The 57,671-nt window shown below is 68.8% G+C and carries 52 protein-coding genes (2 of these 52 only partly in view); 28 read left to right on the top strand and 24 right to left on the bottom strand.

Going from position 1 to position 57,671, the window contains the following annotated elements; all coding sequences use genetic code 11:
* Positions 1-944, bottom strand: partial view of a flotillin family protein gene (locus AB0F10_RS01900; protein ID WP_360619912.1) — the 5' portion only. Its footprint begins 1,129 nt before the window's first position; the window shows 944 of its 2,073 coding nt (coding positions 1-944); the start codon lies at positions 942-944; the stop codon falls past the left edge of the window.
* A 20-nt stretch (positions 945-964) separates the two neighbouring features.
* Positions 965-1,546 (bottom strand): hypothetical protein, encoded by a 582-nt coding sequence (locus AB0F10_RS01895; RefSeq protein WP_360619911.1) that lies wholly within the window; start codon positions 1,544-1,546, stop codon positions 965-967.
* Between the two features lie 434 nt (positions 1,547-1,980).
* On the opposite strand from AB0F10_RS01895, the gene wecB reads away from it, so the two are divergent.
* Positions 1,981-3,168: a non-hydrolyzing UDP-N-acetylglucosamine 2-epimerase gene (gene wecB / locus AB0F10_RS01890; protein ID WP_360619909.1), complete on the top strand. Its 1,188-nt coding sequence runs from the start codon at positions 1,981-1,983 to the stop codon at positions 3,166-3,168.
* Between the two features lie 31 nt (positions 3,169-3,199).
* Positions 3,200-3,565, top strand: a complete 366-nt coding sequence (locus AB0F10_RS01885) for a hypothetical protein (protein ID WP_360619907.1) — start codon at positions 3,200-3,202, stop codon at positions 3,563-3,565.
* Here AB0F10_RS01885 and AB0F10_RS01880 read toward each other — a convergent pair.
* Positions 3,535-4,320, bottom strand: coding sequence for a dienelactone hydrolase family protein (locus AB0F10_RS01880; RefSeq protein ID WP_360619906.1), 786 nt, complete (start codon positions 4,318-4,320; stop codon positions 3,535-3,537). The genes AB0F10_RS01885 and AB0F10_RS01880 overlap by 31 nt on opposite strands.
* 206 nt (positions 4,321-4,526) lie before the next feature.
* Between AB0F10_RS01880 and AB0F10_RS01875 the strand changes: the two genes are divergently transcribed.
* A complete protein-coding gene (locus AB0F10_RS01875; protein WP_360619904.1) occupies positions 4,527-5,972 on the top strand; it encodes a cellulose binding domain-containing protein in 1,446 nt (481 codons plus the stop codon).
* 66 nt (positions 5,973-6,038) lie between these two features.
* On the opposite strand, the gene AB0F10_RS01870 is transcribed toward AB0F10_RS01875, so the two are convergent.
* Together AB0F10_RS01870 and AB0F10_RS01865 are read right to left on the bottom strand one after the other, a co-directional pair.
* The gene (locus tag AB0F10_RS01870; RefSeq protein WP_360619902.1) at positions 6,039-7,466 is read right to left on the bottom strand and encodes a DHA2 family efflux MFS transporter permease subunit; all 1,428 of its coding nucleotides are present in this window, start codon (positions 7,464-7,466) and stop codon (positions 6,039-6,041) included.
* 119 nt (positions 7,467-7,585) lie between these two features.
* Entirely contained in the window at positions 7,586-8,257 is a 672-nt protein-coding gene (locus tag AB0F10_RS01865) for a TetR/AcrR family transcriptional regulator (protein ID WP_360619900.1), read from the bottom strand.
* 195 nt (positions 8,258-8,452) lie between these two features.
* On the opposite strand from AB0F10_RS01865, the gene AB0F10_RS01860 reads away from it, so the two are divergent.
* Both AB0F10_RS01860 and AB0F10_RS01855 read left to right on the top strand, forming a co-directional pair.
* Entirely contained in the window at positions 8,453-10,045 is a 1,593-nt protein-coding gene (locus AB0F10_RS01860; RefSeq protein ID WP_360619899.1) for a GGDEF domain-containing protein, read from the top strand.
* Between the two features lie 154 nt (positions 10,046-10,199).
* On the top strand, positions 10,200-10,991 hold the full coding sequence (locus tag AB0F10_RS01855; RefSeq protein WP_360619918.1) for an SAM-dependent methyltransferase: 792 nt from the start codon (positions 10,200-10,202) through the stop codon (positions 10,989-10,991).
* 316 nt (positions 10,992-11,307) lie between these two features.
* Here the strand turns inward: AB0F10_RS01855 and AB0F10_RS01850 are convergent, their stop codons facing one another.
* A complete protein-coding gene (locus AB0F10_RS01850) occupies positions 11,308-11,685 on the bottom strand; it encodes a hypothetical protein (RefSeq protein ID WP_360619897.1) in 378 nt (125 codons plus the stop codon).
* Positions 11,657-11,881, bottom strand: coding sequence for a hypothetical protein (locus AB0F10_RS01845; protein ID WP_360619895.1), 225 nt, complete (start codon positions 11,879-11,881; stop codon positions 11,657-11,659). Before AB0F10_RS01845 ends, AB0F10_RS01850 begins: the two co-directional genes overlap by 29 nt.
* 250 nt (positions 11,882-12,131) lie before the next feature.
* On the opposite strand from AB0F10_RS01845, the gene AB0F10_RS01840 reads away from it, so the two are divergent.
* Positions 12,132-12,368, top strand: coding sequence for a DUF397 domain-containing protein (locus tag AB0F10_RS01840; RefSeq protein ID WP_360619893.1), 237 nt, complete (start codon positions 12,132-12,134; stop codon positions 12,366-12,368).
* Positions 12,369-12,418: 50 nt separating this feature from the next.
* On the opposite strand, the gene AB0F10_RS01835 is transcribed toward AB0F10_RS01840, so the two are convergent.
* On the bottom strand, positions 12,419-13,309 hold the full coding sequence (locus tag AB0F10_RS01835) for a helix-turn-helix transcriptional regulator (RefSeq protein ID WP_360619892.1): 891 nt from the start codon (positions 13,307-13,309) through the stop codon (positions 12,419-12,421).
* A 307-nt stretch (positions 13,310-13,616) separates the two neighbouring features.
* Here AB0F10_RS01835 and AB0F10_RS01830 point away from each other — a divergent pair, with 307 nt between their 5' ends.
* Together AB0F10_RS01830 and AB0F10_RS01825 are read left to right on the top strand one after the other, a co-directional pair.
* Entirely contained in the window at positions 13,617-13,943 is a 327-nt protein-coding gene (locus AB0F10_RS01830) for a hypothetical protein (RefSeq protein WP_360619890.1), read from the top strand.
* On the top strand, positions 13,940-14,128 hold the full coding sequence (locus AB0F10_RS01825; protein WP_360619888.1) for a hypothetical protein: 189 nt from the start codon (positions 13,940-13,942) through the stop codon (positions 14,126-14,128). Before AB0F10_RS01830 ends, AB0F10_RS01825 begins: the two co-directional genes overlap by 4 nt.
* A gap of 273 nt (positions 14,129-14,401) precedes the next feature.
* Here the strand turns inward: AB0F10_RS01825 and AB0F10_RS01820 are convergent, their stop codons facing one another.
* From AB0F10_RS01820 to AB0F10_RS01800, 5 genes are all read right to left on the bottom strand, one after another.
* Entirely contained in the window at positions 14,402-15,238 is an 837-nt protein-coding gene (locus AB0F10_RS01820; protein WP_360619886.1) for a phosphoribosylaminoimidazolesuccinocarboxamide synthase, read from the bottom strand.
* Between the two features lie 85 nt (positions 15,239-15,323).
* Positions 15,324-16,499 carry a PQQ-binding-like beta-propeller repeat protein gene (locus AB0F10_RS01815; RefSeq protein ID WP_360619884.1) on the bottom strand — a complete coding sequence of 392 codons (1,176 nt, stop codon included), beginning with the start codon at positions 16,497-16,499 and terminating at the stop codon, positions 15,324-15,326.
* Between the two features lie 105 nt (positions 16,500-16,604).
* Positions 16,605-17,282 (bottom strand): phosphoribosyltransferase family protein, encoded by a 678-nt coding sequence (locus AB0F10_RS01810; protein ID WP_360619882.1) that lies wholly within the window; start codon positions 17,280-17,282, stop codon positions 16,605-16,607.
* Entirely contained in the window at positions 17,279-17,965 is a 687-nt protein-coding gene (locus AB0F10_RS01805) for an alpha/beta family hydrolase (protein WP_360619880.1), read from the bottom strand. Before AB0F10_RS01805 ends, AB0F10_RS01810 begins: the two co-directional genes overlap by 4 nt.
* Before the next feature lie 151 nt (positions 17,966-18,116).
* The gene (locus tag AB0F10_RS01800) at positions 18,117-18,647 is read right to left on the bottom strand and encodes a TIGR03086 family metal-binding protein (protein ID WP_360619878.1); all 531 of its coding nucleotides are present in this window, start codon (positions 18,645-18,647) and stop codon (positions 18,117-18,119) included.
* Positions 18,648-18,739: 92 nt separating this feature from the next.
* Here AB0F10_RS01800 and AB0F10_RS01795 point away from each other — a divergent pair, with 92 nt between their 5' ends.
* The 3 genes from AB0F10_RS01795 to AB0F10_RS01785 all read left to right on the top strand — a co-directional run bounded on the left by AB0F10_RS01795 (position 18,740) and on the right by AB0F10_RS01785 (position 20,677).
* Positions 18,740-19,345 (top strand): NUDIX domain-containing protein, encoded by a 606-nt coding sequence (locus tag AB0F10_RS01795; protein ID WP_360619876.1) that lies wholly within the window; start codon positions 18,740-18,742, stop codon positions 19,343-19,345.
* Positions 19,342-19,809, top strand: coding sequence for an NUDIX domain-containing protein (locus AB0F10_RS01790; RefSeq protein ID WP_360619874.1), 468 nt, complete (start codon positions 19,342-19,344; stop codon positions 19,807-19,809). Before AB0F10_RS01795 ends, AB0F10_RS01790 begins: the two co-directional genes overlap by 4 nt.
* A gap of 157 nt (positions 19,810-19,966) precedes the next feature.
* Positions 19,967-20,677, top strand: a complete 711-nt coding sequence (locus AB0F10_RS01785) for a hypothetical protein (RefSeq protein ID WP_360619872.1) — start codon at positions 19,967-19,969, stop codon at positions 20,675-20,677.
* Positions 20,678-20,729: 52 nt separating this feature from the next.
* Here AB0F10_RS01785 and AB0F10_RS01780 read toward each other — a convergent pair whose 3' ends face one another.
* On the bottom strand, positions 20,730-21,656 hold the full coding sequence (locus tag AB0F10_RS01780) for a M20/M25/M40 family metallo-hydrolase (RefSeq protein WP_360619870.1): 927 nt from the start codon (positions 21,654-21,656) through the stop codon (positions 20,730-20,732).
* Positions 21,657-21,947: 291 nt separating this feature from the next.
* Between AB0F10_RS01780 and AB0F10_RS01775 the strand changes: the two genes are divergently transcribed.
* The 5 genes from AB0F10_RS01775 (at position 21,948) to AB0F10_RS01755 (ending at position 28,948) form a co-directional block, all read left to right on the top strand.
* The gene (locus AB0F10_RS01775) at positions 21,948-22,358 is read left to right on the top strand and encodes a hypothetical protein (protein WP_360619869.1); all 411 of its coding nucleotides are present in this window, start codon (positions 21,948-21,950) and stop codon (positions 22,356-22,358) included.
* Between the two features lie 183 nt (positions 22,359-22,541).
* Positions 22,542-24,197, top strand: a complete 1,656-nt coding sequence (locus tag AB0F10_RS01770) for a hypothetical protein (RefSeq protein WP_360619867.1) — start codon at positions 22,542-22,544, stop codon at positions 24,195-24,197.
* Between the two features lie 158 nt (positions 24,198-24,355).
* Complete coding sequence (locus AB0F10_RS01765; protein ID WP_360619865.1) at positions 24,356-25,525, top strand: Ig-like domain-containing protein; 1,170 nt, start codon at positions 24,356-24,358, stop codon at positions 25,523-25,525.
* 45 nt (positions 25,526-25,570) lie between these two features.
* Positions 25,571-26,044 carry an SRPBCC family protein gene (locus tag AB0F10_RS01760; protein WP_360619864.1) on the top strand — a complete coding sequence of 158 codons (474 nt, stop codon included), beginning with the start codon at positions 25,571-25,573 and terminating at the stop codon, positions 26,042-26,044.
* Between the two features lie 228 nt (positions 26,045-26,272).
* Positions 26,273-28,948 (top strand): hypothetical protein, encoded by a 2,676-nt coding sequence (locus AB0F10_RS01755; RefSeq protein WP_360619862.1) that lies wholly within the window; start codon positions 26,273-26,275, stop codon positions 28,946-28,948.
* Between the two features lie 191 nt (positions 28,949-29,139).
* On the opposite strand, the gene AB0F10_RS01750 is transcribed toward AB0F10_RS01755, so the two are convergent.
* Positions 29,140-30,117 (bottom strand): helix-turn-helix transcriptional regulator, encoded by a 978-nt coding sequence (locus tag AB0F10_RS01750; protein ID WP_360619861.1) that lies wholly within the window; start codon positions 30,115-30,117, stop codon positions 29,140-29,142.
* A gap of 239 nt (positions 30,118-30,356) precedes the next feature.
* Here AB0F10_RS01750 and AB0F10_RS01745 point away from each other — a divergent pair, with 239 nt between their 5' ends.
* The 5 genes from AB0F10_RS01745 (at position 30,357) to AB0F10_RS01725 (ending at position 43,029) form a co-directional block, all read left to right on the top strand.
* Positions 30,357-30,644, top strand: coding sequence for a hypothetical protein (locus AB0F10_RS01745; RefSeq protein WP_360619859.1), 288 nt, complete (start codon positions 30,357-30,359; stop codon positions 30,642-30,644).
* Between the two features lie 194 nt (positions 30,645-30,838).
* Positions 30,839-31,327, top strand: coding sequence for a hypothetical protein (locus tag AB0F10_RS01740; protein ID WP_360619857.1), 489 nt, complete (start codon positions 30,839-30,841; stop codon positions 31,325-31,327).
* A gap of 389 nt (positions 31,328-31,716) precedes the next feature.
* Entirely contained in the window at positions 31,717-35,175 is a 3,459-nt protein-coding gene (locus tag AB0F10_RS01735; RefSeq protein WP_360619855.1) for a LamG domain-containing protein, read from the top strand.
* A gap of 220 nt (positions 35,176-35,395) precedes the next feature.
* On the top strand, positions 35,396-36,346 hold the full coding sequence (locus AB0F10_RS01730; RefSeq protein WP_360619854.1) for a helix-turn-helix transcriptional regulator: 951 nt from the start codon (positions 35,396-35,398) through the stop codon (positions 36,344-36,346).
* A gap of 296 nt (positions 36,347-36,642) precedes the next feature.
* Positions 36,643-43,029, top strand: a complete 6,387-nt coding sequence (locus tag AB0F10_RS01725; protein ID WP_360619852.1) for an RHS repeat-associated core domain-containing protein — start codon at positions 36,643-36,645, stop codon at positions 43,027-43,029.
* A gap of 387 nt (positions 43,030-43,416) precedes the next feature.
* Here AB0F10_RS01725 and AB0F10_RS01720 read toward each other — a convergent pair whose 3' ends face one another.
* The 3 genes from AB0F10_RS01720 to AB0F10_RS01710 all read right to left on the bottom strand — a co-directional run bounded on the left by AB0F10_RS01720 (position 43,417) and on the right by AB0F10_RS01710 (position 45,557).
* Positions 43,417-44,943, bottom strand: a complete 1,527-nt coding sequence (locus tag AB0F10_RS01720; RefSeq protein WP_360619851.1) for an Ig-like domain-containing protein — start codon at positions 44,941-44,943, stop codon at positions 43,417-43,419.
* 306 nt (positions 44,944-45,249) lie between these two features.
* Entirely contained in the window at positions 45,250-45,417 is a 168-nt protein-coding gene (locus AB0F10_RS01715; RefSeq protein WP_360619849.1) for a hypothetical protein, read from the bottom strand.
* A complete protein-coding gene (locus tag AB0F10_RS01710) occupies positions 45,414-45,557 on the bottom strand; it encodes a hypothetical protein (RefSeq protein ID WP_360619847.1) in 144 nt (47 codons plus the stop codon). Before AB0F10_RS01710 ends, AB0F10_RS01715 begins: the two co-directional genes overlap by 4 nt.
* Here AB0F10_RS01710 and AB0F10_RS01705 point away from each other — a divergent pair.
* Entirely contained in the window at positions 45,547-45,753 is a 207-nt protein-coding gene (locus AB0F10_RS01705; RefSeq protein ID WP_360619845.1) for an Ig-like domain-containing protein, read from the top strand. The two genes, AB0F10_RS01710 and AB0F10_RS01705, sit on opposite strands and share 11 nt — an antisense overlap.
* A gap of 225 nt (positions 45,754-45,978) precedes the next feature.
* Here AB0F10_RS01705 and AB0F10_RS01700 read toward each other — a convergent pair whose 3' ends face one another.
* Positions 45,979-46,299, bottom strand: coding sequence for a MerR family transcriptional regulator (locus tag AB0F10_RS01700; RefSeq protein WP_360619843.1), 321 nt, complete (start codon positions 46,297-46,299; stop codon positions 45,979-45,981).
* A gap of 807 nt (positions 46,300-47,106) precedes the next feature.
* Positions 47,107-47,754 (bottom strand): GAP family protein, encoded by a 648-nt coding sequence (locus AB0F10_RS01695; RefSeq protein ID WP_360619917.1) that lies wholly within the window; start codon positions 47,752-47,754, stop codon positions 47,107-47,109.
* A 235-nt stretch (positions 47,755-47,989) separates the two neighbouring features.
* On the opposite strand from AB0F10_RS01695, the gene AB0F10_RS01690 reads away from it, so the two are divergent.
* A complete protein-coding gene (locus AB0F10_RS01690) occupies positions 47,990-49,774 on the top strand; it encodes an alpha/beta hydrolase domain-containing protein (protein WP_360619842.1) in 1,785 nt (594 codons plus the stop codon).
* A 188-nt stretch (positions 49,775-49,962) separates the two neighbouring features.
* On the opposite strand, the gene AB0F10_RS01685 is transcribed toward AB0F10_RS01690, so the two are convergent.
* From AB0F10_RS01685 to AB0F10_RS01670, 4 genes are all read right to left on the bottom strand, one after another.
* Positions 49,963-51,633 carry a hypothetical protein gene (locus AB0F10_RS01685; protein ID WP_360619840.1) on the bottom strand — a complete coding sequence of 557 codons (1,671 nt, stop codon included), beginning with the start codon at positions 51,631-51,633 and terminating at the stop codon, positions 49,963-49,965.
* Between the two features lie 881 nt (positions 51,634-52,514).
* Positions 52,515-52,790 carry a hypothetical protein gene (locus AB0F10_RS01680; protein ID WP_360619839.1) on the bottom strand — a complete coding sequence of 92 codons (276 nt, stop codon included), beginning with the start codon at positions 52,788-52,790 and terminating at the stop codon, positions 52,515-52,517.
* 264 nt (positions 52,791-53,054) lie between these two features.
* Complete coding sequence (locus AB0F10_RS01675; RefSeq protein WP_360619838.1) at positions 53,055-53,249, bottom strand: DUF397 domain-containing protein; 195 nt, start codon at positions 53,247-53,249, stop codon at positions 53,055-53,057.
* A 15-nt stretch (positions 53,250-53,264) separates the two neighbouring features.
* Positions 53,265-54,122, bottom strand: a complete 858-nt coding sequence (locus AB0F10_RS01670) for a helix-turn-helix transcriptional regulator (RefSeq protein ID WP_360619836.1) — start codon at positions 54,120-54,122, stop codon at positions 53,265-53,267.
* Between the two features lie 665 nt (positions 54,123-54,787).
* Between AB0F10_RS01670 and AB0F10_RS01665 the strand changes: the two genes are divergently transcribed.
* The 5 genes from AB0F10_RS01665 to AB0F10_RS01645 form a co-directional block, all read left to right on the top strand.
* On the top strand, positions 54,788-55,057 hold the full coding sequence (locus tag AB0F10_RS01665; protein WP_360619834.1) for a hypothetical protein: 270 nt from the start codon (positions 54,788-54,790) through the stop codon (positions 55,055-55,057).
* Positions 55,058-55,061: 4 nt separating this feature from the next.
* Positions 55,062-56,183, top strand: coding sequence for a radical SAM protein (locus AB0F10_RS01660; RefSeq protein ID WP_360619832.1), 1,122 nt, complete (start codon positions 55,062-55,064; stop codon positions 56,181-56,183).
* Entirely contained in the window at positions 56,180-56,347 is a 168-nt protein-coding gene (locus AB0F10_RS01655; protein WP_360619830.1) for a hypothetical protein, read from the top strand. The genes AB0F10_RS01660 and AB0F10_RS01655 overlap by 4 nt, the downstream gene beginning before the upstream one ends.
* A 122-nt stretch (positions 56,348-56,469) precedes the next feature.
* Complete coding sequence (locus tag AB0F10_RS01650) at positions 56,470-57,240, top strand: hypothetical protein (RefSeq protein WP_360619828.1); 771 nt, start codon at positions 56,470-56,472, stop codon at positions 57,238-57,240.
* A gap of 172 nt (positions 57,241-57,412) precedes the next feature.
* Positions 57,413-57,671: the beginning of a hypothetical protein gene (locus tag AB0F10_RS01645; protein WP_360619827.1), read on the top strand. Its footprint extends 260 nt past the window's final position; only the first 259 of its 519 coding nucleotides appear in the window; the start codon lies at positions 57,413-57,415; its stop codon lies beyond the right edge, outside the window.

The following is a 57,671-nucleotide window of genomic DNA, read 5'->3' as shown; positions in this document are numbered from 1 at the left end:
TCGGTCTCGATCGCGATGACCCGCTCGCGGTTCTTCTCGGCGACCGCGATCTCGCGGTTCTTGTTCTCCTGCTGCACGCCGAGCTGCTGGGCGGTGCGCAGGTTCGCGCCCTCGGCGCGGAGCCGCTCCTCGGCCTGGGCGAGGACGATCTCCGCCTCCTCCCGGGCCCGGATGGTCTCGATCTCCCGGCGCTGCTTGATCTCCGCGTCGGTCTGCCGGCGCTCCAGCTCGAGGATCGCCTCCCGGGCGTCGACGTTCTGCCGGGTGATCTCCTTCTCCTCGTTGCGCCGGTAGTCGTTGGTGCGGACCGCCTCGATCGCGGTGAGCTCGGTGATCTTGCGGATGCCCTGCGCGTCCAGGATGTTCTTCGGGTCGAGCGACATCATGGCCGTCTGCTCGAGGAAGTCGATGGCCGCGTCCTCGAGGCTGTAGCCGTTGAGGTCGGTGCCGATCACCTCGATGATCTGATCCCGGAACTCGTTGCGCTTGGTGTAGAGGTCGACGAAGTCGAGCTGCTTGCCGACCGTCTTGAGCGCCTCGGAGAACTTGGCGCTGAACAGCTCCTGCAGCGTCTGCTCGCTGCTGGCCCGGGTGGTGCCGATCGCCTGCGCGACCTTGATGACGTCCTCGGTGGTCTTGTTGACCCGGACGAAGAACGTGATCCGGATGTCGGCCCGGATGTTGTCGCGGCAGATCAGGCCCTCGCGGCCGGTCCGCGCGATCTCGATGGTCTTCACCGAGATGTCCATGATCTCGGCCTTGTGCAGCACGGGCAGCACGACGGCGCCGGTGAAGGTGACGTCCACCCGGCGCACCTTCGACACGATCAGGGCCTTGCCCTGCTCCACCTTGCGGAACATGCGGCCGATGAAGAACAGGGCGCCGAGTACGACGAGCAGCACGACGGCAATGAGCACACCGAATCCGGTGGAGATCACGTCCATTAATGAGTCCTTTGTTGTCGTTACTGATCGGGGCTCGTGGCGATGTCGACCGGGACCACCCAGAAGAATTCGCCGTCGGAATCGAAGTCGAAGAGCAGGGCGACAGTGCCCGCGCGCAGCTCGTCGTCGCCGGCTTGGCGCACCTGGACGATCGCGGACGACCCGTCGGGTGCGTGCACCTCGGCCTGGCCGAACGTCGCGGTCACCCGGCCGGTGCGCACGACGCAGGTGAGGCCGACGAAGTCGGCGCGGGAGGGCTCGGTGCCGGCCGGCATGAACCGCCGCAGCAGCGCCACGGCCAGGCGGGTGATCACCCAGGCGAGGACGAGCGCACCGGCCAGGACGAACGCGGCCGGTATCGCGGCGAGCAACTCGCCGCCGGCCAGGGTGACGAACCAGGCGAGCGCGATGAAGAGGGAGAGAACGATCGAGGCCGGCACCCCGCCGAGTCCGAGGAAGCCGAGGAAACCGCCGTCCGCGCCGTCTCCCTCCGGGTCGGCGCCGCCGGCGATGACCACGATCCAATAGCCGATGACGACGACCAGGAGCGGGGTGAAGACGATGACGGGAAAGCTCAGCACCGCATCGAAGAACCCGCCCATTCGTCCACCCCGTTCCCCGTATCGGCGCAACCGCAATCCGTCGCCGAGGCGGCGACCTGTTTCCTTGCGGTGATGTCGATGATGTCAGCACATGTCAATCCGCGCCGCCCCCGCTAAGACGACAATCCGTCACCCCTTCGGCCGGATCTCTACTCGGGGGCCGCCGAATGTCACTATGGGTAAACAACTCCGACTCGACTGTCACGAAACTCCGGCCTTCACCCTTAACTACCGAACGTCGTCGAGTCCTCGCCGCCCCGCGCCCGATGACCCCGCCTGGGGCCGGTGTCCTAACCCTGGGTGACCAGGCCTTTTGCCGCCTTAGGGCGATTCCGGGGCGCCTGAGATGTCTGTCATGGCCCGAAAGGCCAATTCGTGAGGCCACCGGAGTGACCGGCCTTGCATCACGCTGGGTAGCGACTAATGTCCTGCCGATGGCCCTGCCCGAAGTCCACCTGATCTGCGGCACCCGCACCCAGGCGGTCCGGCTCGCCCCCGTCGCGGCGGCGATGCGCGAGGCCGGCGTGGTCGCGCCGGTGCTGGTCGCCGGCGGCCGGTACCCGGCGATGGCCGGCCAGGCGCTCACCGCCTTCGGGCTCTTCCCGGACGTCACGCTCCGGGTCGAACGCGGCGCGGGCAGCCGTTCCGAGCTGCGCACCGAGATGATCCGGCGACTGGACGAGCTGTGGACCGAGCGGCCTCCCGCCGCCGCGCTCGTGCAGGGCGACACCACGACCAGCCTGGCCGGCGCGCTCGCCGCGTGCTGGCGGCGCATCCCCGTCGTGCACCTCGAGGCCGGGCAGCGCGGCGATCACCTCGGGTCGTCGTTCCCCGAGGAGGCGGACCGCCGGCTGATCGCGCAGGTCGCGACCCTGCATCTCACCGCCACCCCCCTCGCCGCGATGAACCTGCTCGACGAGGACGTCGCCACCGGGGACGTGCTGATCACCGGCAACACCGTCGTGGACGCGGCACACACGGTCGCCGGGCGCCGGCTGCCGTTCGTCAACCTCGAGGTCGCCGCCGTCCGGGCGGCCGCGGCGGACCGCCGGCTGCTCGTCGTGGCCGTGCGCCGCCGCGAGTCGTGGGGCGCCGCGCTGGACCGCGTCCTGGCCGCGGTGCGCCGGCTCGTCGAGCGGTACGCCGACCTCGACGTGATCATCGCGACCGACCCGAACCCGGCGGTCCGCGCTCAGGCGCACGCCGGGATCGGCGACGTCGACCGGGTCATGATCACCGGTTCGCTGCCGCACCAGGACCTGACCCGGCTGCTCTCCGAGGCCTATCTCGTGCTCACCGACACCGCCGACCTCCAGCAGGAGGCGCGATCGTTCGGCGTGCCCGCGCTGGTGCTGCTCGAGGACGCCGATCCCGCCGGCTCGGCGGCCGGCGGCGCCCGGCTCGTCGGATCCGACGACGCCACGATCGTCGAGGAGGCGGCCGCGCTGCTCGACAGCCGGGTCCGCCGTGACGCGATGACCGCGGGCGGAAACCCGTACGGCGACGGCCTCGCGGCCCGGCGCGTCGCGCAGGCCACCGCGGCCCTGCTCGGCCTCGCCGACCACCCCGACCCGATGCCCGCCCTCGGGTCGTACGCCGGCGCGTACGGCGCGTCGTTCTGAACCGCACCTACGGATCTCAAGGAGCCTGTCGATGCCGGGTACGGCGGAACTGGTCGCGTTCTACGCCCGGTCCTGGATCAACCGTGACCGGGACGCCGCCCGCCGGCTGATCGCACCGGACGCGGAGATCGGGTGGAACCTGGAGCCTCCGGTCGACGACGAGGAGCTGGTGCGGACGCTGCACCGGATCGCCGCGTTCGCCGATTCCGTCACCGTCGTCTCCACCACCTGCGCCGGCGACCGCGCCTGCCTCGTCTACGACTGCGCCGCGCCCTTCGGGACGGTGCGCATGGCCGAGTTCCTCACGGTCGCCGACGACGCGGTCAGCGAGATCCGGCAGGTGTACGACGCGGTGGCGCTGCGCCGCTACTTCCCGGGGCTGCTGGACTCCGACTGACTCGGCGTGGGCAGCGTGTTGTCGAGCAGTTCGAAGAGCTTCTCCCAGTGCCGCGCCTCCGCCTCGGCCGAGTAGGCGGCGGTGTCGGACATGGTGAAACCGTGCTCGGCACCGGCGTAGACCTCGGAGCGGAAGCGCACGTCCGCGGCGTCGAGGGCCGCCTCGAGCCGGTCGATCTGCTCCCGCGGCATCGAGGGGTCCTGGTCGGCGTGCGCGAAGTAGACCTCGCCCGTGATCCGGCCGACCCCCAGGTGCGGGCTGTCCGGCTCCTCGGTGGCCAGCCGCCCGCCGTGGAAGCTGGCGAGCGCGACGATCCGCTCCGGGTGAGCCTCGATCGCCCTGAGCGCGTTGGTGGCGCCCATGCAGTATCCGACGACCGCGACCGGTCCGGCCGCGACGCCGTCCTGTGCGGCCAGGAAGTCCAGGTAGGCACCGGTGTCGCGGGTGATCGCGGCGGTGTCCAGCGCCCGGATCAGCGGCATGAGCGCGGCGAAGATCCGGCCTCGCTGCTCGGGGTCCGCGAGGCCGCCGAGGTCGACGTGGGGCGCGCGGCCGCCGCGGTAGAACAGGTTGGGCGCCAGCACGGTGTAGCCCCGGTCGGCGATCCTGTCGGCCATCTCGTAGAGCCGCGGCCGCAGGCCGTAGGCGTCCATGTAGAACAACACAGCCGGTAAGGGGTCGGTCCGCTCCGGCCGCACGAGGTACGCGTCGGCGACCCCGTCCTCGGTCCGCACGTCCACCATCGTCCCGCGCATGTGCTGCCTCCCGCTGAGTGATCCTCACGACCGGTACGAACCTATCTCCCCGTTCGCGCGGACGGCGGGAAGGCGCCCGCGCGCGTCACTCTCCGCGACACTTTGGAGCGGCGCTTCAGGGAAACTTAAGGACTTTCCCCTCTTTCTTTAATGCACCCAGGGTCAGGATCGACTCCGTCGGCACCACCCCTCGATCGGAGTCACCCATGAGACGCAATCGTCTTCGTCTATCCATCTACATGGCCGCGGCGGCACTCGCCGTGGGCGGAGGCGCGGTTGCGGCGGTCGCGGCGACGGCACCCGCGGCCACGGCCGGCGGTGGCCTGACGGCCACGTTCAGTAAGGACTCCGACTGGGGCTCGGGCTACCAGGCCCGCTACACGATCAAGAACACCGGCGGCGCCGCCGTCTCCGGCTGGCGGGTCGCCTTCGGCCTGCCGGCGACCGCGAAGCTCGGCAGCTTCTGGGACGCGGCCATCACCACCACGGGCCCCACCTCGATCGCCGAGAACCGCGGCTACAACGCCACCATCGCGGCCGGTGCCAGCGCCGAGTTCGGGTTCATCGTGGCCGGCAGCGGCGCGCCGACAAGCTGCACGATCAACGGCGTCCCCTGTGGTGGTGGCTCCGCGCCGGCCACGACACCCACGACCCGCCCCACCACCGCGCCGCCCACGACGCCGCCGACCACGACGCCGACCACCGCGCCGACCACCAGGCCGCCGACGAGCGCCCCGCCGACGACCACGGCGCCGCCCGCACCCGGTGGCGGCAACGTCCTCGTGGCCCCGTACGTGGACATGGGCCTGCTCGGCGGCGCCGGCACCACGCTGGCGCAGCTCGCCTCCGGCGGCAACGTGAAGTCGTACACCCTGGCGTTCGTGACCAGCGTGGGATGCAAGGCGAGCTGGTTCAACGCGTTCGACCCGCGCGGCAAGGAGTTCGGTGACCAGATCACCGCGCTGCGGGCCGCGGGTGGCGACGTGAAGGTGTCGTTCGGCGGCGCGACCGGCACCGAGCTGGCGGCGGCGTGCACCGACGTGAAGGCCCTGCAGGCCGAGTACCAGGCGGTCGTCTCGGCGTACAACCTGAAGTACATCGACCTCGACATCGAAGGCGCGGCCGTGGCCGACCCGGCCGCGATCGCCCGCCGCTCGACCGCGCTGGCCGCGCTGCAGAAGGCCAACCCGGGCCTGAAGATCTCGCTGACCCTGCCGGTGCTGCCGGAGGGCCTCACCGGCGACGGCCTCAACGTGGTCCGGTCGGCCAAGAACGCCGGCGTCGACCTCGACCTGGTCAACATCATGGCGATGGACTACGGCCGCTCCGCACAGGACTACGGCGACCTCGCGATCAGCGCGGTGAAGTCGACCAAGGACCAGATCAAGTCGATCTACGGCAACGGCGACGCCGCGGCCTTCAAGATGGTCGGCGTCACCCCGATGCTCGGCAAGAACGACGACAACGGCACCTTCAACCAGAGCGACGCCCGCGACGTCGTCGCCTTCGCCAACGCCAACCACCTCGGCTTCGTCTCCTTCTGGGAGACCAACCGCGACCGCAATGCCTGCACCGGCGCGCTGTTCCAGTGCACGAACGTGGCACAGTCCCCGTTCGAGTTCAGCAAGATCTTCGCCGGCTTCCAGGGCTGAGATCCCGCACCGGCCGCGCGGCGTCGAGAGCCCCCACTCTCGGCGCCGCGCCCGTGTTCGGCCGGGTCAGGCCGCGGCGGCCGCGACGGCGAGCTGGTCGCTGGTCGGCCGCAGGCGCGGCGCACCCAGGGCGATCACGATGTTGGCCGCCGCGAAGACCGCCGCGAACAGCAGGCCGCGTCCGAAGCCGCCGACCAGCGCGTCCTGCGGAACCGCGCCGCCGGCCAGCAGGCTCTCCACGTGTGAGGTCGCCAGCGTGGTGATCACCGCCAGGCCCAGCGCGCCGCCGACCTGATATCCGGCGTTGACCACGCCCGACGCCGCGCCGGCCTGCTCGTGCTCGACGTCCGATACCGCCGCGATCGAGGCCGGCGTGCCCGTCGCGATGATGCCGATTCCGAACAGGACCAGGCCGGGCAGGATCGTCGCGGCGTACGAGCCGGTGGCGTCCGCACCCGAGAGCAGCACCAGGCCGACAACGCTGACCGCCGCGCCGGCGAGCTGCACCGGCTTGGTGCCGAAGCGGGTGACCAGCTGCGCCGACACCACCGCGCTGGCGATCGCCGCGACGCCCATCGGCAGGAACTGCAGGCCGGTCTCCAGCGCGGTCAGGCCGCGGACCTGCTGCAGGAAGATCGCGGTGAGGAAGAACATCCCGAGGAACGCCGCGCCGTTGAGCGCGAGCGCCAGCACCGACGTGGTCAGGGCCCGCGAGCGGAACAGGCTGAGCGGCACCAGCGGGGCCGCCGAGCGCGCCTCGACCCGGACGAACGCGGCCAGCAGCGCCAAGCCGCCGGCGAGCAGCGCGATCACCTGGAACGACGTCCAGCCCTCGGGCTCGGCCCGGATCACGCCGAGCACGATCGACAGCAGGCCGGCGGTGCTCAGCAGCGCGCCCGCCGCGTCGAAGGTGCGCGTACCCGTGACGGTGGTCCTGGATTCGCGGACGAAGATCGGGGCGACCACCGCCAGCGCGACCGCGATCGGGACGTTGACCAGGAAGATCCACCGCCAGCCCAGCGAGTCGACGAGCAGGCCGCCGGCGATCACGCCCAGGGTGCCGCCGAGGCCGGCGAGGCCGCCCCAGACGCCCATCGCGATGTTGCGCTCGCGGCCCTTGGCGTAGGTCACCGTGAGGATCGCGAACGCCGCCGGCGACAGCATCGCGCCGCCGAGGCCCTGCACCGCGCGCAGCACGACCAGCTGCTCGGGGTTCTGCGCGAGGCCCGCGGTCAGCGAGGTCACCCCGAAGATCAGCAGGCCGATGATGAAGAGCCGGCGGCGCCCGAGCAGGTCGGCGGCCCGGCCGCCGAGGAGCAGAAACCCGCCGAACAGCAACGTGTACGCGCTGATGACCCACTGCAGCCCGGACGCCGAGAAGTCGAGTTCCCGCTGAATGTCGGGCAGCGCCACGTTCACGATCGTCACGTCGAGCACGACCATGAACTGGGCCAGCGCCAGCACCGTCAGGGTCGACCAGGGATTGCGTTGCACCAGTCCCACCTCCACCGCGTGCGCCGCCCTATGCGGCGTACATGTACACCGTAGATGTACAACGTATAGGAAAGTCAAGCGGCGATGCGGGAGAGGGATGTGACGAAGGCCGCGCGAGATCAGCCGCGCTGGATGCCGCGAACGCCCTCTACCAGGAGATTCAGGTTGAGGGCGAAGTACTCGTCGCCGTCGCGGCAGACCACCAGGGCGGGCCCGGCGGCGATGACGTTCGGATAGCGCTCCGGCGGCAACGACTCGAGCCGCGCCCGCTTGTCGCGGATCATCTGGTCCCGGCCGTCGCCCGGCGGCCACGGGCCGGGCGTGGGGTCGGAGGCGACGAGCGCGACGATTCCGCAGACCAGGAACGTGCCGGCCTCCGCCGCCTTGCCGGCCGCGAAACCCGCCCGCCGCAGCAGGTCGAGAACCCGCTCGGCGATCTGCAGCCCGGCCTCGGCGACGAGGATCCGGCGCAGGACCAGGCCGGCGAACGCGGGATGCGGGCGGATCGCCTCCAGCACCGCCCGCAGCACCTCGCGCAGCTCCTCGTCCCAGGGGCCGTCGCCCGGATCGGGCAGCTTCACCGCCGCGATCAGGTATTCGGCGAGGCCGTCGAGCAGGCTGTCCTTGTCGTTGAAGTGCCAGTACATGGCCATCGGCGTGACGGCGTGCTCCTGCGCCAGCCGGCGGATGGTCACGGCGTCGAGCCCCTCGGCGTCGGCAAGGGACACCGCGCTGGCGATGATCGCGTCCCGGCTCAGGCGGGTCCGGGTGGCGTCGTTCCGCTTGGCCATACGGCAACTGTACGACGTACATGTCGCCGGGCCGACGGCGGCGGCGAGACGGATCACGTCCGCCACCCTGGGATCAGTGGTCACGCACCGCTAGCCTTTATAAGCGGAGAGCTATTTCAGAGTTGCGCTCAGGTATGCGCCGACACTGTCGATGATCGCGTTGACAACGAGAGGGGTGAGCTGATGGAGCCATGCGTGATCGACGCCGAACGGCTGTCGGCCGCCCTCACGGAGCTCGAGGACCGGTACCTCTGGGACGCCGGCGCCTCCCTCGAGCTCTCGATCGCGTACGAGGAGCGGGCTCACGAGCTCGGCGACGAGCGGCTCGTGGCCCGGGCCCGGCTCTGCCAGGCGAACATGCTCAACCGCAAGGGCGAGGTCGCCGCCGCGGCCCGGCAGATCTGGATGATCCACAAGTGGGCCGTCGAGCACGACGACAACGTCATGCAGGCGCGTACCCACCTGGTCTGGGCCAACATCCACCGGCACCTCGGCGACGCCGCCCAGTCGCTGGAGCACTCCGTGCTCGCCGTCGAGCTGCTCGACGAGACCGCGACCCCGCACATGCAGGTGTGGCACCGCGCCAAGCTGGCCGACGCCCTCGGCCGCTCCGGCTCGATGGACGCGGCCCGCATGCGCTACGCCCAGGTCGAGGAGCTCACGATCGAGCTCGACCTGCCCAACCTGCTCATGGGCATGCTCAACAACTGGGCATACACCGAGCACGCGGCCGGCGAGAAGACCCGGGCCCAGGCGATCACGCGACGCCTGCAGGAGGTCGCCGACAGCCACGGCTTCGAGCTCGATCCCGCGGCGCTGGACACCATCGGCGTCATCGAGATCGAGAACGGCGACTACGTGGCGGCCGAGCAGACCCTGCGCGACGCAGTCCGGCGCCACCACCAGGGCGGCTACGAGGACGCGGACGCGCTGGCGGAGTACATGCTCACGCTGGCCCGGGCGCAGCGCTTCCTGCGGGCGACCGAACGCGCCCAGGTCAGCCTGGACGCCTCGCGCGCCCTCTGCGTCGAGCGCGGCCTCGGCGACGTGCTCGTACGGGTGCATCAGGAGCAGTCCGAGCTGCACGCCGCCCGCGGCGAGTACGCGGAGGCCTTCGCCGTACACAAGATCTTCTTTGCCGCCCACAACGCGCTGCACTCGTCGCAGCGGGAGGCACAGGCCCGCACCCGGCAGGCGATGTTCGAGACGGCCGAGGCCCGGCAGGAGGCCGCCCGGTTCCGCGAGCAGGCCCGCCGCGACCCGCTGACCGGCCTGCGCAACCGGCGCTACCTCGACGAGCAGCTACCGGACCTGATCGGGACCGGCGCGCCGCTGACCGTGGCGATCATCGACCTGGACCACTTCAAGCGGGTCAACGACCAGCTGTCGCACGACGTCGGCGACCAGGTTCTGGTGCTGGTGGCGAAGCTGCTGGAGACCGAGCTTGCGGCGGTGTCCACGGACGGCTTCGTGGCCCGGATGGGCGGCGAGGAGTTCCTGGCGGTGCTGCCCGGCATCGACGTGCCGGAGGCGACCGGGCAGCTCGACGGCATCCGCCGGGCGATCTCCGGGTACGACTGGGCAGAGTTGACCCAGGGCCTGCCCGTCACTGTGAGCATCGGAGTGGCCGGTCTCGGCGACGCGGTCGCGCCGACTCAGGCCAACCTGCTGTCCTCAGCGGACAGGAATCTCTACGTGGCCAAGCACGCCGGACGCGACCGGGTCATTTCGGACCCGCCGCGCGACGCCTGCGATCGGTCCTATAGCGACAGTGCGTCCGCGGCCTGACACCGACTGCGCACAGTGATTTCGATCGAGCTACGGGATCGAAATTGATCATCTTCTGCCGTTAGGCTTGCCCTCCAGACTCTTCGCGGCCAGGGGTGGCCTAGATCAGGAGGCGGTCGTGACGCAGGGCAGCGAGGCCAATCCACCGGCAGAGGTGGCACCTCCCGGTGTCAACATCAACCTGCCGCACTCGGCGCGGATGTACGACTACTGGCTGGGCGGCAAGGACAACTTCGCGGTCGACCGGGCGGTCGCCGAGGCGATCGTGCAGGCCATCCCGGGCATGCGTTACATGGCCGGCGAGAACCGCAAGTTCGTGCACCGCGCGGCCCGCGACCTGGTCGCCAAGGAAGGCATCCGCCAGTTCCTGGACATCGGCACCGGCATCCCGACCCGGCCGAACCTGCACGAGATCGCCCAGCAGGTCGCCCCCGAGACCCGGGTCGTCTACGTCGACAACGACCCGATCGTCCTGGTGCACGCCCGGGCCCTGATGATCAGCACCGAAGAGGGCCGCAGCGAGTACATCTCGGCGGACATGCGTCACGCCCGGTCGATCCTGACGGACCAGGTGCTGACGGAGACACTGGACCTGACCCGGCCGGTGGGCCTGACCATGATCGCGATCCTGATGCTGCTGTCGGACGCGGACGAACCGTGGTCGCTGGTGGCGCAGCTTCGCGACGCGATGCCCTCGGGCAGCCTGCTGGCGATCACCCACCCGACGGGCGACTTCAACCCGGAGGAGATGGGCCAGGCCGTGGCGGCGGCGACCGGCGCGGGCATGACCCTGGTGGCCCGCACCCGCGACGAGGTCCAGCGCTTCTTCGGCGACTGGGAGATGCTCGACCCGGGCCTGGTCCCGGTGTCGAGCTGGCGCCCGGACGAGCCGGTCGAGGACCCGAAGGCGGCCTACTACTGGGCCGGAGTGGCCCGCAAGCCCTGACCTACGGCGACGCCGCCTCACCCGATCGGGTTGGGGCGGCGTCTCCGTTTTCCCCGCCAATCGCGGGAACGGACGCCGGCCGGCCGCATCTCCGCGATCCGTCCGGGCGCTCCGGGGGCCGGGGGCGGGCACTTCGCGGGCCGGGGCGGGCACTTCGCGGGCCGGGGCGGGCACTTCGCGGGTCGGGGCCGGGCACCCTAACCGGCCGAGCGATCCGGCACGGGGGAACCGGACCGCCCGGCCGGAGTCGGGTGGCGCGCAGTGATGCGCGCTCGGGAGCGACGCCCCTTGACCGGCGTCGCTCCTGGGTTTTCGATCAGGGCCGCAGGCGCGGCCGTTTTCGTGACGGGGGATGCGGCAGCCGTCCGGCCCGGACCAGCACCTGCCGGCGCGCGCGCTCCCGCCCCGCGTGGTCGATCACCGTGCCCTCGACCTCGAGCCAGGTGTCGCCCTCATAGGGGATCGGCCTGGCCCACTCGACGCGGTCGACCCGCAGCGTCAGCGGCCCGATCCCGTAGCAGTAGTCCGCCTCGGCGAAGACGTGCACCGGCCAGCGCGGAACCGCCAGCTGGAGGCGCCCCCTGCGGATGATCGGGGCGGCCAGCGACCAGGCCCGGCGGCCCGGCGCCGCTGCGGCGCGCCGCCTGCGGGCGCAGTGAACGTGCTCAGTGACGCGCGTCGGAATCACCGCCATCGTTTGGATCCTGCTCGGCCGGGAAAGCATCTTCGGAACGGGTCAGTGCATAACGGACCCCGCCGAAACGCTGGGACACCGTGGTGGCCCGCGTGGAGGCGGCCTCCATGCCGGACGTCAGGAACTCGTCCCGGTAGGTGGGGTTCCCGCGCTCGGTCGGGTCCGGATGGTGCGAGCCGGCGTTCGGGACAGTCATGCTTCTTCCTCCCGCTCGGGCGCCCCCGCCAGGGAGCTTTGCGTCGAAGGTCGTTGAGGCCTTTTCCGCCACCGACCCGTCACTCAAAGATGTCACCCTCCGTGACCCGCTTTCGGTGGGGCTCGTGCGTTATCATGCTCACAATCATGTGAGAACGCAAGGCCGAATGCACGTGCATTTGCACAGCAGGTAGCTGGCGCGACACACATCGCCGGTTTCGCGACCGGTCAAACCGTTAGGGAGCCAAGTAATGACGCGCATTGTTAATGGCATACCCGCCGGGCAGCTGGCAGGCGTGACTTGGCAGAAGAGTGGCCGGAGCAACCCGAGCGGCAACTGCGTCGAATGCGCCGCCCTCCCGGACGGCAGCATCGCCATGCGGAACTCGCGCGACCCGGAGGGAGCCGCGCTCATCTATACGCGAGCGGAGATCGAGGCCTTCCTCGGCGGCGTCCGCGACGGCGACTTCGACAACCTGCTCAACTGAGTCACCCGCCCGGGTGACTCACTCAAGGTGAGCGGGCTGCCACCGGACGGTCAGGCGAGCCTGCCGACCTCGTGCAGCAGCTTGCCCAGGATCTCCTGGGTGTGGTTCGGCGGCTCGGCATCGATACAGACGCGTTCCATGGCGATCGCGTAGTGGTCGACGTCGTCGCGCTTGTCCAGATAGATGGCGCTCGTGAGCTGCTCGACGTAGACCACGTCGGGCAGCTCCGGCTCCGGGAAGCGCAGGATCGCGAACGGGCCGCCGGCGGCGGCGTGGCCACCCACGTTGAACGGGATGATCTGCAGCCGCACGTTCGGCTTCTTCGCCGCCTCGATGAGCGCCTCGATCTGGGCGCGCATGACGTCCGGGCCGCCGATGGGCCGGCGCAGCACCGCCTCGTCGATGACCGCCCACAGCTGCGGCGGCTCGAGGCGGGCCAGGACCTGCTGGCGCTGACGGCGCAGCTCGACCCGGCGATCGATCTCGTCGGCGTTCGCGCCGGCGTGACCGAGCAGGATGACGGCCCGGGCATACTCCGGCGTCTGCAGCAGTCCGGGTACGAACTGGATCTCGTACGTCCGGATCAGTGTCGCGGCGGCCTCGAGGCCGAGATAGGACTGGAACCACGGCGGCAGGATGTCGCCGTAGTGGTGCCACCAGCCGGGGTTGTTGGCCTGGCGGGCCAGGGCGAGCAGCGCCTCGCGCTCCGCGATCTCCCTGACGCCGTACATGCTCAGCAGGTCGGCGACGTCACGCTCCTTGAAGCTGACGCGGCCGAGTTCCATCCGGCTGATCTTCGAACCCGAAGCGCGGATCTCGTAGCCCGCGTCCTCCCGGCTGATGCCCTTGCCCTCGCGCAGCCGCCTCAGCTGGGCACCGAGCAGGATGCGCAGCACGGTGGGGCCGCTGTTCGGCGACTCCTCCTGCGTACCGGCGCTCACCTTGCTCCTATCGGTTGGCCTCTGGGCTGCAAGTTGCAGCCCCTTCGCCCCAGAGCATCCTAAGGGGAGATCGTTCGGCGGGAAACCGATCGATCGGACACCCTCAACCCGCGCACATGGCAGATGCACGTGCAGACGGCCTTGCGGACGCACTGGATCCCGAGCATGATATCTGACAGGCGGTTGTCTGGCTGCTGACGGAGCGTGCTGAAAGTTTGAACCTTTTGGCGAGCACGCCGGATGCGCATGCCGGGCGGACGCCACGGCCCGTCCGACGACCGAGTCCCGAGAACCCAGGAGGCTCTCGATGTCGACCCCATCCATTGCCCCGCCGCAACGTGATCCGGCCGACGTAGCACCGGCCGACAGCTACCGGAAGGCGGACCCCGTCTGGGTCTACCGCGACGGGTGGCGTGCCGGCGTGATCGAGGCGGCCTCGCCGCGTGCCGTCACGGTCACCTACCGGCCCGGCGCCCACCGCGGCACCGGGGTCGACACGTTCACCGCCTCCCACGTGACGTCCCGAGCCGACGAGGACCCCACCCTCGACCGCGGCGACGCCGCGCCGCTCGCGGTGCGCCGGCCGCGGATCGGCCACGACGGCGCGTTCGCCATGGGCGGTCCGGCCTCGTGACCGGAGCCGTGACGCTCGCGGCCCTGATCGGCCTCGCCAGCCTGCTCGCCGGCGTGGCCCTGGGCTGGTATCTCCGCCGCACCAACGACTGGTGCGCGCACTGCGGCGACCAGTTGAGCTGCGAGAGCTGCGGCAGCAAGGCGGCCTGGCCCCGGCCGAGCGAGAGCGAAACGCTGGTGCGCTAGACCGGCCGGGCGGGCCCCGCCGGGGCCGTCACACCCGAGGGCGCGGCCACGCCGCCGGAGCAGGCCACGCTGGGCGCGGTCACGCCGCGCTGGGCGGGCCGGGCGCCGCGGCTCAGGCCCTGCGGCGGGATCGGACGGATTCCGACGCTGGGGCCGCGTTTGCCGCAAGTGCGCGATCTGCAAGGACAGACAGGGCCGTCGGGATGTCCACATTGGCTACCCACGCGACGGCGAGGGCGGTCGGCGGGCCGCCGCGCGGCAGCCCGCCGTTCGCTAGCGCCAGCGATCCCCGGTGAGCCGCTCGTAGACCTCGACATACCGGCTGCGGGTCGCCTCGACGACCTCGTCCGGAATCTCCGGCCCCGGCGCGGTGCGATCCCACTGGGTCAACGACGACGACCAGTCCCGCAGGAACTGCTTGTCGAGATACCGCTGGGTGCCGCCGGGCCGCCACTCGTCGGCCGCCCAGAACCGCGACGAGTCCGGGGTGAGCAGCTCGTCGCCGAGCTTCAGTGCCCCGCCGGAGAACCCGAGCTCGATCTTCGTGTCGGCGATGATGATCCCCTTGGCGGCGGCGACCTCGGACGCCCGCCGGTACACCTCGAGGGTGATCCGCCGCAGCTCGGCCGCCACGTCGGACCCGACCGAGGCCTCGACGTCGCCGTAGGTCATGAACTCGTCATGGCCCTCGCCCGGTGCGACCTTCGTGGTGGGGGTGAAGACCGGCTCGGAGAGCCGGGACCCCTCGATCAGCCCGGGTTCGAGCACCACACCGGAGACGGCGCCGTCCTTCTCGTACTCCTTGAGGCCGGAGCCGGCCAGGTAGCCGCGCGCGATGCACTCGACCATGACCATCTCGAGGCGCTCGCAACGGACGGCGCGACCGGCCCACTCGGCCGGGACCTCGGTGGCGGAGATGATGTGGTTGGGCACGACGTCGGAAAGCTGGTCGAACCACCACAGCGAGAGCTGGGTGAGAATCTTCCCCTTGTCGGGGATGGCGGTGGGCAGGACCACGTCGTAGATCGAGACCCGATCAGAAGCGACAAGCAGGATGTCATCGCCGTCGGCGTAAACATCCCGAATCTTCCCCGAGTGCAACAGCTCCACGAGTTCCCCTTTGCCGCGTATGACTCCAACGCCGGTCACGCTATCGGACGGCCACGCGCCTGCTCGGACGAGTGCTGCCCGAGCCTCAGAGCGCGTACCCGAGGAGGGTGTCTCCCCTGGTCAGATAGACCCATCCGGCCGCAACGACGACGTTGCCGCCGTCCAGGCCGCCGAACTGCCGGCCCGGCGTCGCGACCTTTCCGGTCGCCGCGTTCACGATCCCCAGCGGCTCGCCCGCGTCCACGGCCGTGTACAGCAGGCCGCCGGCCCGGACCGGCTGGCCGGTGTCGCCCTCGAAGCGTGCCGTCCATGCGTGCCGGCCCGTCTGGGCGTTCAATGCCTCGATCCCGTTGGTGACCACCAGGTAGATCCGCGTGCCGTCCGCCGCGACCAGGCTGTTCGCCTTCCCCGCCGCCGTCCACAGCACCGCGCCGTCCGCCGAGTTGACGCAGATCATCGCGCCCCCGGCGCCGGAGACGTAGAAGCGGTCCCCGGCCGGCGTCGCCGCCTCCGCGTTCCAGGCAACCCTCTTGCTCCACAGTGTCGCGCCCGTCGTTGCCGACACCGCCCGGGTCTCCACGCCCGAGGTGCTGCCGACCAGCACCCGTCCGCCCGCCGAGACCCCCGGCGACCGGTAGTCCTCCAGGCTCCAGCGCTGCTTGCCGTCGCTCACCCGGATGCCGATCACCTGCTGGGCGTCGGACGGCGAAACGCCGGACACCATCGCCATCCCCTTGTCGACGACCAGCGACTCCAGCGGAGTATCCGTACTCGTGCGCCACGCCTGCCTGCCGGACACCACGTCGAGCGCCATGATCGCGCCGTCCGGGTCGCTCTGGGACTGGCAGCCGTAGTTGGCCGCGAGCAGCCGACCGCCGGCCACGGCCAGCAGCGGGGTGCTCTCGTCCTCCGGGTGCTCCCAGGTGTGCCGCCAGACCAACCTGCCCGTCCTGGCCTGATACGCGGCAATGCCCGCGACGTCCGTCACGAAGACCCGCCCGCCGTAGACCAGCGGTTCGGACGGTCCCGAGCACGACGACATGTCCCAAGACGGGTCCGGAGCCGCCAACGTCGCCGTCCAACGGCGTTTGACCCGGTTGATGCTGCCGACGTTGATCACCGACTCGCCCGGGTTGTAGTAGGTGTTCCCGGCGCCGTAGCCGGGCTGCGCCCACTCCGGGCCGGGGGCAGCGGCGGCAGCGGCCGGGGCGGAGAGCATCCCGGCGGCCAGCAGTGCGGCAGCACAGAGTCGGGCGAGCATGGGTCCTCCACGGGTCTTTTGCGGCTTTTGTAGATGTAAAGTAAGCCGCCGTCGCCTACTGCCGGGCGGCAACCGCAAAAGGAGATGACGAAGGCGACCCGCGCCTCAGCGGGCCCCTCCCGCCCGTCGGGCGAGGACGCGCGTCGCCCGGCCGAGCGCGCGGTCGACGTCTGAGTCGTCCAACTGGCCGAAGTCGGCGTACCACTGCCCCACGGCGGAGAACCGCTCGGGTGCGTGCAGGCAGACCACCGCGTCGGCGTCGCCGGCGAGCAGAGCGACGGCCTCCCGGGAGCTGACCGGCACGGCGAGAATCAGCCGGTGCGGGCGCCGCCCGCGCAGCCAGCGCAGGGCGGCACGCGCGGTGACGCCGGTGGCCAGGCCGTCGTCGACCACCACGACGCAGCGACCCGTCACGGCCGGAGCCGCCCGGGCCGCCCGGTATCGGTCCATGCGCCGGGCCAACTCGGCGCGCTCGGCGGCGACGGTGTCGGCCAGGTCGTCCTCGACCAGGCCGAGGTAGCGCAGGGCGCCGTCATCAAAGATCGGCGGGCCGTCCTCGGCGATCGCGCCCACCCCGTACTCCGGCCGGCCGGGAGCGCCGATCTTGCGAACGATCACGATGTCGAGTTCGGCGCCGAGCCGCTCGGCGACCGGGACGGCGACCGGCACACCGCCCCGCGGCAGCGCCAGCACCAGTGCCGGTCCGGCGGCGTCAGCCGGGATCTGCCGCGCGACCTGCTCGGCGAGCGCCCTGCCAGCCGCGTCGCGATTCGCGAAGATCATCGCCGGGCTCCCGTCGCCGGCGCCCGGCGGGCGGGGAGCAGGTGGTCGCCGAACCACCGGCCCGCCTGCTCGGCGACCTGCTCCAGCGTGCCCGGCTCCTCGAACAGGTGCGTGGCGGCCGGGATGATCCGGAGTTCGGTCGGTGCCCGCAGGGCGCCGCATGCCTGCTCGTTGAGCTCGCGGACCTCCGTGTCACGCTCCCCGACGATGAGCAGCGTCGGCGCGACGACCTGGGCCGCGGCCGGGCCGGCCAGGTCGGGACGGCCGCCGCGGGACACCACCGCCCGGACCGCGCCGGGTCGCGCGGCGGCGGCGACCAGCGCCGCGGCCGCACCCGTGCTCGCACCGAACAGACCGATCGGCAGGGCCGCGGTCGCGGGCCGCCAACGCAGCCAGTCGATGATCCCGATCAGGCGGTCGGCGAGCAGCCCGATGTCGAACCGCAGCCGCCGGTCACCCGCGTCGGCCTGATCTTCGGGCCCGGTGAGCAGGTCGACCAGCAGCGTCGCCAGCCCCTGCCGGTTCAGCGCCTCTGCGACGGCACGGTTGCGGGGGCTTCGCCGCGAACTGCCGCTGCCGTGCGCGAACAGCACCAGCCCGCCGGCGTTGTCGGGCAGGCTCAGATCCCCGTCGAGTTCCACACCCGCCGCCGCGATCCGGCCGGTCGTCGTCCACGTGGTCATCCGCCTCTCCCTCGTCTCGGCGTTCGCTCAGAATCCGCCTGGCACGCGAGTGCCGGCGCCCGTTTGCCTAGGGGTGATGTGCCCGCTTGGTCCCGATTTGAAACCGTGCCGGGGCGCGCAGCACCGCCACCTCACGGCGTGCCGGAAGGACCTAGCCGACCTTGCGTCCCAGGCAGGCCGCCAGGCGGTCCAGGACGGGCGCGTCGTCGTCGATCGGCTGCGGCGGCGCGAACGGGCTGCGGTCCGACCGCACCGCCGGCAGCGCGGCGAGGCTGAACGCCAGGGACTGCTCCACCACCTGATCGGGGAAGTCGGCGTGCTGGCCGGTGGCGCGGGCGATGTCCCAGCCGTGCACCATCACGTCGGTGATCCGCAGGTGCAGCGCAACCGTGCCGGGCACCCGGCCGAACGGCACCTCGACGATCCGGTCGAGCACGCCCGGCGCGCGGAACGCGGCGAGCACCCGCTCGACGCTGTCCGCGTAGCCGTCCGGCTTCCCGGCCCGGCCGGACAGGGACGCCGCGAACAGCGCGTTGCCGCCGACCACGTGGTCGACCAGGGCACGAACGTCCCATTCCGCGCAGGGCGTCGGGTCGCCCCACTGTTCCGGGGCAATGCCGGAGATCAGGCGACCGGTCCGCTCAGCGACATCGGCAAGCTGGTCGACGGTGGGCTCGCTCATAGCCTCGCCTCCCTTATAGACGTATTCGGAGCATAGAACCGTCGTACCCCGCCGATACGGTCGGCGGGCCCGGCCACGCAAGGAGGACACCGGTGAAAGTCGCCAGCCCGGCACTGACAGACGCGCTGCGGGCCACCGTCGGCGCGATCGTGCCGTTCGATGCCGCCGAGGCGGACGCCCAGCGGTCGGTCCTGCGCTGGATCGACTCCGGCGAGGCCGTCTACCGCGACAGCGGATCGGCACCGGCTCGCCACCTCGCCGTCTACCTGACGCTGCTCGACCCCGCCGACGACGCGGTGCTGCAGATCCACCACGTGAAGGCCGGCGCCTGGATCTTCCCCGGCGGCCACGTCGACACCGAGGCGCCCTGCGACGCCGTCGTCCGCGAGGCACACGAGGAGCTCGGCATCGCCGCCACGTTCCACCCCACGACCGGTCGCCGGCCGCTGCTGCTCACCGAAAGCCAGACCAACGGCCTGACGGATTCACACACCGACATAACCCTCTGGTACGTCCTGACGGGCGATCGCGCCGTGACGCTGACCCCTGATCCGGCCGAGATCCACGCCGTGCGCTGGGTCCGCCTCGACGAGGCCGCCACCTGGGCGCCGCAGAGCCCCACCCCGCACCAGGCCTATCGGTTCGCCGCCAAGCTCACCGCCGCACTACGCGTCCCTCACGGCCGGGAGTCCTCGTGACCGACCGGCACCGCAGCATCGTCGACCTGCACCTCGTCATCCGGCGCGGCGATCCGGGCCGGATTCTGCTCCTGCGGCGGGCCAACACCGGTTACGGCGACGGCCTGCTCCACCTGCCGTCCGGCCACCTCGAGCCGGGCGAATCAATCACCGACGGGGTGATCCGGGAGGCCCGCGAGGAGACCGGCATCGACGTCGCCGCCGGCGACCTGCGGTTCCTGCACGTGATGCACCGCGCGAGCGAGGACGGCGGCGACCGGATCGGATTCTTCTTCGCGGCGACCTCCTGGACCGGCGAGCCCTTCAACGCCGAACCCGGCAAGTGCTCGGAGCTCGTCTGGGCCGACCCTCACGACCTACCGGCCGACACGATCCCCTATCCCGCCGCCGGGATCCGCCGAGGCGATCGCGGAATCGCCTGCTCGACGTTCGGATTCAGCCCGGACCTCGAGGTGCCGTCGTGACCGCCGCTCGCCCTTCGGCGACATGCTGGTGGATGGCCTGCACCGGCGGATCTTCCTCAGCGACCCGCGGGCCGGCAAGGTCGTGGCGGTGGGTACTTCCCGCTCAGCTCCGCGGGCAGGTCGGCGATCACCCTCACCGGCGCACACGAGGTGAATAATGATCGAATTGTTCGCAAGGCCTCCCGCGGCCGCGCGCCTGCGGCTGGCCGGGGAGCCGGTCCTGGAGAGCTGGAACGCCGCGGGCCACCCCGACCAGCTACGGCTGCGCACGTACGTCGACACCGTCGCCGAACAGGTACGCGTGAACGACTGGCCGCCGCAGGGGCAGTACAGCGTCGAACTCGTCGTCGGCCTCGCCGACCCGGTGCCGCTGCACCACGGCGGACGCGACCTCGACAACTACCTGTACCCGCTCGCGCGCCGGCTCGGTCCACACCGGATCGCGGCGGCCTTCGGGCGCAAGGTCCGTCAGGCCGGCTCGACCATCGCCGTCGGCACCGCGCTGCCGGCCGGCGAGCCGGGAACGCCTCAATTGCTGGTACGCACCTCCGTCTCCTCGGCGTCGTCCGCCTGGAAACGGGCCATTCACGACGGGTGCCTCGCCGCTGCCGCCCGGCCGCTGCCGCCCGGACCCGTCGCGCTGCGCATCCACTTCAGCGTTTCGAGACTCCGCAACTGGTCGGCGCTGTGGAAGCCCGCGATCGATGCGCTCGGCCCCATGCTGGGGATTCCCGATCCCGCGCGGCCGTTCCGACCCGACGACGACAGAATCGTGGACCTGGAGCTGCACCGGCTGATCGACGACGGCCTCGGCCATGACGTGGTGATCAGGGCATGGTGGCACTCCGCCGCCGACCAGCCGGCCTGATCCGGGCCCACCCGCGGCGCGGGGTGCCCCGCGCCGCGGGTGGTCAGCCGGATCAGGCGCCGGCGAGGGTCCAGACGGCGTTGGCGACCGCGTTCGAGGCCAGCACCATGCTGTCCTGGGAGACGTCGGTCATGTTGTCGCACGCCCGGTGGTAGCAGGCGCCCAGCTCGTTGAGGCTGCGCACCGAGCTGATGCCGGTGACCTTGATGCCGACGTTCTTGAACGCGGCGTGGTCCGAGCGGTCGTCGGTGTCCAGTGCGGCGTTGACGGTGATGCCCTTCGCGGCGAAGTACGCCTTGAACGGCGCGTTCAGCCCGTTCGACTGCCCCTCGACGTACAGGCTCCAGCCGACCGGCTTGCCGTTCTCGATCTTGTTGCCGACCATGTCGAAGTTGAGGTACGCGTCGATCTTCGCCCGGTCGGTGCTCGCCAGGTGCGACACGTAGTAGCCGGAGCCGATGTCGCCCTGCTCCTCCGCGCCCCAGAAGCCGAAGCGGATCCGCTTCTGCGGCACCAGCTTCGCCCGCGAGATCGCGGCGGCGTTGGCCAGCAGGGCCGCCACGCCGGAACCGTCGTCGTTGATGCCCGGGCCGGCCTTGACCGAGTCCGAGTGCGCACCCGCCATGATCACGTGGGAGGCGTCGCCGTACGGCCACTCGGCGACGACGTTGGCCGCGGCCTTGCCACCGGTGGTGAAGTTCTGCACGGTGGTCACCCAGCCGAGCGCGTTGAGCTGCGTCCTGATGTACGACACCGTCGACGTGAAGCCGGCGCTCCCGATGACCCGGGTGTTGTTGCTGGCCGTGGCGAAGTCCATCAGCTTCTGCAGGTGCGCCATCGGGGCGGCGGCGGTGATCACCGGCGGGGCGACGGCGACCGGGGCGACCGGGGCCGGGGATGCGTACGCCGCGCCGGTGACCGCGAGGGCGGCGGTCAGGGCGGCGGCAGCGCCGGCAAAGGCAAGCTTACGAACCCGCATCGTTCCTCCAGGGGGTGGGAGTCAAGACCCGGGGCTGTGGCAAGTGCGCTGGTCACGACCGACGTCTAGGGTGGACGACGGCGCCGCCAGGGGCCCCGGAGCCGAACCTTACGCATCCGCCGGCAACATTTGGACATATCAATATGCCCCTCACGTCCCGCCCGGCTGACAGGAATTGGCCCGTTGAGTATCGAGTTCAGGGCGGCGCGGATCGAACTGGCACGCCACGACTGGGGGTCGTTTCGCGCCCCGTCGCACGGCGGGCCGCCCGTACCCGAAATCCTCGGTCGCATGCTGGACGGGGGGAACGCGCTCGAGTCCGTCGGCTACAGCCTCCGGGGGAGGCTGGAGAGCCAGTCGATGGTTTATGAGATCGCGCTTCCGGCTACCGGCGTCATCCTGGCGGCCTTCGCGGGCGGGCGGCCGGCCCAGTGGGTCGAGGACGAGTTCGTCACCGCCCTGCACAACATCCTGTACGGCGAGCCGCACCGTAGCGAACTGGACCTGGGAAACGACGACCTGGTCGATCGCTGCGTGGAGCGGGCCCGCGACGGGATCTGGGGCCTGTACGCGTCACTCCGCAGATCGAACGCGCTGTGGATGATCGACATGCTCCGGCTGGTCGACCACGACCAGGACCGGGTCACCGCCTTCGAGGCGGCCTACGACAAGACCCGACGTTCCCCCAGTGCCGACACCTGAGGTCATTTGCGTTTTGGCGTTTACGCAGCGCCTCAAGCGCTGGATCGGCATGTACACGTCAACGGGGTGACGGACATGGAGACGTCGCCCCCGAAACCGGGCGGCGTGTTGTCGATCTTGTGTATTACGCTCCCCGGCGGTTGGGAGTGGCCGCGAAGCGTCGCTCCCGGAAATGGGGGAACCGTGTCGTTCCTGCGCCCCTTCGTACTGCCTACCGCTCTCGTCGCCGGCCTCTCCGGCGCGTTCGTGGCCACCGGTCCCGCATCGGCCGCCGCGGACACCGCGAACCTGGTTGTCGAAGTCTCCGCAGCCCGCAACATCCTTTCCACCTCCGGCTGGTCCGGCCTGGCGGTCCAGGTCCGCAACACCGGCACCGCGCCGGCCGAGTCGGTGACGCTGACCTTCGCCCAGCCGGCCGGACTGCGCACGGTCATCTACGAAAGCACCAGCAACTGGACCTGTGACACCGGCGCGCTCACGACCTGCACCCACATCGGTCCGTTCGCGCCCGGGGCATCCGACCGGGCCATCTACAACACCGTCGAGGTCGACGGCGCCCCGGAGGGTTCCACCCTCGAGGTCAGCGCGTCCGCCACGACGACCACGCCGGAAGGCTCGACCGCCGACAACGCGTCGAGCAAGCTCATCAAGATCGTGCCGACCGGCCTGGTCGCCGGCCACCTGTGGAACGACCTCAACGCCGACGGCATCCGGCAGGCCAACGAGCCGGCGCCCCGCATCGGCGTCTCGATCGACTCCCAGGACGACGAGGACAACTACGGGTTCGCCAACAGCTTCGACGTCGGCTACCGCGAGACGGTCGTCAGCAAGCGCTACAAGATCACCTCGACGCTGAGCCGCTACGACTGGCGGTTCACCACGCCGAACGTCGGCAGCGACGACACCGACTCCGACCTGGTGCCGGTCTCCACGAGTACCTACACCCAGACCGGCGCGAGCCCGGTGTTCAAGGTGACGCCGAGCACGCCGGGCGCGGTCGACGTCGGCGTGATCGCCTCGTTCCGCCCGGCGGCGATCACCCCGGCGTCCGTGCCGCAGGGCGCGGCGTCGGTCACGGTGAAGCTCAGCGGCGGCCGGTTCGCCTCGGACCTGGACGTCAAGCTCACCCGGGCCGGCTTCGACGCGATCCCCGGCGTGCTCTCGAACCTGGCCGCCGACAACACGTCGATGGACGTCACGTTCCCACTGGCGCAGGCCACCGCCGGGGCGTGGACACTCAATCTGGACCGGCTCTACGGCCCGCACGCCGAGGTGCCGTTCACGGTGGCGGCGCCTGGGCTGAAGCTCAGCAAGGCGCCGTCGATCTCCGGAACCGTCGCGGTCGGCTCCACCGTCAAGGCGGTGCCGGGCACCTGGACCCCCACGGCCACCTCCTACCGCTACGTCTGGGCCGCGAACGGCACGAGCATCCGCGGCGCGACCGGCGCCACCCTGACCGTTCCGGCCGGCGCGCTCGGCAAGCGGCTCACCGTACGGGTGACCGCCGCGCGCTCCGGATACACCTCGGCGTCCGCGACCTCGGCGAAGTCCGCGGTTGTCGCCAAGGGCAAGGCGCCGAGGGCGACGAAGCGGCCGGCGATCACCGGGACGGTCAAGGTCGGCCGGACGGTGCGGGCTGCGGCCGGCACGTGGTCACCGAAGGCGAACTCCTACCGCTACGAGTGGCGGCTCAACGGCAAGGTGATCCGCGGCGCGACCGGCGCGAGCCTGAAGCTGACCTCGAGCATGCGCAACAAGAAGCTCACCGTCACGGTGATCGCGCGCAGGACCGGCTACGTGGACGGCAAGGCCGCGAGCAAGACCGTCAAGGTGCACTGACCTACCCGTACGACGAGAAGGCCTTCTTCGTTGCGGGGTGGCCGAGGGCACCGGCGGGCAACACGACGGGACGGTTTCGTTCTATGATCTCGATCGGAGTCGATGCTGAGCGCCTGGAGAGCACGTTGATCAGTCCGATGTGGTTGTGCCGAGCGGGCGTGGCCGTCCTGACCGCCGCCTCGGTGGGCGTGCTGTCGACACCCGTCCAGGCCGCGGAAACGGGTGTCGCCACCGCCGGCACCGTCAAGGTCTACGCCCGCGCCGCCGCGCACTGGGTCCGCGGCGTCACGCCGGTGACCTTCGAGACCGCGCCGGGCGCGGACCTGTCCGCCGTCACCAGCCTGACGGTTTACGCCAACGGCCAGGAGATCGGCACCGACACCGCCGCGCCGTGGGGCATCGACTGGGACACCACCGGCTTCGACGGCCTGGTGCTCCTGAGCACCCGGGCCACCACGGCCGGCGGCTCACTGAAGACGGACGGCTTCCAGCACGTGGTCGACAACAAGGCACCGACCGGCCTGATCGTCCGCTTCCCAAGGCGGAAGGGTTACATCGGCCAGGGCGGCGAACTCGCCGTGCAAGCGGACGACAACGTCTTCGTCATCGGATCCGAGCTGACCGTCGGCGATGAGGTGGTCTCGTCGAACCTCACCGGCGGCAACCTCGACCTGCCTTGGAGCGTGAAGGTCCCCAACGGCACGACCACCATGACCGTCCGCGTATGGGACCAGGCGGGCAACGTGACCTCGCAGACCAGGACGGTCACCGTCGACAACGACCGGCCGGTGATCACCGGCAGCACCACCGCGGGTAACCCGGTTCGGGGAGACTTCACGATCTCCCTCGGCAGCTACCGGGACGCCAGCCCGTTCGTCGTGTTCGAGGCCTCGTTGGACACCGCGACGCACCTGCGCACCTACGGCCAGGACAACTCCCGCACGGTCACCATCAACGGCCGGGAGGTGCCGGACGGGAAGTACACGCTCGGCTGGCACGCCTTCGACTCGGCCGGCAACGAGGCGATCCTGAAGCGGTCCCTCATCGTCGACAACAAGCCCCCCGCAGTGTCGATCACCAAGGCGCCGGCGAACGAGGCGAGGGTCAGGAAGTCGTTCACGGTCACCGCCACGGCAAGCGACGCGTACGGGGTCGCCAAGGTGCAACTGCTGGTCAACGGCAAGGTCGTGAAGACGGACGCCACGGCCGGCTACTCGTTCACGGTGAACCCGGCGAAGTACGGCAAGACGTTCACCGTGCGGGTCCGGGCGTACGACAGGGCCGGCAACACCAGGTACAGCAGCACCACCCGAACCTACAAGCGCTAGCCCTGCCTCTGCGAACGGCGGGGATCCGGCCGATATCGTTCGGCCGTGACGGTCATCGAGCTCACCACCGCGCTGGCAACCACCCCTGAGCGGGCTTTCGACCTCAGCATCGACGTGGACGCCCACACCGCGTCGATGACCGGTTCCGGCGAGCGCATCGCCGGCGGCGTCCGCTCCGGCCGCCTCACCCTGGGCGACACCGTGACCTTCGCCGCTCGCCACTTCGGCCTGCCGTGGCGGATGACATCGCGGATCACCGCGTACGACCGCCCCCGCCGCTTCGTCGATGAGCAGGTTCGTGGACCGTTCCGCGCTTGGCGGCACGAGCACACGTTCGCCTGGGATGACGCGCTGGGCGTCACGATCGCCCGAGACGTGGTCCATTTCACCGCACCACTGGGATTTCTCGGGTGGATGGTCGAGAAGGTTGTGCTGGAACGCTATATGCGCCGGATCCTTACCGTGCGCAACGCATACCTGGCACGCACGCTCAAGAACGCACCAGATAGACCGGAATAGGGCCAAGCGGCACTGGTCCGCAGCTAGCAGGAGCGGCTCATGGCCGGGTCCACTTCGGATTGTTGCAACGATCGCGCATCACCGCCAAAAACATCCAGAAATCGTCATACCGCTATGGCATGCTTTCGCTATTCGGGCCCGAATGAGGCCCATCGATCTGCACGGGGGAAACGCATGCAAAGGCGTGTGTATTCACTCATAGTCGCTTCTACATTCGGATTCGGGGCGATGGGACTCGGCGCAGTGCCGGCCTTCGCCGCCGACGGCGGCCCGACCGGCCTCACCACCGCCGACCTGGCCTGCGCCACCGCGTCGCCTGGGCCCTATCTGAGCCCCACGCGTCTCAACGCCGCCCACGCGGTCGTGCTGCAGGGCACCTACGACACCTCGGCCTGGGGCTCGGCCCCGACCGCCGAATTCCAGGTCTGGGACACCGCCCACCCCGACCAGCCGCAGGACTGGAACGACCGGTCCGGGGCGTCGGACGGCGAGGTCCTCGTCCAGCTCGAAGACCCGGACCGGCAGGTGGACGGGGTCACGTACGCCTGGAAGGTCCGGGTGGCCAACGGTTCCGGCGCCTCACCGTGGAGCGATACCTGCTACTACACGGTCGACCGCAGCGGCGGCTCGGCACCGTCCGTCTCCTCGGACGACTACCCCTCCGGCGACAACCCCACCGGGGAGATCGGCACCGCCGGCTCGTTCACCTTCACCCCGGCCGCCGACGACACGGTCACCTACAAATACTCGTTCTGGGACAGCGTCGACTCCGGGTCCAGCACCGGCGAGCAGACCGTCCCGGCCTCCGCGCTCGGCGGCCCGGCCACGATCAGCTGGAAGCCCCGGACCTCGGGCTCCACCTCGCTGTCGGTGCGCGCGATCGACCGGGCCGGAAACTACTCGGAGCAGCAGGACTACACCTTCACCGTGAGCGAGACGCGGCCCAGTGTCTTCTCCGCGGCCTACCAGGACAACGCGGGCTACGGCGACCTGAAATACAACGTCGGCGTCCCGGGCCAGTTCGACTTCTCATCGAACGTCGCGGACACGTCGTCGTTCACCTGGCACATCGACCAGGACGGCCCCTCCGGCACCGCCGAAGCCGACGGCGACGGCAAGGCCAACGTGATGATCGCGCCGACCAGGGCCGGCCACCAGACCCTCTACGTACGCGCCGTCACCCGCGACGGGGCGCAACACCCGGAGCGGGCATACCCTTTCTACGTCGACAACGCGCCCCGGGCCACCGGAGACGTGAACAGGGGTGTGATCAGGGGGTCGTCGCTCCACTTCCACCTCGCACCGCGAACCGGCGACGTGACGGCGTATGTCCATTGGAACGTCACCGGTGACTCGTCCGAGTCCGCCAGGACCACCATTCCGGCCGGCACCGACGGGGCGGCCGACCTGACCTGGACAGCCGACAACACCAACGAGCGCACGATCGGCATTCGAGTGCAGGCGCGCAGCGCCGACGGCACGCTGTCCGAGCCTCGCTGGCTGCCGATCAGTTCCTGGGGCGCCTCTCCCGCACTCACCCGCACCGGGGGTGACGTGGTCGGCACGACCGCCACGATCAAGGCGAGCACCGAGATGGCGAACCCCACGGAATACGAAGCGGTCCTGAACAACGACGCCAAGACCAAGCAGGTCGTCCCCGCGGCCGCGGACGGCACCGCGACATTCCAGATCCCGGTGACCAAGGCGGAGTACACCTGGGTCACCGTGATCGCTCGCAACGCCGCCGGCGTACACACCGATCAGGGCAGCACCTCCTGGTCGGTGACCAACGGGCCGGCGATCACGTCGACCGACTTCCCGGCGCGCGGCTCCGGCCACATCAAAACCGGCACCTTCACCCTCAAGGCTCAGCAGGCCGGGGCGACCAAGTTCGTCTACTCGATCGACGGCACCGATGTCTACAACGCCGAGGTCCCGGTCAATTCCGACGGTACGGCCACCGTCGCATGGACGCCGACGACCTCGGGCTACTTCGACCTGCACGCGACAAGCAGGACCGCGGACGGCGCCCACTCGACCGAGACGTATTACTACTTCTTCATCGAGGCCGATCCCGTGACCGTCACCTCGGTGTCGCCCAGCACGGTGCAGACCGGCGGCGTCCGCACGATCACCATCACCGGCTCAGGCTTCAACACCGGCAACTACGTCAACGTGTACCCGTCCGGCGGCGGCTACGCGAGCGGCACGATCACCGGCGTGTCCGCCGACCGCCTGACCCTCACGGCCACGGTCGACCTGACCGAGGCCCCGACCGGTCCGGCCTCGGTGAGCGTCCAACCGGACGGCTACAACTCCCCGGTCAGGCTCAACAACGCCTTCACGGTCGTCGCCCAGCCGGCGCTCAAGGTGGTCACCAAGCCCGCCATCACCGGTGTGGCGGCGGTCGGCTCCCAACTGAAGGCGTCCACCGGCACCTGGAACCCGAAGGCGTCCACCTTCACGTACCAGTGGGCGGCGGGTAACACGCCGATCAGCGACGCGACCGGCGCGACCTACCGGGTCCGGGCCGCCGATCTCGGCAAGAAGCTGTCGGTTTCGGTGACCGCGACCAAGCCCGGCTACACCGCGGCGACCGCCAAGTCGGCAGCAACGGCCTCCGTCGCCAAGGGCCCCGCCCCGACAGCGACCGCACTGCCGAAAATCACCGGCAAGCCCACGGCGGGCAAAACGGTCCAGGCCACCACGGGTACGTGGCAGCCGGGCGCCGACTCATACCGCTACGAGTGGCGGGCGAACGGCAGGCTCCTGAGCACCACGTCGGCGTCCCTCGACCTGACCGCCGCGATGGCCGGGCAACAGATCACCGTCACGGTGATCGCGGTCCGGCCGGGCTACACCGACGGCCGGGCAACGAGCAAGCCGATCACCGTCCAGAAGTAGACGCACGCCAACAAGTTAAGGCCGTGACCTCGGATAGCCGAGGTCACGGCCTTTCGCTTCCCACCCTCACGTCCAGTCACCCACGCCAAGGGACACGAGAACTCTGGGACTGGTCAGGCAAGACCCCCTGGCCGACCACCGGCGCCAACCGCCGTCCCGAAGCCGCCCAGCCGTCCGCAGGCGGCTGTCGACTACAACCAGCCCTGACGAACCGCCTCGGCGCCTGCCTGGAAGCGGCTCGACACGCCGAGCCGGTCGGTCAGCTCCGCCGTAATGCGGCGTACGGAACGCGCGGAAAGGTCGAGTTTGCGGCCGGCGGCCTCGTCGGTGTATCCAGCCTCGAAGAGGCGCAGCAGGGCACGTTCCTGCGGAGTGAGGCCGCCGTCTCCGGTCTCCTGGCGCTGGCCGAACTGTGTACCGCTCCTCCAGACCTGCTCGAAAAGCAGGCGCAGGGCAGCCACCGCACCGGGGCTGCGGATCTCTATTGCGCCGCGGTCGGGGTCGTCGGGGTCAGCGGGGACCAGTGCGACCGAACCGTCCGCGATGAGCAGGCTGACTGGCACGTCGGGCACCGTGCGGCCGGGCACGCCGTTCGCCGCCAGCCATTTCGTGTGGGCCGCCATGGCCGGGCGGTGCCGGGCACTGTCCGGGAACACCTCACGCAGTACAACTCCGCGGGCGACGGCCTGCTCCTTCAGCTCCTGCTCGACCGCCAACGCCTCATGGCTCAGGTCGGCGCCGTTGGTGATGAGGCAGAGGCGCTCGCTCACCATGCTCATCGACAGCTCGAACCGTCTTTCTCTGGCGGCCTTTGGACCGTCAAGCCGGATGATCTCGTCACGCTGTCGAGTGGCGTCGTGGATCGCGGTGAGCGAGGCGATCGCGGCCCGGGCCGCGTCCAGCTGCCCCTGCCGGCTGATCAGGTCCGCCTCGGCCTTGGCCATCAGGGTGATCAGGGCGGCGTGTGGACTGACCGCAGCGAGTTCGAGTGAGGCCATTTCGCGGGGCTGGACCAGCGCCTGGTCGGCCATGGCATTGAGCGCATCGCGGACCGACTCCTCGCTGATCCGCAGCGCGGCCGCCAGATCCTCGACCCCCCACATAGGATTCTGCAGCATGGCCACATATACGGCCTCGACTTCGGTCGTCAGGCCTACCGACTCCAGCAAATGGTCCTCCCCCGGTCACTGAACCAAGATCATTCTCCACCAGGGCTGTTTCGTGGGCTACGAGAGGTATTCGTCTGTCCGCAACCGGCCACGCCAAATGAGGACAGCCGCTCTTCGATGACCAGGATGCGCCTCGCCGTCACAATTTCTGAAGGCATCGATGGCAGATAGGGATGTCCTGGAGTGAGAAGGCGCTTTCGTACTCCACCGTTCTACGGCCCGTTCGCACCGCTGATCAGATGGAGGCGACCGTGCTGATGTCCACCCTGAGCCTGATCCCGCCGTGGGTCGACCAACCGATGGTCGCCGCCACCGCGGTGACCGATCTGCTCTGGCCGCATACAACTCCCGCCGACGGCGTGCAGCACATGTATGCCCGTCCGGGCGCCGGCGGCATCGACGTCGCCATTTTCACCCTCGCCGTCGACCAGTCCGTCGCCGACATCACGGCGTACGTGGTCTGCCTGCGCGCCCTGGACCGGATTCCAGCGCTCCGGAGCTGGCAGGTCTTACGGCGGAGCCGGTGACCGGGTGGCTGCTTGGATCGCACGGCCTTTGACCAGGCCGAAGACCGAATCGCTCTGCTTGCGAATTGCGGTTCCGAGACGCGGTGAGGCCGGAACCTGGCTGAAGGCTCTATCGCTTGACCGGGGTGTTGTGCCAGGAGGAGCGCGACCTATGCTCCACCGGGCGAAGATCAAACAGACTTGGGGTGTGCGCGGTGGGTCGGGTCGGCATTGTCAGCTACGCAGCTGTGGTGGGGACGTTGGGGTTCTGCCTCGGCGGTTGTGGCGTGTTGGGTGACGCAGCATCGGGGGACGTCACCGACCGCGACTGCCATCCGGACCCGAAGTCGGTAGCCGCGCTGAGCGACGAGCCGGTGTTGACCCAGGCTCCGCCTGGCGCCACTGCCGCGGCGCCGACCGAGACCGTCAGCTGCGGTTGGGCGGGTTCCGGATCCCCGAGCCTCGGAATGCTCGATCGCGAAATCACCCGGGCCGGTGCTACCGACGACGTGTCGCGCTTCTATGCGGACCTCGCGGGCTCCAGCGGCTGGAAGACATTCGGTCAGGGCACCAATGTCTACGACGCCTCGAAGCCGGACGGGACCCACTGCACGTGGAGTCTTCACGTAGTCAGCGGCGCCGAGGGTACCTACCACGTGCAGATCGAATACACGCCTCGGGACCTGCGGCCGACCTGCCTCTGACCAGCGAACACTGCCTGGTGACGCCAGTGTCGACGGCCGCGTTCCACAGGCCGCCGACACCGCGGCCTGACCGGCTGGCTCCAACCTCGCCTGCGAGGTTTCGGCCGAGGACCTGAGCTTGTCGAAGCCGGCGACGACACATCGGGAAGCTCCGCTTCTTCCATGCGCCGCGCCGGGGTGTGGGGGTAGGCATCAGCCGCGCACCGAGGTGGCCGGTTCGGGCTTGTCCGCTTCCGGCAACGGCGGGAGCGGTGCTTTCGGGCCGGCCGGCCGGAATGCTCGCGGGTGATCCACTCGACTCGCGACTGCCGGAGGCACTGTTGAGAACGCTGAGGCGGGATGGCGTATCGCATGGGCGTGGCGGGATTACCCGCACGCTCTTGCTGACCATGGGCGCCACCCTTTCCGTCATTCCGATCGGCACGGCGGTGCAGCTGGCCGCACCGATTGGCGCCGCCGCCGCGGCGTGCCCCGCCACATCTCCCGCCGAGGCGGAGGCGCAGCGGGCGGCCGCGGCCTGCGATGGGCGCGTGGAGATCCTGTCGGCACGCAGCGAGTACGGATCGTCGTACGCCAACGCCGACGGCACCACCACGATGGAGACGTCGATGTCGCCCGTTTGGGTACGCCGTTCCGGCAACAAATGGGCGAAAGTCGACATCACGTTGCGAAAGGCGGCCGACGGCTCGATCGAACCGGTGGCAAGCCCGTCGCCGGTGCGGTTCTCGGCCGGCGGCACCGGACCAGCGGTGTCCTTCCAGGCCGGTGGCGCCGAGATGACCCTCGGCTGGAAGGGCAAGCTGCCTTCACCGACGGTGAATGGCGCGACCGCCGTCTACGCGGATGTTCTGCCGGACGTCGACCTGGCGCTGACCGCGACGGTCGGTGGCTTCAAACACGTCCTGGTGGTGAAGAACGCGACCGCGGCCAAGAACCCGGCGCTGCGCGAGATCCGGTTCAAGGTGGGCGGCGACGTCACCCCGGCTCCGACCCGCGACGGGCACGTCCGGTTCGCCACCAGTAAGAACCGTACGGTTGCCGTGACCTCGACCGCGTCGGCGTGGGACTCGTCAGTGCTGGCCGGCGTGGCTGGACCGGTCGTTCCGGCGCAGGCCCGGTCGCTCGCCGCCACCGAGCCCGACCCGGAGCTGGTCAGCTCGGCGGCCCGTCCGGGCGCGGCTGCGGTGTCGCGGCCGTTGGAGGTGACAGCTGGCCAGGGCGACCTGGTGGTGACTGCGACCGGTGGGCTGCTGGACGACCCGGCGACTGTCTACCCCGTCTATATCGACCCGCAGATCGGTCCGGCCAGCTCGAAGTGGGCCTACGCCAACTCGGCGAACAAGGACTGGGACGTCGACGGCATGGGCTGGGTGGGCATCAACCCGTATGACGGCGTCAGATATCGCTCATTCTTCGACTTTCCATCCACGTCCGGGTCGTTGACCTGGAAGGGCAAGTCCATCCTCGGCGCATCGATGAACATCTGGGTGGACCACACCTGGTCGTGCGACGACACCTGGACGCACATGTACCGCCCGAGCGGTGCGATCACCGCGGGCAACGGTGCCCGGATGTCCTGGTCGACGCGCCCACTCGGCTCCAGCGCGACCTGGCTGGCGTCGGCAGCCTCGCATGCGAACGAGGCAGGCGGGTGCGGCGGCTCGACCGCTCAGCCGGACCAGTTGGTCAGCTTCACCGGCACAACCCTGATCAATGACATCGCGACGGCCGCGAAGGGTGGCTGGAACACCTACGCCGTCGGCCTGTGCGCCTGCAACACCTCGAACGAGTACGAGTCCTCCCAGGATCGGTGGAAGAAGTTCTTCACCACCACGACCACCGGCGGCCACGGCGCTCCGGCGCTGAGCGTCACCTTCAACAGCAAGCCGGGCGTGCCGGCGAACCTCCACCCGTATAGCGGGGTGGCGTGCGGCGGAGCAATCGGCACCACCTCGCCGGTGCTGCAGGCGCAGTACGTCGACGCGGACACCGCCGACACACTGACCTCGACCTTCGAATGGAAGGTCTTGGGCGCGACCACCGCCACCGCGGTCGCTGGGCCGAGCAAGCCGGCGAACAACACCGGATCGATCACTCTCAACCTCGGCGTCACGGCCGAGGGCAAGACCTACACGTTCCGGGTGATGACCAACGACAAACACGCCAACTCCGACTGGTCGGGGTGGTGCAACTTCACGGTGAACGCCTCCGCGCCGCTGCCACCGGACGTGACGTCGACGATCTACTCGCCATGTGAACCGTCGGCGCTCGAATCCTGTACGGCGGCAGGCGGGCCAGGCGTCTCCGGGCCGTTCAAGATCGCGCAGCCGGCGAGCGACCCGAAGAAGGTCAACGTGGTCAGTTACACGTACGGCTGGATCTCGCCCCCCACCAACACGGTGCCGGTTACCGGCGGCGCGCTGTTCGGGCCGACGGACCTCACACCGCCCCGGTACGGCCTGAACACGCTCTACGCATTCAGCAAGAACCAGGCCGGGATCGCAAGCCCGATCAGGACCTACACCTTCCTGGTAGACAGCCCGTCGGCGGCGGTGGCCAGCTATCCGCTCGACGACCTGCGCCAGCACGGGTTGACCGACCAGGTCAGCGGCACCGCCCTGACCGGTACGAATGTGAACTGGACGCAGGATGCCCGTTACCTCGGCGCGAGTGCCGCGACGTTCGGTCTCGGTGCCGACGCCTCGACCGCTGGGCCGGTGGTGGATACCTCGAAGTCGTTCAGCGTCTCGGCCTGGGTGCGGTTGACCGACACGTCCAACGCCTACCGCGTGGTGGCCGCTCAGGATGGCGCGGCGGGCTCCGGCTTCATCATCTACAACACGAAGGACGCCAAGAGCTGGGGTTTCGTGGTCTACGACGCGGACTCGGCGACCTCGTCGGCCGGAACGTTCGTTTACGCGCCAGCCACGTTCGGGGTGTGGACCCACCTGACCGCCGTCTACGACGCCAAGGAGAAGCGGGTCAGCATCTACAGCAACGGCGCGCTGTCGGGGAGTGCGACGCGCGCTGTCGCCCCCTGGGCGGCCGGAGGCAAGACCCACATCGGCTCCGCCCGCGGGATGATCCAGGGGCCGGGCCAGATCGCCGACGTGCGCTTCTACAACCGGGTGCTGACCACCGATGACCTTTGGGGCACCACGGCCGACCCGGGCGCGGGTGTGCAGAGCACGACCGGCATCCTGGCACCGATGCAGGTCGGCTCGTGGGACTTCAGCGGTGGCATGGACTGCTACTGCGACAGCGTGCTGGACGGCGCCTACTTCGGGCGGTCGATGACGCTGGACGCCGGGTGGGTGAACGCACCCCCATCGGCGCAGTTCGTTCTCGGCGGCCACGACTACAACGACGCGCTGCAGACCGATGGTCTCGATGGCTACGCTGATACTGGGACCGGCGTGCTGCGTACTGACCAGTCATTCACCGTCTCCGCCTGGGTCAACATGACTCAGCCGGGCGCCCAGAAACGTGTCGTTATGTCGCAGGGCGGCTCATTCTCCCTATACTGGGACCAGGTCTCGCAAAAGTGGGCGTTCGGCGTTGCGAACCCGGACGGATCGGTAACCACCGCGTTGTCGGCCACCACGGCGAAGACCGACGACTGGGTCCACCTGGCTGGTGTCTTCGACGCTGGCAGCGGTGAGGTCGCGCTCTATGTCGACGGTGTGAAGCAGCCGGTCGCCACCGGCGGCAAGGGTTCCTTCGCAGCGGCCGGCCTGCGGCTCGGCGCTCTGCCGACCGGGTCGTTCTACGGCGGCCTGATCGACGAGGTGAAGGTCTACCAGGGCACGATGTCTGCCCGGGAGATTGCCGGACTGCACGAGGACTGATCGCCCGCCAGTTGGCAGAATCGGGCCGCGCCTCCTCACGGGCGCGGCCCGATTCGTTTGCGGTGAGCCGGTCGAGCGACTGGGCCGACGCTGTTGCATCCGTCGATGGATTCGGCGGTGGAAAGAATGCATGCCTGAGCCACCCCGGAGGGCCTCGACCAGGTATGCCAAAATCCTCGCGCCGGCGGCACAGGCGAGCCGGAAGCAAGGGGGACTGGTCGTGCTGGAATCACGCGGGCTGAGTGTCGCGGCCGAGGCGGTCTATCGCGTCCTGCTGGTGCACCACTCCTGGGGCATCGACCAGATCGCAGCCCACCTCATGTTCACCAAACAACAGGTGAAGACCGCTCAGCAGCAGCTGGTCGACCTCGCACTGGTCACCGAGCGCGAATCCCAATGGGTCGCGGTCGCTCCTGCGGTCGGGTTGTCCGCCCTGCTGGCCAGAGCGGAGGCGGAGGTCATCGCCCGGCGCCAGCAGATCGAGGCGACCCGGACCGCGGTGATGGCGATGACCGCGCAGCAAGGCAGTTCGGCTGGTGCGTCGGTACGCCGGATCGAGGGACTCGACGCGATCATCACCCGCATGACGGAGCTCGGCACGCTGGCCCGCCGTGAGGTTCTGCTGCTGGTGCCCGACCAAGGGCCCACGGCCGATCTGGTGGCCGAGGTCACGGTGCGTCATCTCGTGCAGACCAGCGTCCGGTTCGACACCATCCAACTCGCCCGGGTACGCGACTACGCCGAGGCGGGCCACGAGGTCCGCACCATCCCCTCCGTGCCGATGCCGATGGCCGTGTACGACCGGGCGACTGTCCTGGTCCCGATCGATCCCGACTCGGCGGAGGCGGGCATGCTCGAGGTGACCAACTCCGGCGTCGTCGCGGTGGCGTGCGCGCTCTTCGACGAGCTTTGGTCCGACTCGACGCCGCTCGACCACCAGGTCGGCCAGCTGGACGGACAACTGGACCCGGTGCAACGGCAGCTGCTGCGGATGCTCGCCGAGGGCCACACCGACGAGCTGGCGGCACGTCGGCTCGGGGTTTCCCTGAGCACCGTACGCCGAACAGTGGCGGCGCTGATGGGTCGACTGGAAGCTCGGAGTCGTTTCCAGGCGGGCATCCGCACGGTCGAGCGCGGTTGGCTGGGCGCCGCCTCCCCGGTGGAGGACTGATCCTGCCTGGTGAGTGGAACAGCGCATCCATGTTCCTCTCAGTCCGTCTCCGCTGACAAGACCGCCAGAGATTGGCAATCTTCTCCTGCCGGCATCGCTAAGCGCGGGAGCGGCGACTCTCGTCGTCCTGGCACGTCACCCCCACATGTGGCACCACCTCCTGCGCTCCGCTGGGCCGAATTGTCCCTTTTGTACAACGGAGGAAGCCCATGCCTCGCCGTCCGCATCGCGGTGGTCGCGTGCATACAGGGGGGTTGACCCGGCACGGACGCCGCGTCGGCCGCCTCGCGGCCGTCATGCTCGTGACGATCGCCTCGCTGGCCGTCGCGCCCACCGACCCGGCAGCCGCAACACCGCAGCCCATCAGGCCGCGCGACATCAAGTCCATCCACGGCCAGAAGGTCGTAAGCCCGGGGCGCCCGGCCGATCTATCGCAGGGCGCGGCACGCAAGCGCGCTCCCGCGCCGGTGTGGCCGGCAGCCGAGCGCGCCACTGCCCACCTCGCCGGCGCAGGGAAGCCGATTCGTGCCGGGCACACCCCGGTCCGGCTTCGGGCCATCGGCGCCTCGGCCCAGGCGGCCAAGGTCAGTCTCGATGTCGAACTGCTCGATCGCGCCAAGGTGCCAGCCGCTGAGCGCGACAGGTTGCTGGTGCGGGTGACCCGGGCGGATACCGGCTCGAAGGCGGTCAAGACGGGGGTGAGTATCGACTACTCGGCCTTCGCCGGCGCCTACGGCGGAGACTGGGCAAGTCGGCTGCGGCTGGTCACGCTGCCCGAGTGCGCGCTGACCACACCGGACGCGCCGGGTTGTCAGGGCGTGCCCCTGGTATCGCGCAACGACCAGGCCAGCCGACAGGTGACCGCCGAGATCTCCGTTCCGGCGGCGTCAGAGAAGGCTGCGTCTGAGAAGACCGCATCCGCGAAGGCCGCGCCCGCCACGATGCTGATGGCGTTGGCAGCGGGCGCAGGCGGCAACTCCGGCGACTACAGCGCCACCCCGCTGCAGGCGTCGTCGACCTGGTCGGCCGGCGGCAACTCGGGCGACTTCTCCTGGGCATACCCGATGCGCAGCCCGCCGTCATTGGGCGGACCCGCGCCGCAGGTCTCGCTCGCCTACTCGTCGGCCTCGGTGGACGGGCGCGGCGAGACCACCAACAACCAGCCTTCCTGGGTTGGCGAGGGCTTCGAATACTGGCCGGGCTTCATTGAGCGGCGGTACGCGTCGTGCTCCGACGACCGCAGCAACAGCGGCGCCAACAACACCGCGGATAGCGGCGACCTCTGCTGGGGCACCGACAACGCCACGCTGTCACTGAGTGGCAGCGGCGGCGAGATGATCAAGGACGGAGGTGGGTGGCGGCTCAAGAATGACGACAATTCGAAGATCGAGCACCTGACCACGACCGTCAATGGCGACAACGACAACGAGTACTGGCGAGTCACCACCGGCGAGGGCAACCAGTTCTACTTCGGGTTGAACCGGCTGCCGGGCTACACCGGTACCGCCCCGGCGAACAAGACCACCAACTCGACCTGGACCGTCCCGGTCGCCGGCAACCACGCCAATGAGCAATGCCACGCGACCGCCTTCGTCGACTCGTTCTGCAATCAGGCCTGGCGCTGGAACCTGGACTACGTCGTCGACCGGCACGGCAACACGATGTCGCTCTTCTACAAGACCGAGTCGAACAACTACGGCCGAAACAACAAGAAGACCGACGTGGTGAGCTACACCCGCGGAGGCACGCTCGACCACATCGACTACGGCACCGACAACCGGACCGGCAAAGACACCACGAACACCGCTACTGCGGCGCCGATGACCGTCGTGTTCACTCCGGCCGACCGCTGCCTGTCCGATTGCGGAACGCACGACCAGGCGCACTGGGGCGACGTGCCGTGGGATCAGTCCTGCACTTCGTCGACGACCTGCACCGACGACCAGGGGAGCCCGACCTTCTGGAGCACCAAGCGGCTCGCCCAGATCACCACGAAGGTGTGGAACGCCGGTGCCGGCGAGTACCGCGACGTGGAGAACTGGACGCTGACCCACACCTGGCCGGACCCCGGTGATGGCACCCGGGCTGGCATGTGGCTGGAGGCGATCTCGCACTCCGGCCGGAACGCCGGCACGGTCGCCATGCCGGACGTCAATTTCGACTGGGTCCAGCTGGCCAACCGGGTGGACACGGCGACGGACGGCAAGCCGGCGATGAACTGGATGCGGATCAGCACCATCTGGACAGACTCCGGATTGAAGCTGGACGTGCGATACACGGATCCCGAGTGTTCGGGCAGCAACCTACCGTCCTCGCCGCAGAACAACACCAAGCGCTGCTATCCGGTCAAGGAACAACAACCGAACAAGTCGATCAAGACGGAGTACTTCCACCGGTACCTCGTCTCCACCGTCACCCAGGCGGACTGTGTCACCGCCACCGGCCCCAACTGCGCGAACGCGGTTGGCGCGCCGGACGTGACCACCAACTATGAGTACGTCGGCACGCCGGCCTGGCACCACACCGACGACGACGGCATCACGAAGGACAATCTGCGCACCTGGTCCGACTTCCGCGGCTACCGTCAGGTCAATACCCGGGTGGGCGAGCCCGGCCAGGGCAAACAGACATTGAGCGAGGCCGTCTACTTCCGTGGTATATACGGCGACCAGGACGGCTCCGGCGATACCCGTACCGACAAGTTGCCGGCCATCGACGGCAACGCCGACGGCGACGCCGACGATGCGGCCGACTCCCCGGCGGTCAACGACGAGGACGCATTCGCCGGCACGCTGCGGCAGACCACCGTCTTCAACGGCGTCGAGTCCACCCCGGTCTCGTCGGAGTTCTCCACGCCGTGGCAGTCCGCACCGACCGCCACTCGAAAGATCGGCGATTCAACCACCTACGCCCGGCACCTGAGCACCTGGAGCACCTGGAACGCGACGGTGCTTGCCGCAGGCGGCCGCAAGGTCGCACGCGCCGACTACACCTACGACTCATACGGCATGGAGACGCAGCTGGCCGACTCGGGTGATGTCGCGGTCACCGGTGATGAGCAGTGCACCAAGACGACGTACGGGCGCAACACCACCGCGAACATCCTGGCTCTGGCGAACCGGATCGAGTCGTATGCCCTGGCTTGCGGCAAGAACCCGACGAAAGAGGAGGATGTGATATCCGACGTCCGCTCCAGCTTCGACAGCCGAGATTACGGCCAGGCGCCGACGAAGGGCGATACGACGCTCAACGAGCGGGCCAAGTCGTGGACGCCGACCGCTGGATCGTCATGGATGACCACGAATACCTACGCCTACGACAGCTACGGCCGTAAGACGGACGAGGGTGACCAGCGCGGCAGCCACACGCTGACCGCATACACCCCGGTCAGTGGCGGACCCGTCACCAAGATCACTGAGACCAATGCGCTCCTGTGGACGTCGACCAGTGAGCTGGAGCCTGGCTACGGCAAGGCAATCGCCAAGACTGACGTCAACGGCAGGCGTACCGATATCAGCTACGACGGCCTCGGCCGGATCATCAAGCTGTGGTTGCCCAACCACCCGAAGGCGACATATTCCACCCAGCCGAACACCGAGTACGTTTACCTGAACAAGGCCTCCGGCGGGATGAACGCGGTCACCACCAAGAAGCTGAATGCCAACGGCACCTACGTCACCAGCCACGCGCTCTACGACGGGCTGCTGCGCCCGAGGCAAACCCAGCAGATGTCCATGGCCACGGGCAACGTCGGCACGGTATTCACCGAGACCAAGTACGACGCCGCCGGCCGCTCGGCATTGACCAGCACCCACTTCGACGCCGCGGTGCAGCCGTCGACGACGTTGTTCACCGTCCTCGACTGGCAGCCGAAGGTCCAGACGGCCAACGAGTACGACCGTGCCGGCCGGCAGACCGCCGCGGTGGTCAAGTCCTCCGGCGCGGAGAAGTGGCGAACCACCACCGTCTACGGCGGCGACCGGACCTCGGTTGTGCCGCCGCCCGGCGGGGTGGCCACCACGTCGATCACCGACGGGCAAGGGCGCACGGTCGAGATGCGGCAGTACCACAACGCCGGCGACGTGGGCAGCAACGTGCGCAGCACGTACGACGTGCAGACGTTCCACTACGACGCCCGAGGCAACAAGGACTCCGTTACCGACAACGCCGGAAGTAGCTGGACATACCAGTACGACCTGATGGGCCGGCAGACTGGCACCACCGACCCGGACAAGGGCTCGTCGAGCGTGCACTTCGACAACAACGGCGACATGGATTCCATGACCGACGCCAAGCAGCAGAAGCTCGTCTGGACCTACGACTCCATCGGCCGCAAGAAGGTCCAGTATCTCGGCTCCACCGCCGGCACCAAGATGCTCAGCTGGGAGTACGACCCGGCCGGCGGCAAGGGGCAGCTGGCCTCGTCCAGCCGGTGGGTCGGCACCGACGAATACAAGACGAAGGTGCGCGGCTACACCCCGCTGTACCAGCCGACTGGTGAGGACATCACCATCCCGGCATCCGTTACCGGTCTGGCCGGCACCTACAGCACCACGCGGGGTTACAAGGTGGACGGGTCGCTGGCCACCGTGTCATACCCGAACGTGGGAGGCCTCGGTGCCGAGACGCTTACCTACACCTACGATGACGCAACCGGCCAGCCCGAGCAGTTGCAGACCAATGCGCCCGGGCTGGGCCAGTACGTGACGAACACCGACTACACCGCGTACGGGGAGACCAGCTTCATCCAGTTCCAAGCCACGTCCGGCAACTGGCTGCAGCGCGGCTTCACCTATGACGATGTGACACGCCGGCTGGTGCGGGCGCAGACGATCCGCCAGCTGAGCCCGCAGACCGTAGCGGACGTAAACCTGACCTACGACGCGACCGGCAACGTCGTGAAGCTCGCCGATGCCCCATCGGGCGCAGCGGCGGATACCCAGTGCTTCACGTACGACTTCGAGCAGAGGCTGAGCGAAGCGTGGACGCCGACCACTGGTGACTGCTCGGCAGCAGCGTCCGCATCCGGGTTAGGCGGCCCGGCCCCGTACTGGCAGTCCTGGACGTTCGACGCGGCTGGCAATCGCAAGACGCAGACCGCTCACGCGGCGGCCGGCGACACCATCGCGAGCTACACCTATCCTGCGGCGACAGCGGCCCACGCCCACGGAGTCACCGCCGTCACCGTCACCGGTCCAGGCGGCAACAGCGCCACCTCGTACGGCTACGACGAGGCCGGCAACATGAACAGCCGGCCCGCTGCTGCCGGTGGAACGCAGACGCTCAACTGGGACGTGGAAGGTCACCTGACCTCGGTGACCGACGGCAGCGGCACCACCGGCAACGTCTACAGCGCCGAGGGAACCCGCCTGCTACGCGCCGACGCCTCCGGCACCACGCTGTACCTCCCGGGGCAGGAGGTGCGCCGGAACAAGTCGACCGGTGTCGTCACCGCGACCCGGTTCTACAACTGGGCCGGGCAGGACTGCGCTTCGGTAACCTCCGGCGGCCCGCTGACCTGGCTGGTCACCGACACCCAGGGCACACAGCAGCTCTCGATCGCGGCCGGCAATCAGGCGATTGTGCAGCGGCGGCAGACTCCGTACGGCGGAGCTCGTGGCACCGCGGTCGCCTGGGGGAGCGAACGTGGATTCGTGGGTGGCGACAACGACCCGACCGGCCTGGTCCATATCGGAGCCCGATATTACGACTCGGCCCTCGGCCGGTTCATCTCGGTCGATCCGGTATTCGATTCGAACAAGCCGGCCAGCTGGAACGCCTACAGCTACGCCGACAACAGCCCGATCACGCTGTCCGACCCGACCGGCATGGACAGCTGCCTCGTCTGCAATATCCCCGGCTTCGTACCGGCTTGGAAGGCCGGGGTGTATGCCTTCGGCAAGACGGCTGGCGCGATGACCTCGGGGGTCGACCACGGGGGCAAGGCGGCAGACAACGGCCTGGCCTACATGTCCAGCAATTACGGCGGCGCCTGGACTGACCTTTATCACAGGGAGAGGTCGATAACGACCGCGGTCATGGGCTCGCCGAGCGACCCGAGCCCGGTGCGATGCGGCTGGGAGTGGGTCAGCGGTACCGGACCTGACGATCGGACCCTCACGGAAGACAATTCGATGACCAAGCAGCTCCAGAAGCACAGTCACGTGCAGAAGGCGCGCGAGATGGTTGCCGAACAGATTGCGAAGAACAACCCCGAGTACACCCCGGAGTACGCGGCCGACAAGAGCAACGCAACCAAAACGCTGTCGTACACGCTGAACACCAAGCACCTGATCGACGACATTCGGCACAATGAAACGGCGTTCTTCCTCGGTTCGTACGATTTGAAATGGGAGGTCGACTCTATCGACAGGAATGCCGGCGTCGCGACCGTGACATTCTGGGTCGAGAACGAGAGCGACATGAATTCCGGTACACACACCGCGCCATTCCTCGGCGGCTACAGCCAGGAGTGGGACGAAAAGGTGGGAAACTGGGTGAACAGCAAGTTCCAGAGAGGACCAGGCTCCGCCAAGAAGCAGAGAATTCAATGGAAGGAAAAGATCAGCTTCCGCAAATCGAAGCCGTCTTCAGGAGGGTCTTCATCTGAAGGAGCCTCATCCGGCGGGACTGACTTCAACAGTTCCATACCGCAGTCCGTGCTCATTCAAAAGGGGACCTAGAACCTAGATCCAGATTGACCTGCCGTCGTCATGGTTCATCGAGAACCATGACGACGGCAGGTCTGGACCGAGGGCCGCATCGAGCGGTCGGAACTGACCGGCGAAACGCCCGGCGGGTCGCGGTGTGGACCGCGAGGCAGCTCAGCGCGTACCTGGAAAGCGCCCGGGCTGGCCGCGGCCCGGCACATCCGCAAACGCATCAAGGACGAAGCGGCGAGAACCGGCCCGCCGGATGCGACGAAACAAACAACTTCGGCGAAACGGCCGGGTCATACGACACGAAGCCGCAGGTCACCCGCCCCTCAACAGTGCGCGATGACCGAGATTTCCCGGTGCGGATGAGTGGCCCGGTCTCGCACCGCAAGACCGGGCCGTCCACGCGTCAGGTCAGCGGCGGTACCAGGTACGTGTTGACGTGGTGGTCACGTTGCCGGCCTTGTCGTACGCCCGTAGCCCAACCTTGATTTTCTTGCCGTACTTCTTTGTGTTGATCGAGAATTTGAAGGCCGCCGAGGTGTCTGTTGCGACAACCTTGCCGTTGATCAGCAGCTGGACCCGGGCGACACCGTACTTGTCGCTCGCTTTGGCGGTCACCTTGACGGTTCCCTTGACCTTGGCCTTGTTCTTCGGTGCTGTCGCGAACCCCACCGTGGCTTTCGTGTTGTCCACGGTCACCAAGCTGCTGAGCGCGGACGGGTTGCCGAGCTCGTCGTACACGGAGAAGCGCAGCCGGATCGATCCGTCCCCGTGCAGGGTCACGTACTCCGAGTACGACAACGGCGAGGCCTGCCACGGAGTACTGAAACCGGCCGACTCGGGCGGGACGATGCGGTGCTGGTCGGTCGCGGTTTTGGTCACGGTGACCTGCTTGCCGCGCAGCAGCGTGCCGGCTCGCGGCGAGATCCGCAGCACCGGCCCGACGTTGTCGATATTCAGGCGAAACGCCTTGGTGGTGGTGAGACCGACCCGGTTCATTACGCGCACCTGAAGGTTCGCGAAGGCCTTTCCGCGAGTCGCGTCGTGCCAGTCGAAGAAGGCCGACTGCGCGGTGGTGCTGCTGCGGAGAACGCCGTCGACCCACAGCTCGGTGTGATCGATTCCGGTCTTGTCCGTGGGGCTCGACGTGATCGTGCCGTCGGCGCCAATCCAACCCGTGCCCTGGTCGAGCCGGCTGGACCAGGCAAGCTTGCCGCCAAATTCGTCGCCACCATATTCGTGCCAGGCCCAGACCGATGCGATCACGGGAGCTTCGTCGGAGACGACGTAGTTCGAGCAGTACGTTGTGCTGTTACCGGCTGGTTCGCTGAGCCGGAAGCACGGCGGGGTGGCGGTTGCGGAGGCGTTCCAGGTGAAGGTCCATGGTTCAGCCGTGAGCGTGGCGAGGACGGCGCCGGTGGATCCCTCCGTCATCTCGATCTTGCTTGTTTCGGTCGAGACGTCGCTCAGCGTGGCGGTCCTGGGCCCGCTACGCATCGCCGTTCCAGCCTTCGGCGCGAGTACGCCGGACAAGGCCACTGCGACGACGTGCACCCGGGTGATCCGGTCGGCGCGGTTGCCCGCCGCGTCGAAGGCGCGAACCGTCATGTCGATGTCGGTCCCGTTGAGCGCGACGGGAATGGTGACCGAGCAACTGAGACCCTGGGAGGCGTCGACGGTGCAGCGCGAAAAGCTGCCCGCACCGGCCCGGGCAAGGACGGTGGTGACCGCGACATCATCGGTGACCACGGGGTGCAGTACCGATTGCCGCAGGACAGTTTGGCCATCAGTCAGGCCGGTGCTGGTGATGACCGGCGGGGTGGTGTCAAGCGGGGTGGTGTCCTCGGCCAGGGCTGGTGCGGTGCCGGTGAGGACAAGGGAGAGAGCCGCGGTCGCCGAGACGCCGAGACGCCGGGCGATCCGCGATGGTGCGTGCATCGATCCTCCAAGATCATGAGGGTTGCACAGGCTACCAAGGCCGAACGCGGACGCGCATCGTCGATTTAGCCGGTATCGATGCCTGCGAAGACCGCATCCGCGCCTTTGTCCGGAGATACCTATTGACTCCCCCAGATCACCCTGAGCCGGCCAGTTGGTTTCAGAGCATCAAGGAAAGGCCACGAAGAACCGGCCCGCCGGACGCGACGAAAACAAGTCACCCCGGAATGCGGCCCGATCAGACGAGCCGAAGGCCTTACCCCTAACCCTTCTGACCTGGCGCTCCATGGGGCTACCCGCGAAGTGTCACCAGGGCTGGAACGTCTCGCAGGAGATCAGGGTGACGGTCTCGTATCGGCCGTTGCACACGTCGTTGTCCTCGCCGCCGTCGAGGAAGCCGACACCGTCGTAGACGTAGAGGACGTCCTCGCCCGCCTCGCCGTAGAGCTTGTTGTCGCCGTCGTCGCCGGTCAACTCGTCGTTGCCCGCGCCACCGAGGATGGCGTCGTTGCCGCCGAAGCCGTCATCGCCGACAACAAGGCGCCCACCGTCTCGATCACCAAGGCGCCGAAGAACGGCGCCAGGGTCTCCGGCACCGTCAAGGTGAGCGTCAAAGCTACCGACGCCAGCGGCATCGCCCGGGTCGAGCTGCTGATCAACGGCAAGGTCGTAGCCACCGACACCAGAGCCGGCTACGTCCTGGCGTTCAAAACCACATCACAGAAGAAGACGATCAAGGTCCAGGTCCGCGCGTACGACAAGCTCGGCAACGTCAAATACACGACCACCCGCACCTGGACGCGGTCCTGAACAGCCCGGCGAAGAGGCTCTACGGCCGCTCCGGCCAGCGCATTTCTGATCACCCGCCCAGCACCGCCCCACGCCGCACCTGCCGCTGAATCTGGGACTGCCCCGAGTTCGGTTGACTCGCGGGTCGGGTGGTTCAGGCAGCGGTTGCGTGCCCGTTGATTGCTGCGCGCGCAATGCGAACGGTCCTTCCCCATGATCGGAGAAGGACCGGGAAGGCGATCGAGATCAGGCGGCTTCTGTTTGCTGTCGGCGCTCGTGGTCCTGGTTGCGCTGGAGAGCTTCCTGGAGCTGGTCCTCGAGGACGATGATCCGGCAGGCGGCCTCCAGCGCGACGCCTTGACCGACCATCTGCCGGACCCGTGCGGCCAGACGCAACTGGTGACGCGAGTAGCGGCGGTGACCTCCGGCCGACCGGAACGAGATGAACAGTTTCGCCTCGTCGAGGCGGCGCAGGAAATCCTGCGAGGCGCCGGTGATCTCCGCGGCGCGGCCCATCGTGTAGGCGGGGTAGTGCTCGTCGTCGAGCACGTCATCGGGTTGGGCCATCCACACGCACCTTCCTATGACGAGGGCCCCGGCGCGGAAGCGCCGGGGCCCAGGGTTACGGGTTCACAACACCATCTACCGACAGGTTCGTCGGCTTGCTTTTTCCACACCTGCCGCCGTTCGCGGATTGCGGCGCGAGGATCGCATAAGCGTGACCGGAGACCACCTCACGTTCGATGGAAACTGCGGTGTCCACCTCAGGACCGGCTATCTGTCCTGACGGCGGGCGATCCAACGGTGCTCAGCCCTCCCTTTCCTCTACTTCCCTGTGGTGCCGTCTTGCTCACTGCCGGTGTCGGAGCCCCACGCAAACTTCACGGCCCCGCACACGTACGGCGGATCTTCCTGCATCAGATGGAGCCCCAAACCTGCATCGGCCACACCTGCCTTGCTCACTGCGGTAACACGAACTTCGACTGCCGTCCTGCATCAGGTGGAGCCCTGAAATTGCGTCAGCCCCGCCTGCGTCTGCCCTGACCTGGAGTTACGTCAAGGTCTTGCCTTACCCGTGTCCTACTGAGGTGCTGGCGGTGATTCTGGTCCACCGCTTTGCCGAGCGAGCCACGAACGTTCCGGACCCTGCTTGATGCTCGGTCTATCGTCTGCGTCTTCAACGACCTGTGCTCTCAACGAGACGAACATTAACCGCGTCTGAAGAGAATGTCTAGCCCTTCCTGCCTAGATTTTCTCGGCGGCGCGTCCAGACGTCAGTCGACGGCGACAGCGATCCGCTGGACATCGAGCAGAACTGTCCTTGCCTTGCCTTGCTGAGCGCGGACACGGGCACGGGCACGGGCAGGGCGGCGACTACACGCCCAGGCCGCTAACGAAGTCGCCGATCAGCTTCACGCCGATCACCAGGCACACCACCGACATGATCACAGCGTTGTGGCGGCCCATCCAATCCTTGACGGCGGCGAGAGTCGTCGCCGACTTGTCGCCCATCGCCAGGTAGAAGACGACGGGCGCGCCGACGCTGAGCGTTCCGATCAGCGCGAACACCCCGTACGCCACCGCCTGCTGAACCCCCGGGATGCCGGTCTGCGCGATTGCGGTGCCCGCCGAAACCGCGAGCAGGAAATTCTTCGGATTGAGACCGGTGAGCGCCGCACCGGTGCCGAGCGATCGCGCCGCACCGAACCGGTCGATGCTCTGCAGCCAGTTCGGCATCGTCGGTTCAGCGTCCGCGGCCGGCCGGCCGGCGAACTGCTGAGCGGCCACCAGCAGCAACAAGATCCCGAGCACCAGCTTGAGCCACGTCACCCAGGTCGCCGGCTGCCCCTGGTCGCTGACGACGGCGGGCCCGGCAATCGCCAGCACGATGACGCCGATCACGGCCAGACCGGTCAGCCGGCCCACGACGAACGCCGGGCCATTGCGCCGGGCTCCGGCTGTGGTGAGAAGCAGGACGACCGCGATGATCGGCATCGGGCTCAACGCGACACCTACCGCCATCACCAGGCTCTGCCCGATTGCTTCTCCCATTGCGGCTCCAGGTATCGAATTTGACCGCCTCGGGCAAGCGGGCGGCTGCCGGCGACGAGGCTCTGCGCGCGGAGATCCTGGGCGGCGCTTCGCACATTTCGGATTCCATCGATTGAAGGCTTGTTGGAGCGCCCCCGCCCGCCTATCGTTCAGTCCATCTGACGACCCATGCGGTCCGTCTGGTGGACCTGGTGAGGAGTCGGCGATGCGCTTCCGCAGCTCTCTGGCCCTGGCGGTGTTGCTCGCCGCGAGTGGACTGATCGCCGCGGCGCCGGCCGCGGGGGCGGACGGCCCGGCGAGGGGGCCTCTGCCCACCATCGAGGGCCCCATTCCCTCGGTGCCCGGCAGCGCCGACCACGACTACACCTTCTTCGCGAGCGACCTCGGCCTGCCCGCGCGGGGCTACGTCGAGCAGGAGTACTTCTTCAGCGGCACGGCCAACGTCTACGACGCCACCGTCGCCCCTGGCATCGGTGCGCGCCCCACGCCCTCGCCGACCGCGTCGGTCGTCTCGTCCGGCCATCCGTACAAGACCCGGATGGTGGTGCGGCGGCCGGCCAGGGCCTCGGCCTTCAACGGCACCGTGGTGGTCGAGTGGCTCAACGCCACCAGCCAGTACGACGTCGAGGCGCTCTGGTTCCGCACGCACGAGTTCCTGATGCGGGAGGGCTACGCCTGGGTCGGGATCACCGCGCAGAGCGCCCCGATCACCAATCCCGCCCTGGGCCTCAAGGCGTTCAGCCCCACCCGGTACGGCAGCCTCGATCTCACCGCCGGTGGCACGCTGACCACCGGAGATCCACTGTCCTACGACGTGTTCGCCCAGGGCATCCGGGCAGTGCGCGGCTCGGGCGTGCTCGGCAGCCTGCAGCGGCGGGTGAGCACGGTGATCGCGACCGGTGTTTCCCAGTCCGCGGGCCGGGTCTCGGTGTTCGCCAACGCCATCGAGACCCGGGGCACGCCGGTCGCCGACGCGGTGCTGCTCTACATCGGCGGCGAGAAGATGCGAACCGACCTGCGGGTGCCGGTATTCAAGGTGCTGTCCGAGACCGAATTCGCTGCGGCGCCGGCGACGTCCGCCAACGAGATCAGCTCGCTGCAGCCGGACACCCGGCGGATGCGGACCTGGACTGTCGCCGGCACGTCACACTCCGACTGGGCGTCGTTCGCCGTCCGGTACGCACTGCTGCGCCGGGACCAGCCCACCGCCCCGCTGCGGGACAACTGTGCCCGCCCGAGCCGCAGTCGCATCCCGGACCGCTACACCCTCGCGGCCGCCATCGATCACCTGGTGACCTGGGAGCGTGGGGGCGTCGCGCCGCCGACGGCTCCTCGCATCGCGCTGGCCGCCGACGGTCTGACCGTCTTGCGCGACAGCCGCGGCAATGCCCTCGGCGGTCTGCGGCTTGCCCCGTTCGCGGTGCCAATCGCCCTGGACGCCGGCGTCAACGAGAATCCGCCCGGCGGTGCGGGGCTCTGCTTCCTCAACGGCACGCACATCCCGTTCGACCGGGCGACACTGGACGCGCTATACCCGGACCGGCAGGCATATCTGCGTCCGTTCGCCGAGGCGGTACGCGAGAACGTCAAGGACGGGTACGTGCTGCCGGCGGACGCCCGGGAGATGCTCCGCGACGCACCGGCCTCGATCGCCGGCCGGGGCCTGGAGTGCGGCCCGCTGTGCGCCAACGTCGCCCAGTTCCCGATCCAGCCGTCGACCCAGCTGTTGCGCGACCACACCGCGTTCCTCTACCTGAACGGCGGCGAGGCCCTGTTGCGTACGCTCGACGAGGCAACGCTGGCCGTCGCGCGCGGTCAGACCGACGTGGCGCGACAAGCGCGGCACTACGCCGACGCGGTCCACTTGCTTGAGCGCTACCGCGCCGGCGTCGATCGGCTGCTGCGCCTCGGCCGCGCGACTGGCGGCCAGGCCGCACTGCTCGACGAGTACGCCACCACCATCATCGGACAGCTCGAGGCCGCAAAGTAGAAGCGCGACATCCTGCTACCCGGACTGCGCGGCGGTGCCAGCAGATAAGGACGCAGGCGAGGCTGACGAGGCCGTCGTGGATGTCGAGTCGGCGTTCCCAGCGCACGGCGAGACGGCGGAACCGGTGCAGTAAGGCGAAGGGCCATCGGCGGCTGTGACCGGCCGTCGCTGGAGGTTGAACGACAGGCTCAGCGCAGACCGACCACCCGGTTCTCGCTGGAGGCCGGGGCGTAGGTGGAGTAAACGATGACCGCTCCGGGCGCCGCGGTGAACCTGACGGGAAAACTGCCAATTTCGTCCTCCTCGCGGGCAGCGAGCACGACCGGCACCGCCGTCAGGGTCGTGCCGGGCACCGGTGACGAGTGGACGGGGACCAGGCCGGTGGTGACGAAGGCGTCGAACCACGTATGGGTGGGGTCATGGACACAGACGACACCGCCGGCCAGCACGATGCCGGAGCGGCCGCACCCGGCGACCTTCCCCGCTGCCTGGCGGGTTTCCCCGGACCGCGCGTCGACCAGAGCGGGCGGTCCGGACGAGTTCCACGGGTATGCGAGGCCGTGTCCGGGGAGGGTGTACAGCCCTGTCGGTGCCGGGCTGAGCCGGCCGGTGGCGACGTCGAGCAGCTGGCTGCGCTCCCCCTCCGCGGCGGCATGGATCAGCACGAGTGAGCCGTCGGGCGCCGCCGTGAACCGGACGTCCATGTCCGCCAGGTCGGCCGTCGGCAGGCGCGATTCGCGCAGTTGCCGGCCCGAGGCGGCGTCGAGTGTCAGGAAGCGCAGCTCACGGCCTGCGCCGCGGACGTGTTCGTCGCCGCAGGCGACGGCGATCAGGACGGTGTCGGCCCCGGCGGTCAGCGATTTGGGCTCGTAGTAGTCACACCCGGCCGGCGGCTGCCAGGACCACACCCGCGAACCGGTCGACGCGGACCACGCCCCCATGGTGTGGTGCCGCACCGACTGGCCGACGATCATGGCGTTGGAAACCAGCGCGTGCCCGCGCAGCCAGAACATCTCGTCATCCGCAAAGGTCGCACGCACCCTGCCGGACATCGCGTCCAGCACGACCAGACGATCGGTTCTGCTGTCGCCGTACAACGAAACGAACGAGACCACGACGGTACGCCCGTCCGGACTCGCCGCCATCCACTTCGCCTCCGCATGGTGGCGCCGGTACGACCACCGCGCCTTACCGTCGCGACCATCGAGTGCCAGGACGCCGTCGGAGACGCGGACCACCGCGCCGGCCCCGGCCGCCACGACCTCCTCGACCGTCCCCGGCACCGCCGCGGACCAGGCCACCGCGGTCACCGACGCGGGAACCGCCGCGACCGCCGCGACGCTGTCTGTGGTCGTCGCCCGCACGGACCACCGGTCGGCGGTACCGGCCAGGGCGGCAGCGACGGCGACGAGGACGACGGCCGTGACCATCGCCGTGATGGCGGCCGGGCGCCACCGCCACACTCGGCCGGGTTCGGGCCGGGTGAACAGAAGCACGACGAGGCCACCGAACGCGGCCAGGCCGCCGAGCGCGGTGAGCGGCCCGGCGGTGTCGACGAAACCGCCGGCGTACCGGTGGATCGTGTTGGCCAGCCCGGCTGCGGTGGCGCCCGCGGCGACGAGCCCGGCCAGACCGGTCCAGATCCACACTCGCCGGCGTGCCCGCAGCTCCCCGGTCTCCAACCCCACCTGTCGGCGATACACCGCGGCCACCGCCCCCAGGACGGCGGCCGTGGCCGCCAGCCACTGCAGGTAGATGCCCAGGACGCTGTCGGCGTCCGCGTCGCCGTCGTTCAGCCAAAAGGCCGCGAGCAGGAGCAGCGCGACACCGAGGCCGGTGACGGTCGCGGCGATGACCACACGGACCTGTCGCCGGTCCCCCGGACAGGCGCCTGCCTTGGGGGAAGAATCCGCTACTTTCCCGACTACGGTCTCGCGCACGTCCCGGTCGGCAAGCGATTCTGCGCGATTATCCGTCTCGGACATGTGTCGAGGCCTCCCCCAGGCAGGACCAAAGATCGTCACGCAGTGTAGATCGTCGACGGAAGTGTCAGTGCCGTCGAGCCGCCTCGATGCGCCGGTGTGACCTGCTCCATCTGCCGAACCCCGGCCGGGGCGACAAATTCCACCTCTCCGAACCGCTGACATCACCCTGTCGCTCAACAGGCCGCCTCGCAACTAACGTCCGCAGTCACACCCGATCGCACAGGGTGACCTGGTTTCGGCATTCCCCCTCATGCCCGGTTCGGGAACTGGTGGGGGCCGCGCCGGGGCGCCTAGACGTTGCGCGCAGCCTGCCTCCAACCTCGCTGCCTGGTTAAGGTCACGCTCGGCGGACGAGCACCATCCGGTCCACAGTGTACGGACATTCGGAGCGATTCGGGCAAAAAAGAAGGGCGCTGACTCCGCGTTTCCGCAGGTCAGCGCCTTTCGATCTTGTGCGCCCGAAGGGACTCGAACCCCTAACCTTCTGATCCGTAGGTGGTCCAACGTAGGGATCCTGAAGGATTCGGGCGGTCATACAGGTCCCCTGAGCTGGGTAAATGACCTTCCATGCCCTTGTATGACCTCGCAGGTACGTCAAGGTTCTGCAACGGATCATGCAACGGATGCCTGCGGCAATGCCGCGGCCAAACAGTGGCCTGCGTTCGGCTTCAGCACGGATACAACCGGCGGGGGCGGGCAAACCCTCGGCTCAACCCGCCCCCGGTCGTGAGCCATCTCTAGCAGTTCGGCTCGGATTACGCGGCAGGTTCGTGCCCCTTACCGCCCGTCCCAGCACTGCCGTCCATCCATCCTCGGAGATAGACGGCGTTCTCATCGGCGGCGAGACCGTGCAGGGCTGCCACGTCTCGCCGAGTTGCGTCAATCGCCTCAGTCAACTCCGTGCGGGTGGCCGACAACTCCGTTCGGGCCGCCGTAGTTCGCCGGTACAGGTAGACGGCCACCGCGACACCTGCTGCCACCTTCACACCGAACATGGCCCATGACTCGATTCGAACCAGCTTGTCAGCCATCATCCCATCTACACCCCCGTGTACCGCGCCGTCCGAAATATCGAACGAGAGCCAAGATCGTACAAGTGAATGCCCACCTCAACGCACGACTTAGAACACATGTTCGATTGAACCATAGCGTGTAGACAAAACTATCCAGAGTGCATACAAGGCAAGATATCGGTCGCATCTGGGCACCCCATCCTTCGATGTACGCGCGCCGCTCCGCACACGGAAAAGCCCCGCCCGGCATCGCGCCGGAGCGGGGCTCCCTTCTGCGTCTGACTACAGGTCGAACTCGCCGTCCTTGACGCCGCCGACGAAGGCGACCCACTCACTGTGGGTATAGATATGCGGTGGCTTGTCGCGGTCCTTGGTGTCGCGCACTGCCACGCCCTCGTCGGTGATGGCGACCTCGACGCAGTCGCCGTTGCCGCCGCTCCGTGAGCTGGTGCGCCACTCCGCCTGAGACAGGTCCATCCCGGGCTCCTTCCGTTATGCCTTCGTTGCCGATTTGATCATCTTGAGGGATTCGCTGGGGCTGAGCGAGAGCGCAACGAGGTGCAGGAAGTTGGCCTGGTAGGCCCTGACCTCGTCGGGCTCTTCGATGAACAGGTTGCTTGCAAGGGCTTCGATGTAGACCAGCGCCGGGTCCGGCGCGGGAAAGTCGAGGACGGTGAACGCGCCTTGACTGCCCGGATGCGCGCCGGCCGAGAACGGCACGATCTGCACGACGGCCCGCTTGCTCTCCACGGCGTCGACCAGCACTTGCATCTGTGCACGCATCACCTCCTGCCCGCCGACCGTGCGATGCATGACCGCTTCGTCGATCGCCATCCAGAGGGTGACGCCCCGCTGTGCAAGCGTATCCTGCCGCCGCGCACGGACCTCTGCACGCTGCTCCACAATCGCCTCGTCCAGCGTTGGATGCACGCCCCGGACGACCGCACGTGCATACTCCGGCGTTTGCAGGAGTCCCGGCACGAACGCGTTCTGGAAGCTGCGGAACTCTGAGGCGCCGGCCTCGAAGTGGATGTACGCCTGGTAGCTCTCGGCCAGCGAGTCCTCGTACGACTCAAGCCATCCCAGCTCATTGGACTTTGCCAGGAGCTCCAGGTAGCGGGCCTGATCCTCGGTCTTGGTGATGCCGTAGAGGTCGAGCAGGACAAGCACGGTGCGCTTGAGCGGCCGGTTCTTCGCAGTCTCAAGACGCCAGAGTGACGACGGGTCCATGCGGACCCGCTCGGCCGCCTGTTCCCTGGTCAGCCCGGCACCTTCCCGGGCTCGCGTCATCTCGTGCGCAAGGCGACGAAGCCGAACGGTCGGCGGCTTACGCACAGCCATCTCGTCCATCCCCTCACTCCGTTCTGATCAGTGTGCACCCGCCTCATGCGTCGCACGCGCCAGGGGCGGCGCTTGCAAAGACGGCCGTGCAATCTTGCATGTCCACTCTCGTCCGTGCATGCTAGCTCACACATGGTTTGCACGGTTACGATCTTGGCGCGTGCATATCGCCCTCCCGTCCAGTTCTCAGTTGATCGAGGTGACTGCAATGCACTACCCGCGTGCACGTGCACGGTGGTGGAGATTGCGTGCACGCACATGCGGCGTGTGCGGAGTGCGCTGGCCCTGCGACGAGTCGAAGCGCGATCGTGTGCGTGCATACGCGTTGCCGAAGGACGACATCGGCGCGTGGGCGCAGCACACCGCGGCATGGCCTCAGATCGGACGGGCCGGGAGCCTCACGCCGGCACAGGAGAGTCGCGCCAGGGGTTACCGGCGATGACCACCGTGCAGGACAAGAAGACGCACGTGCCAGTCCGACCAGGCTGGGACTGCGATACATGCGGGCGACCATGGCCCTGCGTCCTCGCTCGGGAGGCGATGACCAGTGCTCTCGCTCCGGGCCGGCTCTTGGTGGTCATGTTCGACCACTACGCCCGTGCCGCTCAGGAGTTGCCTCGGACGCCTCTTCCCGAGCTGTACGCGCGGTTTATCACCTGGGCTAGGCGTGCGGCATGAGCACTGATCTGAAGTTCGGCGTCGGGGCGGTCATTGAGCTGGCCGAGGCCGACTACATGTACGGCACCGGCACGCTGGCCTTGAAAGTCGAGTGGATCGGCGCCGACCTGAACGCGTTCCCAACACTGGAATGGGTGATCCTCGGCGGTCGAGAACTCCACCCGAACGGCCTCGGTGACCCCCGCGAGACCTGTGCGCGGGTGTCCGCCATTCGTGACGCATTGCGCCCGGACGACTGGCGCCCGGGGCTGGATTGGAAGGGGTAGCGGGATGCTGGTCATCGTCAGTCCGCAAGAGGACATCTATGTCGCCGTGCGGCCCGGAGCGCAAGCCGGGATGCAGCTTCCGGAGGCGTTCTACGCGGAGCTTGCCGAGGCAGCGGACGAGGGGCGCCCGGTGCCGCCGTGGTTCGTGGACGCCGCGCGGCAGGCATGGCAGATCGATCTCACCGGCCAGCCAGCCGGGAGTGTGGTGTCGGTGCGTAGCCGCTCGGTCGGGCCGGTGACCTACAGTCGCGCGTCGTGGGAGATCAACAAGGGCTGCAACTTCTCCTGCGAGCACTGCTACCTGGAACAGCGGCCCTTCGCCGGTCTTCCGCTGGCCGAGAAGCTGCGCCTGGTCGACATGTTGCAGGCGATGGGCGTCCTCTGGTTTCAGATCACCGGCGGCGAGCCTCTCATCGACGCGGACTTCCCGCCGTCCTACGAACGGGCGCATGACGCCGGGATGATGGTCGAGATCCTCACCAACGGTTCCCGCCTCGCCCGGCCCGCACTGATCGAGATGTTCTCGGCAAGGAGACCTCACAAGATCACGGTGTCGATGTATGGGGCGAGCCCGGAGACGGCCGACGCCCTGACGCAGACGCGCGGAGCGTTCAAGAGCGCCTACCGGGGGCTGCTCGCCGCCGCTGAGGCAGGGCTGCCGGTCGAGGTGACGATCATCGTCACGAAACACAACGTCGACGAGTTGGACGCCATGCGCGCCCTGGTCGACGAGTTGGGACTGCCGAGAAACGAGTACGGCTCGATCTCGCCCACGTACACCGGCAACGGCTCCCCGCTCGAAACGCAGGCCTCGGGCTACCTCGACAAGAGCGCGATCTTCGCGGGCTGCCCGGCCGGGCACACGTCCTTCCACGTCGACCCGCACGGGCTCACCACGATGTGCAAGGTCGGCCGGGACAACCCCATCAACTTGATCACCGAAGGCCCGCAAGGGCTTCTGCGTCTGCCTGCCATCGCAGACGCCCAAATGCTTCGCACAGGCGGATGTAGCGGCTGCAAGCTCTCGTCCACCTGCCGGGTATGCCGACCCATGGCGCGCGTGTACCAGGAGGCGAAGGCACCACTAGAAACCTACTGTCAGCACGGCGAAAGGAAAGCGTCATGACCGTCACCGCTGTCCAGATCACCAGCCGTCCCGCCCCGACTGGCACTGCCTCCCGGCAGCCGAGCCGCACCCCGGAACCGGCCGGCGTCGTCATCGTCGCCGACGTTGAGGCCCTGACCACGACCAACCAGCGCGGCTGCGGCAACGACAACCCGTACACCTGATCAACGCCCTTCCCCCGTTGAGCGCTCCGGGTCGCTGTCGTGCCATGGCGCCGCGATCCGGAGCGCGCTCCCGCTGAGGACTTGTCGTGCCGCTCACTCGAATCTCGTACTGGGAACTACCGATGGCCGTCCGAAACGCGATCGAAGACGTGGTCGGGTTTGTCATTTCGGCGCCGTCGGTGGGCGAAGGGCTGAACAGCTCCGTTGCCGCGCTGCTTCAGCCTCCCGGGGGCCGCTTCTTCGTGAAGGCGTTGCCGACCGATCATCGATGGGTCTGGACGCAGCGACGCGAGGCAGACGTAGCCGCCCATGTCCGGCCGGTCGCACCCGCGCTGGTCGCGCACGTCGTGGCCGGCGGCTGGGACGCCTTGATCTTCGAGGCCCTGGACGGCCATCACGCCGACTACCGACCCGGATCAGACGACCTGCCGAAGGTCGCGGACCTCGTACGCCGAGTCGGCGAACTGTCGCCGCCACCTGACATCGAGCTCCGGGAGGCAGCGCAGCGCCTCGCGGCCTACGTGCCGCACGAGGAAGAGCTTTGGTACTTCGAAGGCGACACGCTTCTACACACCGACTGGAACCACGCCAACGTGATCGTTGGCGACCGCGCCCGCATCGTCGACTGGGGGTGGGCCACTCGCGGCGCACCCTGGCTCGACGCCGGGTATTGGACCATCTGGCTCATCGCGTCCGGGCATAGCCCGCAGTCCGCCGAACGATGGGCAGCGCAGATCCCCGCCTGGCGCGCAGCCCCGCAAGCCGGCGTGACGGCGTTCGCGGCGGCCAACGCCCGACTCTGGGCCGAGATCGGCGGCGACCACCCCGACGCCTGGACCCACCGCATGATGACAGCGTCAAGCCAATGGCGTGACTCCCGAGCAGCTCCATGAGAACCGCCCTGCCCGGTGCTGCGGCCTGCCGCGGACCTGGTCGCCGAGATCGAGCAAGCCGACGCGGCCGCACACTGACGGGCAGGAACGCGCCCCGGGCGCGTGGCCCGCCCGCCGCTAGACTCCCGAGCGGTGTCTGAACAGGCAAGATGCGGTCAAGATCGGAGCAGACATGCAGTTAGCCCAGGTCCTCGACGTCCTCGAAGGGTTGTTCGCCGCCAGTGAGCACCCGGACATCAAGGAGATCGAGCGCTACGGCCACGACACCGCGCCCGGAGGCGGCTCGCCCGCCGGCGTGAAGGTCAAGCATGACTCAGGCTCCGAGGCGTACCTATGGGGAGCCGTCTGGCCGGGGGCGAAACCGATTCCCGTGCCGGACGAGCCACTCCCGCCCAGGTACCGCGCGAGTCGCCTTGCCGTGTTAGCCGTGC

It is taken from the genome of Actinoplanes sp. NPDC026623, from assembly GCF_040638275.1.
Taxonomy (GTDB): domain Bacteria; phylum Actinomycetota; class Actinomycetes; order Mycobacteriales; family Micromonosporaceae; genus Actinoplanes.
The sequence above is the reverse complement of the archived record's forward strand: the minus strand, read 5'-3'. Positions and strand labels throughout refer to the sequence as shown.

What these genes read in the sequence shown, in the direction of transcription:
- AB0F10_RS01895 (WP_360619911.1), bottom strand. Translation starts at nt 1,546, where the DNA reads ATGGGCGGGTTCTTCGATGCGGTGCTGAGCTTTCCCGTCATCGTCTTC.
- wecB (WP_360619909.1), top strand. Translation starts at nt 1,981, where the DNA reads ATGGCCCTGCCCGAAGTCCACCTGATCTGCGGCACCCGCACCCAGGCG.
- AB0F10_RS01885 (WP_360619907.1), top strand. Translation starts at nt 3,200, where the DNA reads ATGCCGGGTACGGCGGAACTGGTCGCGTTCTACGCCCGGTCCTGGATC.
- AB0F10_RS01880 (WP_360619906.1), bottom strand. Translation starts at nt 4,320, where the DNA reads ATGCGCGGGACGATGGTGGACGTGCGGACCGAGGACGGGGTCGCCGAC.
- AB0F10_RS01875 (WP_360619904.1), top strand. Translation starts at nt 4,527, where the DNA reads ATGAGACGCAATCGTCTTCGTCTATCCATCTACATGGCCGCGGCGGCA.
- AB0F10_RS01865 (WP_360619900.1), bottom strand. Translation starts at nt 8,257, where the DNA reads ATGGCCAAGCGGAACGACGCCACCCGGACCCGCCTGAGCCGGGACGCG.
- AB0F10_RS01850 (WP_360619897.1), bottom strand. Translation starts at nt 11,685, where the DNA reads ATGGCGGTGATTCCGACGCGCGTCACTGAGCACGTTCACTGCGCCCGC.
- AB0F10_RS01845 (WP_360619895.1), bottom strand. Translation starts at nt 11,881, where the DNA reads ATGACTGTCCCGAACGCCGGCTCGCACCATCCGGACCCGACCGAGCGC.
- AB0F10_RS01840 (WP_360619893.1), top strand. Translation starts at nt 12,132, where the DNA reads ATGACGCGCATTGTTAATGGCATACCCGCCGGGCAGCTGGCAGGCGTG.
- AB0F10_RS01830 (WP_360619890.1), top strand. Translation starts at nt 13,617, where the DNA reads ATGTCGACCCCATCCATTGCCCCGCCGCAACGTGATCCGGCCGACGTA.
- AB0F10_RS01815 (WP_360619884.1), bottom strand. Translation starts at nt 16,499, where the DNA reads ATGCTCGCCCGACTCTGTGCTGCCGCACTGCTGGCCGCCGGGATGCTC.
- AB0F10_RS01810 (WP_360619882.1), bottom strand. Translation starts at nt 17,282, where the DNA reads ATGATCTTCGCGAATCGCGACGCGGCTGGCAGGGCGCTCGCCGAGCAG.
- AB0F10_RS01805 (WP_360619880.1), bottom strand. Translation starts at nt 17,965, where the DNA reads ATGACCACGTGGACGACGACCGGCCGGATCGCGGCGGCGGGTGTGGAA.
- AB0F10_RS01800 (WP_360619878.1), bottom strand. Translation starts at nt 18,647, where the DNA reads ATGAGCGAGCCCACCGTCGACCAGCTTGCCGATGTCGCTGAGCGGACC.
- AB0F10_RS01785 (WP_360619872.1), top strand. Translation starts at nt 19,967, where the DNA reads ATGATCGAATTGTTCGCAAGGCCTCCCGCGGCCGCGCGCCTGCGGCTG.
- AB0F10_RS01780 (WP_360619870.1), bottom strand. Translation starts at nt 21,656, where the DNA reads ATGCGGGTTCGTAAGCTTGCCTTTGCCGGCGCTGCCGCCGCCCTGACC.
- AB0F10_RS01775 (WP_360619869.1), top strand. Translation starts at nt 21,948, where the DNA reads ATGCTGGACGGGGGGAACGCGCTCGAGTCCGTCGGCTACAGCCTCCGG.
- AB0F10_RS01755 (WP_360619862.1), top strand. Translation starts at nt 26,273, where the DNA reads ATGGGACTCGGCGCAGTGCCGGCCTTCGCCGCCGACGGCGGCCCGACC.
- AB0F10_RS01745 (WP_360619859.1), top strand. Translation starts at nt 30,357, where the DNA reads ATGGAGGCGACCGTGCTGATGTCCACCCTGAGCCTGATCCCGCCGTGG.
- AB0F10_RS01735 (WP_360619855.1), top strand. Translation starts at nt 31,717, where the DNA reads ATGGGCGCCACCCTTTCCGTCATTCCGATCGGCACGGCGGTGCAGCTG.
- AB0F10_RS01725 (WP_360619852.1), top strand. Translation starts at nt 36,643, where the DNA reads ATGCTCGTGACGATCGCCTCGCTGGCCGTCGCGCCCACCGACCCGGCA.
- AB0F10_RS01720 (WP_360619851.1), bottom strand. Translation starts at nt 44,943, where the DNA reads ATGCACGCACCATCGCGGATCGCCCGGCGTCTCGGCGTCTCGGCGACC.
- AB0F10_RS01700 (WP_360619843.1), bottom strand. Translation starts at nt 46,299, where the DNA reads ATGGCCCAACCCGATGACGTGCTCGACGACGAGCACTACCCCGCCTAC.
- AB0F10_RS01695 (WP_360619917.1), bottom strand. Translation starts at nt 47,754, where the DNA reads ATGGCGGTAGGTGTCGCGTTGAGCCCGATGCCGATCATCGCGGTCGTC.
- AB0F10_RS01690 (WP_360619842.1), top strand. Translation starts at nt 47,990, where the DNA reads ATGCGCTTCCGCAGCTCTCTGGCCCTGGCGGTGTTGCTCGCCGCGAGT.
- AB0F10_RS01680 (WP_360619839.1), bottom strand. Translation starts at nt 52,790, where the DNA reads ATGGCTGACAAGCTGGTTCGAATCGAGTCATGGGCCATGTTCGGTGTG.
- AB0F10_RS01675 (WP_360619838.1), bottom strand. Translation starts at nt 53,249, where the DNA reads ATGGACCTGTCTCAGGCGGAGTGGCGCACCAGCTCACGGAGCGGCGGC.
- AB0F10_RS01670 (WP_360619836.1), bottom strand. Translation starts at nt 54,122, where the DNA reads ATGGACGAGATGGCTGTGCGTAAGCCGCCGACCGTTCGGCTTCGTCGC.
- AB0F10_RS01665 (WP_360619834.1), top strand. Translation starts at nt 54,788, where the DNA reads ATGAGCACTGATCTGAAGTTCGGCGTCGGGGCGGTCATTGAGCTGGCC.
- AB0F10_RS01660 (WP_360619832.1), top strand. Translation starts at nt 55,062, where the DNA reads ATGCTGGTCATCGTCAGTCCGCAAGAGGACATCTATGTCGCCGTGCGG.
- AB0F10_RS01655 (WP_360619830.1), top strand. Translation starts at nt 56,180, where the DNA reads ATGACCGTCACCGCTGTCCAGATCACCAGCCGTCCCGCCCCGACTGGC.
- AB0F10_RS01650 (WP_360619828.1), top strand. Translation starts at nt 56,470, where the DNA reads ATGGCCGTCCGAAACGCGATCGAAGACGTGGTCGGGTTTGTCATTTCG.